Origin of the sequence: Sphaerisporangium sp. NPDC049003 (genome assembly GCF_043197795.1) — a bacterium.
Classification (GTDB): Bacteria; Actinomycetota; Actinomycetes; order Streptosporangiales; family Streptosporangiaceae; genus Sphaerisporangium.
In genome coordinates this window covers 56,713-114,383 of the sequence record NZ_JBICTU010000017.1, presented here as the reverse complement: position 1 = coordinate 114,383, position 57,671 = coordinate 56,713, and the positions used below count along the sequence as shown (strand labels likewise).

Here is a 57,671-nt window from a genome sequence, read left to right as displayed (position 1 = left end):
GGACAACACAGCTCCCAAGAATTTAACATTCAATCAGATTGCCAGGTGTTTCGCTTTGCCTAAAAATGGCGAAGCCTTGCACGATCCTCCGGGAGGATTGCTGGACCGTTTCTCGCCCGTGGTGTTTTAATCGGCACATGTCGCTCGACGAACTCCGGACGCTGCTGGCACGTCATGCCCGAGTCGACGGAACGACCGCCATCGAGCACGTGCTGATCGGCCGCGAGGAGTCGCAGGCACCCCACGCGTCCATGACCGGCACGGTCATGGCACTGATCGCCCAAGGCGCCAAACGTCTCGCGCTGGGCGAGTACGTGTACGAGTACCGTGCCGGGCAGTACCTGGTCGCGTCCGTCGACCTGCCTGTGACCGGCCACTTCGTCGAGGCCACCCCTCAGCGTCCGGCGCTTGGTCTCGGGATGCTCCTGCAGCCCGCGGACGTCGCCGCCATGATGTTGCAGGCCGCTCCCGGCAGTTTTCCGCGGAGCGGTGCCGCACCCCCTGCCCTCGCCGTCAGCGACGCCTCCGAGGAACTCCTCGACGCCGCCGTGCGGCTGCTGCGCCTGCTCGACCGGCCGCGGGACAGGGACATGCTCGCCCCCCTCGTCAAAAAGGAGATCCTCTGGCGTCTGATCACCAGCGAGCAGGGTGCGGCGGTCCGCCAGATCGGGCTCGCCGACAGCAAGCTTTCTCATGTCACAAAAGCCGTGCAGTGGATCAGGGAGAATTACCGGGAGCCGTTCCGGGTGGAAGAGGTGGCGGAGCTCATCGGAATGAGCGCTTCCGCCTTCTACCGGAATTTCCAGGCCGTCACCGGAATGAGTCCCATTCAGTTCCAGAAGAAAATCAGACTCCATGAGGCCCGCCTTCTCCTGGCGGCACATCCGAAAGACATCGCCCACATAGGAAACCTTGTGGGGTACGACAGCCCGTCCCAGTTCAGCAGGGAGTACCGTCGCCTGTTCGGGGCGCCCCCCAGTCAGGACGCCATCAGCTTCGTCGCCCGCATGGCCGGCGAAAGGGGCTGACCGGCCGGAAGCCGCGGCCTGCGGGCGGAATACACCAGGGCGGGAGGCAGGTTGCGGTACACCGTCCTGCCCGCGACCACTTCTTCGAAGGTCAGCCGCAGTTGCGCGAGCCGTTGACGGCTCGGAGGCGCCCAGCGGGCGAAGGTGTAGGCGAACTGCGTGTACACGCCGTTCTCGGACAGCAGCGAGGCGATCTTCGGTACGAGGGCGTGGCCGTGCGGGCCGGCGAACGCCGACCAGGGCAGGCTGCTCACCACCACGTCCACCGTGTGCACGCCCCGGTCGGCGAGGATGCTGGGGAGATCCCAGGCCGAGCCGGTGACCACCTCGGCGCCGGGGAACCGCTGAACCAGATGCGTGGCGAGCCGCTCGTTCAGCTCGACCGCGATGTGACGGCCGTGGCCTGCCAGCTTGCGCTGGATCGCCTCGGTGGCGGGTCCGGTGCCCGGACCGAGTTCCACCACCACGGGCTCGCCCCGCTCTGGCACGGGTGCGACGAGGCGCTCGACGAGGCGGGCCGAACTCGGGACCAAGGAGGCCGTCCGGAGCGGACTGCGCAGGAACTCGCGGGCGAAGAACACGGTTTCACTCATGCTGTGACCTTGCGGTGAGGTGGGATCCAGGGCGGGTAGGCATTTCCTGCTACGCAGGAGAACCGATGAAATCATTCAACCGCTCTGACCTGCGGAAACAGTAGACCGATCCTCGCCGACCCTTGCACGATCCTCCTGTGCGGCCCGCCGGCTCAGGGAAGCACACCTGCCGGGGTGCGCACGGCCTGACGCAGGCGGGCGGCGTCCCGGCTGGGCGGCGCGCCGAACTGGCGGCGGTACTCCCTGCTGAACTGCGACGGGTTGTCGTAGCCGACGCGGTGGCCGACTCCGGTGACGTCGCCGGGGTGGGTGGCGAGCAGCAGCCGGGCCTCCTGCAGGCGGATCTGCTTCTGGAACTGGATGGGGCTCATCGCGGTCACCGTCTGGAAGTTGCGGTGGAAGGCGGAGACGCTCATGCCGGACAGCCGCGCCACGTCCTCGACCCGGAAGGGCTGCGCGTAGTGCTCGCGGATCCAGCGCACGGCCCGCGAGACATGGCTGAGGCTGCTGTCGGCCAGGCCGAGCTGGCGGACCATCGCACCCTGCTCGCCGGTGATCAGACGCCAGAGGATCTCGCGCTTGACCAGTGGGGCCAGCACGGCCCGGTCGTGGGGCTCGTCGAGCAGGCGCAGCAGCCGGACCACCGCGTCGAGCATGGCGGCCGGAGCGTCACTGACGGCGATCCCCGACGGCGCGCCCCCGCTGGTGTGGGGGGTGTCTCCGGGCCCGGCCCGCAGCAGCAGCTCGGCGACGGCGGACGGTTCCAGCACGAGACCGAACCCCAGCGCCGGCTCCCCGGGGTCGGCCCGGGTGAACTGCCCCGTGACGGGCAGATCGACGGATGCGACCAGGTACTGCCCGGGCCCGTACTCGAACACCCTCTCGCCCAGGGCGAGGCGTTTGGCGCCCTGGGCGATGACCGCCAGGACCGTGCCGGACATCGCGGGAGCCGGCGGATCGGGACGGTCGACCTTCGAGATGAGGACGCCGTCGATGGCAGTGGTCCAGTCGGGCCGCGCATGCCGGGCCAGCAGGGTGCGGAGCTCTTCGAGGCACATGCCTCCATTGCAACATCATTCTGTGCACGGAGTCCCGTGGCCGCGAGGATCGTGCAAGTACGGGCGAGGATCGGTCTACGTTTCAGCAGGTCGCGGCAGTTGAATAGAACCGTTCCACTCCACCGCTGAGAGAAAGCTTCAAATGACTGTCAACTATGGCTTCAACGCGACCCTGACCGCCAAGCCCGGGATGGGCGACCAGGTCGTCGAGCTGCTGCGGAGCGGCCTGAACGAAGGCAACCCCGCCGCGAGCGAACACTGCGCCGTCTACCTCATCTGCCGCTCCGCCTCCGACCCCGACGTCATCCACGTCACCGAAGGCTGGACCAGCGAGGAGGAGCACCACCGCCTCTTCGCCACCGAGGCCGCGAAGGCCATCGTCGCGCAGTTCGACGCACTGCTGGCCAAGGAGTCCGACTACACCGACTACGTCCCGGTCGTCGGCAAGCCCTCCTTCTGACCGGTTCAACGCCCCAACCCCAGCCGCCTCGGCGTCCGCCGAGGCGGCCCCCCTTCCCGCCTGACCGCCCGGCACCACCCACGAAAGGCAATGACCATGACCATGGCACGCCCCGCCCTCGACCCCGAACTGCGCGAGCTGCTCGCCGAGATGCCCCTCATGTCTGAGCTCAGCGCTGAGGTGCTCGCCCAGCTGCGCCAGTATCCGTCGACGCCCGTCGACGCACTCCTCGCCGACCGGAAGGTCGACCGGCGCGAAGTCACCATCCCCGCCAAGGACGGCACCCCGATCCCCCTGTCGATCTTCAGCCCCGCGGGCACCGACAGCACCACCGGCGCACCCTGCGTCTACTGGATGCACGGTGGCGGGATGGTCATGGGCGACCGCTTCTCGCAGATCGACATCCCGCTTGAGTGGCTTGACGAGTTCGGCGCCGTCGTGGTCTCCGTCGACTACCGGCTCGCGCCCGAGGCCGGCGGCACGACCCTGGTCGAGGACTGCTACCAGGGACTGCTGTGGATCGCCGACCACGCCGCCGAACTGGGCATCGACCCTGGCCGGATCGTCGTCGCGGGCGCCAGCGCGGGCGGCGGCCTCACCGCCGGCGTCACCCTGCTGGCCCGCGACCTCGGCACCCCGGCGATCGCCGCGCAGGTGCTCATCTGCCCCATGCTCGACCACCGCAACACCACCACCTCCAGCAGCCAGTACTCGAACGGGCCCGGCGTCTGGACCCGCGAGATGAACGCGTTCGGATGGCGCTCCGTCCTCGGCGGCCTCCCCGACGACGAGGTGCCCGCGTTCGTCTCACCCGCCCTGGCCGACGACCTCGCGGGACTGCCGACCACCTACATCGACACCGGCTCCGCCGAAGTCTTCCGCGACGAGGACACCGACTACGCCACCCGCATCTGGGCGGCCGGCGGCCAGGCCGAACTCCACGTGTGGGCAGGCGGCTTCCACGGGTTCGACGCGCTGTACCCGCAGGCCCGCATCGCGGCCACGGCCCGCAGGACCCGCACCGACTGGCTCGCGCGAATCCTGCCTTCGGGCTCCGGCGCGTAACGCGGCCGGCCCATCCACACGCGACCAACCGCACCCTGGAGGATCATCTTGAAGGTCGCCATCGTCACGGGCGCCAGCTCGGGCATCGGACAGAGCGCCGCGATCGAGATCGCCAAGCGAGGAACCGGAATCATCCTGACCTACGGCAACAATCCGCAGGGAGGGCTGGAGACGGCCGCCGCCATCGAGAAGGAGGGCGGCACGGCCGTCGCGCTGCCGCTGGACGTCGGCGAGGCCGGCGCCTTCGCGGCCTTCCGCGACACTGTGACCGGCGTGCTGCGCGACACCTGGCAACGCGACACCTTCGACTACCTGGTCAACAACGCCGGTTACGCGCAGACGTCGCTGATCGAGGACACCACCGAGGAGACGTTCGACAGGCTCATGCGAGTCCTGCTCAAGGGACCCTACTTCCTGACGCAGAAGCTGCTGCCCCTGATGGCGGACGGAGGAGCGATCGTCAACACGAGCAGCAACGCCGTGGCGACGGCGGGCCTGGAGCCCGGATACGCCGCCTACGCGTCGATGAAGGGCGGCCTCATCGTGCTGACGCGGTACATGGCCAAGGAGTTCAGCACGCGAGGCATCCGCGTCAACGCCGTCTCACCGGGGCCGACCCGCACCCGGATCGGCGACGACGGCTTCACCCGCTTCCCCGAGGTGGTACCGGCCCTCGCCGCGAAGACGGCGCTCGGCCGGGTCGGCGAACCCGCGGACATCGGCGCGATGATCGCCACACTGGTCTCCGACGAGGGGCGTTGGGTCACCGCCCAGAACATCGAGGTATCGGGCGGCTACAACCTCTAGGAGAAGACCACCGGAAGTCATGACACAGGGCGTCCCGCTGCCGGCTGGACGCCCGTCCTCATGCTCGTACCGCCCCTCGCATCGCGGGGGACGACTGATATCGCGCTCTCGGAAAGACGGCCGTCCGGGCGCCCGGCGTCTGGCAGACTTCGGCGTTGAGAAACCCCGACATATACCGGTTTTTAGTGGTATTGTACTGATCGTTCTAAAATATGTTACTTTCTGGGTATGGCGAGGCCGAGGAAGTTCGACGAGGGGCAGGCGGTCGACGCGGCGATGCGCGCGTTCTGGGCCGGTGGGTACGAGGCCACCTCGACGCAGGATCTGTGCGACGCCACGGGCCTTGGGCGCAGCAGCATCTACAACACCTTCAAGAGCAAGCACGACCTGTTCGGCAGGGCGCTGCGCCACTACATCGAGGCGGTATCCGGCCGGCAGATCGAGCTGCTCGGCGGTGAGGCCCCCGTGCGGGAGAAGTTCCGCGCCCTGCTCGGCCAGGTGGTCGACGACGAGTGCGGCGACCGGCGGGGATGCCTGGCGGTCAACGCCGGCATAGAGCTGGCCTCCCAGGACCCCGAGGTGGCCGGCCTGCTCAAGCGGGACTACGAACGGCGCGTCGAGGCGATGCGGGAGGCGATCGAGGCGGGTAAGCGCGCCGGCGACGTCGCGCCCGGCCGGGACGCCCTGGCTCTGGCGCACTTCATCCACGCCATGACGGGCGGGCTGCGGGTCGCCGCCCGAGGGGGGGCCGACCGTGCGGCGCTGGAAAGGGTGGTCGCCACCGCCCTCGACGCCTTGTAGCGGTCCTGTCGCCCCTGTCCGGAAACCGATCGATCCGAGATCCTGGAGACTCTGTGCCCCTCGCTGTCTACATCCTCAGCCTGGCGGTCTTCGCCCAGGGGACCTCCGAGTTCATGCTCGCCGGGCTGCTCCCCGAGATCGCCGCGGATCTCGGGGTCTCCATCCCCGACGCCGGGTTGCTGATCTCCGCCTTCGCTCTCGGGATGCTGGTGGGCGGGCCCGTGCTCGGGGTCCTCACCCTCCGATTGCCACGCCGCACGTCCTTGCTGACCTTCGTCGCCGTCTTCGTGGTCGCGCACGTCGCCGGAGCGCTGACGGGCAGCTACGGGGTCCTGCTGGCGACCAGGATCGTGGCCGCGTTCGCCTACGCGGGGTTCTGGGCGGTCACGGCGGTCGCGGTCGTGGGCATGGTGCCGTTCAACGCTCGCGGCAAGGCCCTGTCGATCGTCACGGGCGGCCTCACCGTCGCCACCATCCTCGGCGTCCCCGCGGGAACGTTCGTCGGCCAGCACTTCGGCTGGCGCGCGGCCTTCTGGGCGGTCATCGCGGCGACCGCGCTCACCGCGATCGGCCTTCCTGCCACCGTTCCCGGGGGCCGTCTCACCGGCGAGAGCGCGCCAGACCTGCGCCGGGAGCTGCGCACCATGGCCAACCCCCGTCTGTGGCTCGCGTACGGCATGACCGGGCTGTCGGCAGGCAGCGTGGTCGTCACCTTCAGCTACCTCGGCGCGCTGCTGACCGACACCACAGGACTGGACGAGTCCTGGGTTCCCGGGGTGCTCGCACTGTACGGGGTGGGGGCGCTGATCGGCATCACGATCGGCGGCCGGATCGCCGACGCGCGGCCCTTCGGCACGCTGTACACGGGGGCGGTGGGCATCATCGTCGTCTCCGTGCTGCTCGCGCTGACCCTGACCGTCGCGCCCGCGGTCGTGGTGCTGGTCTTCTTCCTGGGGTTCTTCGGGTTCTTCGTCAACCCCGCGCTGAACGTCCGCATCTACTCGATCGCCGGAGAGGCCAGGACGCTCGCCGGCGCCACGGTCTCCTCGGCGTTCAACATCGGGATCACCGTGGCCCCGTGGCTCGGCGGGCTGGCGATCGGCGCGGGGCTCGGGTACTCGTCCGTCGCCTGGACCGGTGCCGCGCTCGGTGTGGTGACCCTCGCCACCGTGCCCCTCGCCTCCGCCCTGGGCGGGCACCCGCGAGACGCCGGCCCCGCCCCGTCACTCCCGGCGACCTGACCTCCGCGCGGGCGGACGGTGCCGGACGGGCCTCACCCGTGACCGTACCTTTGACCGTGATCGGAAGCGGTCCCCGCCGGAGGCGTTCCGATGAGCGGGGACGGGCGCTCACTACACTGGGGCCGTCGTAGGACGGGGAGGTGGCCGGTGGGCAGGTGGGTCGAGGTCGGTGACCGGGCCTGGGTACGGCGCCACACCGAGCTCGACCTGTCGCTCGGCCTGGTGGCGGGCGAGCGCGCCTGCCTGGTGATCGACACCGGTCCCGACGAGGTGCGCGGCGCCGAGTTCGCGGCGGCCGTCCGCGAGCTCACCGGCCTTCCGTGGTCGGTGGTGCTGACCCACGCGCACTTCGACCACAGCTTCGGCACGGCGGCGTTCGGGCGGTGCCCGGTGTGGGCCCATCCCGTCTGCGCGATCGACCTCGCGGAGACCGGCGAAGCACAGCGCACGACCTGGGCCGGGCACTACCGCGACCAGGGAGCCCCCGAAGCCGCCGCCCACATCGAGTCCGCACGGATCGTGCCGCCCGATCGGCTCGTCGGGGGCGCCGAGGCCGTCGAGGCGGTCCGATGCGCCGACGGCGCCGGGGTCATCGACGGCGTCGGGGATGTCAGGGCCACTGCCGAGATCGACCTCGGCGGGCGGCTGGTACGGCTGTCGCACCCGGGCCCCGGGCACACCGACCACGATCTGGTGGTCCACGTGCCCGACAGCGCCCTGGTCTTCGCCGGAGACCTGGTGGAGCAGGGCGCGCCCCCGTCGTTCGGCGACGCCTTCCCGGCGGCGTGGCCGTACGCCCTCGACCGGGTGCTCGCCCTCGGGGCCCGTACGGTCGTGCCTGGCCACGGCGAGCCCGTGGACGCCGCGTTCGTGGCCCGCCAGCGGGACGAGCTCGCCGAGGTCGCGGAGCTGTGCCGGGCGGTCGGGGCCGCGGAGCTCTCGGTGCCCGAGGCGCTCGCCCGCTCGCCGTACCCGGAGACCTTCACCGCCGACGCCCTCTCCAGGACCACCGCCCGGCCCCGCTGACGGCACCGGAGCGGTACGTCCGCGGCGCCGCTCCTCGCGGCGGCCCTGGTCGTCCTCACGGGGCCCGTCGTCAGGCCGCGGGGGCCGGGCCGCCTGTGCGTGGGAAGCGGATGACGTTGCGCCCGGCGTACGCCTGCAGGTGGACCACCTTGGACTCACTGGAAGGCCTGGGACCATGTGCCGATCGGATGTCGCGCACCTTGTGCCGTGGCACGTACGCGGGCACCACCGAAAGCCTTTTCATCCGAGCCCCCCGGCGTGATGATTTCGTTACGTGAGATGTCTACAGAGGACGGCGTAAGACCATCGTAAAGATCTTCAGTACGGCAGCGCCCGGCCGGAAGGCGATCGCAGATCGAGACCGAAGGCCCTGCTCGTGCGGCGGCCCGCGCGGGGCCTGGCGATCGTGATGCGTCTCATCGATCTTCTCCCTCCGGGCGTGGGACCGAGTGCCTGAGCAGACTATTGCTCCCGCCGCTTGACGTCTTCTTGTGAAGCGGTTGCACTTCCTCGCGCGCCGCACGCATATCCGGTTATAGCGGGCTGTACCACGACGTCCCGCGTCCGGACCACGGCGAAGCCGCCCGGCGCCAGGCGGAGGGCGTCGTCGGCGGAGGCCCCCGTGACGAGGTCCGTCCCGGTCACCGCGATCTCCTGCTCGGCGGCCGTGTGGTTGAGGGCGAACAGCCAGTTCACCCCGTCACCGCTCCTGCGTACCAGCTCGACCCCCGCGGGGACGGGCTCGGCCGGAACGCCGGCGGCGGCCAGGACGGCGGTGTAGGCGTCGTCGTCGAGCCGGGTGGACACGTAGAACGCCCGGCCCGCGCCGTGACGGTGCCGGGTGATCGCGGGCAGGCCGTCCAGGTCGCCGCCCTCGTACGACGCCAGCGCCGTGGCTCCGCGCAGTTCGACGCGCTCGCTCCAGATGGAGCCGTTGATCGTGGGGGGCCCGTCGTCGCCGTGCGGGCGGATCGTGACGGGCTCGTCCAGGGGGAGGAACTCCTCGACCCGGATGCCGAGGAGGTCGCGCAGCGCTCCGGGATGGCCCCCGAGCCGCACGCGGGCGTGCTCGTCGGCGACGCCGCTGAAGAACGAGACGACCAGCGTGCCGCCCTGCTCGACGTACGCCGTGAGGGCGCGCGCCGTGGCGTCGGAGACCAGGTAGAGGCTCGGGACCAGCACCACGCGGTACGGCGACAGCTCGCCGGACGGGTGGGCGAAGCCGGCCGTGACGCCACCGTGCCACAGCACCCGGTGGGCCTGGTGGAGCGCGTCCAGGTAACGCGCCTCCTGCGAGGGGAGGCCCGGCGCCTCCAGCGCCCACCAGGACTCCGGGTCCCACAGGATGGCCACGTCGGCGAGGACGCCGCCCTCGACCTCGGCGAGGCGGGGGAGGAGGCGGCCGAGGTCGCGGATCTCGCGGAAGATCCGGCTGTCGGGCCCCGCGTGCGGCACCATCCCGCCGTGCCAGAGCTCCGACCCGCCCCGCGAGGCCCGCCACTGGAAGAACATCGCCCCCCGGGACCCCCGGGCGACGTGCTGGACGGTGTGCAGGGCGATCTCGCCGGGCCGTTTGGCCCGCATGCGCGTCCCCGTGTAGACGATGCCGGCCGCCTGCTCCATGAGCAGCCACGGCCGCCCGCCCGCCCACGCGCGCGCCAGGTCGGCGGCGAACGCGGTCTGCTCCGCCGCGCGCTCGCGGTCGTCCGGGTAGTGGTCGATCGCGACGAGGTCGACCTCGCCCGCCCACTCCCAGTTGTTCACCGGCACCCAGCTCCCGAACACGAAGTTCGTGGTCACGGGCACGTCCGGGGTCAGCTCGCGCAGCACGGCCTTCTGGGCGCGGTAGTGGTCGAGCGTCGCGTCCGACAGGAAGCGGCGGAAGTCGAGCGACTGCGCGGGGTTCGGGAGGTACTGGGTGGCGCGTGGCGGCGCGATCTCGTCCCAGTCGGCGTAGGACTGGCTCCAGAACGCGGTGGTCCAGGCGTCGTTGAGGGCGTCGAGCGAGCCGTGCCGGGCGCGCAGCCAGTCGCGGAACGCCGCCGCCACGTGGTCGCAGTGGCACCACGTGCCGTACTCGTTGTGCACGTGCCACATGGCCAGCGCCGGATGGTCGCGGTAGCGCTCGGCGAGCGCGCGGGCGACGCGCACCGACGCCTCCCGGTACGGCGGAGCGCACACGCAGTAGGTGTCGCGGCTGCCGTGGGTCAGCCGGGTGCCGCCGGCCGTCACGGGCAGCGCGTCGTGATGGGCCAGGCCGAACCACGGCGGGGGAGAGGCCGTGGGGGTGGCGAGGTTCACCTTGATCCCGCCCGCGGCGAGCAGGTCGAGCACGCGGTCGAGCCATCCGAAGGTGAAGCGGCCGGGGGAGGGCTCCAGCGAGGACCAGGAGAACACGCCCACGGTGACGAGCGTGACCCCGGCCTCGCGCATGAGCGCGACGTCCTCGTGCCACACCTCCTCGGGCCACTGCTCGGGGTTGTAGTCACCCCCGTAGCAGAGCCCGTCCATCCCCTTCGGCCACTTCACGCCGCGTTCCCGCCCGTCGTCCCCGTCGGCTGGAGTTCGTACGGTGAGCAAACTAAATACACGATGCGGCCATGTCAACAGGGTGCCGGTGGCCGTTGACGTTTGTTCGTATAGTCGGCAAACTAATTCGCGAGTCCTTTCCTCGTGTCGTACAGGAGCGCAGCAATGCCGTACCGTCCCCCTCTGATCGCGCACGAGTACTTCAGCGCGGATCCGCCGGAGCTCCCGGTGCGCGCGATGGGAGAGCAGGGCCTCTCGGCGCTCACCCGGGCCGAGCTGACGGCCGCGGACGGGCGGGGCGCGACCTTCAAGGCCTCGACCTCGGCCGAGGAGGTGCTGGTCGTCCAGGTGGCGGTCGCGGGCGAGGGCGTGATCCGCGTCAGGCTGGGCGAGGACACGGAGGCTCGCACCCGCTCCGCGCGGGTGATCGAGATGGTGCACCCCGGCGAGTTCGCGGGCGCGCGGGTGGAGACCGGCGACGCGGGGGTCGTCGTGGACGCGGGCGCCGTACGGGCGGAGATCACCCTCGATCCGTGGCACCTGCGCTTCACCGACGCGGAGGGCCGCCTGCTCACCGAGCAGGACCCGGGACATGTGGACATCAGCGGACGGCTGCGCACGCTGCCGTTCGGGCGTTCCCTGGCCGACGGCGTGACCGTGGCGTACCAGGAGAGCCTGACCGCCCGGCCCGACGAGCACTTCGGCGGGTTCGGCGAGAAGTTCACTCCGCTCGACAAGCGCGGGCAGCGTCCGCTGATGTGGAACTTCGACGCGTTCGGCGCTGAGTCCGATCGTTCGTATAAGAACGTTCCGTTCTATGTGTCCAGCCGGGGATACGGTCTCCTGGTGGACAGCGGCATGCCGGTGGAGTTCGACGTCTGCCGCTCGACGCACAGCTGCGTCGAGATCGTCGTGCCGGACGACCTGATCGACTACTACGTGATCGGCGGGCCGGGCGTCCCCGAGATCCTGGCGCGCTACGACCTGCTCACGGGCGCACCGGCGCTGCCGCCCAAGTGGGCCTTCGGGAGCTGGATCTCCTCGGGCTTCTTCAAGGACACCCAGGAGCGGGTGCTGGAGCGGGCCAGGAAGATCCGCGAGCGGGGCATCCCCTGCGACGTCCTGCACCTCGACTGCTACTGGCAGGTCAAGGGACACTGGTCCGACCTCAGGTGGGACCCGGAGAGCTTCCCCGACCCCGAGGGGATGCTGGCCACGCTCAAGGAGCAGGGCTTCGAGACCTGCCTGTGGATGAACCCGTACATCTCCCACCTCAGCCCGGTTTTCGCCGAGGCCTCCGCGAACGGATACTTCCTGAAGAATCAGGATGGTGAGGTCTACGTCGCGGACTCCTGGCACGGCTCGTACCCCGCCTGCGGCATCGTCGACCTCACCAGCCCGGCGGCCGTGGAGTGGTTCAAGGGCCTGCTGCGCCCGCTGCTCCGGCAGGGCGTCTCGGTCTTCAAGACCGACTTCGCCGAGGGCGTCCCCGTCGGCTCGGTGGCGTCGAACGGCATGACCGGCACCGAGTTGCACAACGTCTACGCGCTGCTGTTCAACGACGTGGTCTCCGAGGTGACCCGCGAGGTCAACGGGCACGGCATGGTCTGGGCCCGCTCGTCGTTCCTCGGCGGACAGCGCCACGCGGCCCAGTGGGGCGGCGACACCTACACCTCCTTCCCCGCGATGGGCAGCACGATCAGGGGCGGCCTGTCGCACGGCCTGTCCGGCATCCCGTTCTGGAGCCACGACGCGGGCGGCTTCACCGGCACCCCGGCCGACGACCTGTACGTCCGGTGGGCGCAGTTCGGCGTGCTGTCGCCGCTGGTCCGCTTCCACGGCACCACCAGCCGCGAGCCGTGGGAGTTCCCCGAGGTCGAGCACCTCGCCGTCGAGGCGATCAGGCTCCGCTACCGGCTCATGCCGTACATCTACTCGGCGGCGGTCGAGGCCGCGCGGACCGGCTCACCCATGATGCGCGCCCTGTGCGTGGACTTCCCGGACGACCCGGTGGCCTGGCAGGCCGACCTTGAGTACCTGTTCGGGCAGGACCTGCTCGTGGCCCCGATGACCTCGCCCGAGGGCACCCGGCAGGTCTACCTGCCCGCCGGGGAGTGGGTCGACTACTGGACCCACGAGGTCCACACCGGCGGACGCTACATCCCGGTCACCAAGCCGCTCGGCCAGATCCCCCTGTTCGTCCGGCACGGCGCGCTGATCCCTGTGACCGAGGTGCGCGACTCGGTGGGCGGCGGGCCGTTCGCCGAGGTCACCGTCGTCAGCTACGGCGACGGCGGGCGTACCACCATCAGGGACGTCGACGGTGACACGACGGTCACCGCCACCAGGGAGGGCGACGCGCTCCGCGTCCGCGTCTCCGGTCCCAAGCAGATCACCAACGTCGAAATCGCTCCCGTCGCCGGCGCCCCTGCCACGGTCGCCGCCGACTAGCAACCCCCTGGAGAAACACCATGTCCAAAATAGGACCACAAATAAGGATCGTCGCCGCGCTCGCCGCGGCGGCGGTGACCCTCGCCGCCTGCGGCTCCTCAGGTTCCACGGACACGAGCGGCGGGGGCGGCTCCGGCGAGGCGAAGACCCTGACCCTCTGGCACTACGAGGGGGCGACCAGCGCGATGGGCGTCGCCTGGGCCGACGCCATCAAGCAGTTCGAGGCGAGCCACCCGGGCGTCAAGGTGAAGTTCGAGGAGAAGGGCTTCGAGCAGATCCAGAAGACGGCCGGCATGGTCCTCGGGTCCGACCAGGCCCCGGACCTCATGGAGTACAACAAGGGCAACGCCACCGCGGGCCTGCTGTCGAAGCAGGGGCTGCTCACCGACCTGAGCGAGCAGGCCGCCAAGCGCGGCTGGGACAAGCTCCTCAGCCCGAGCCTGCAGACCACGGCCCGCTACGACGACCGGGGCGTCATGGGCTCAGGCAAGTGGTTCGGCATCCCGAACTACGCCGAGTACGTCATGGTCTACTACAACAAGGACGCCTTCGAGAAGCAGGGCATCGCGGTGCCCACGACCTTCGACGAGTTCACCGCGGCGATGGACACGTTCGTCAAGGCCGGCGTCACGCCCCTCGCCGTCGGCGGCGCCGAGTACCCCGCCCAGCAGATCCTGTACCAGCTCGCGCTCAGCAAGGCGCAGCGCCCCTTTGTGGACGCCTTCCAGCTCTACAAGGGCAAGGTCGACTTCCACGGCCCCGAGCTGACCTACGCCGCCACCACCTTCGCCGACTGGGTGAAGAAGGGCTACATCAGCAAGGACTCGGCCGGGATCAAGGCCGAGGACATGGGCACCTCGTTCATCTCCGGCAAGTTCCCGATCATGGTCTCGGGAAGCTGGTGGTACGGCCGCATGAGCTCCGACATCAAGGACTTCAAGTGGGGCACGTTCCTGTGGCCGGGCAACCAGATGAGCGCCGGCTCCAGCGGCAACCTGTGGGTCGTGCCGGAGAAGTCCAAGAACAAGGACCTGGCCTATGACTTCATCGACCTGACGATGAAGAAGGACATCCAGAACAAGCTCGGCAACGCGGGCGGCGTCCCGGTCGCGGCGGACCCCTCGGCCATCACCGACGAGAAGAACAAGGAACTGATCGAGAACTTCAACAAGCTCTCGGCCCAGGACGGCCTGGCCTTCTACCCCGACTGGCCCGCGCCCGGCTACTACGACACCCTGGTCGCCGGCGTCCAGGAGCTGATCAACGGCAGCAAGGCCCCGGACAAGGTCCTGGACGAGATCGCGCAGCCGTACAACGACAACCTCGCCGACATCGGCAACTGATGGCGGTCCACGCTCCGGAGCGCCCGGCGACGGCGCGGGCGCCCGAGCCGGTCCGGCGCCGCCGCGGGGGTGCCGGGTACTGGGTCTACCTGGTGCCCAGCGCTGTGCTCTTCCTCGCGGTCGTCATCGTGCCGTTCCTGATGAACGTCGGGGCGAGCTTCACCCGGTGGAGCGGCGTCGGCACCCCCCGATGGACCGGGCTCGACAACTACCGGCGCCTGTTCGCCGACGAGACCTTCTGGGCCTCGTTCCAGCACAACGTCGCGCTGATCGTCGCGATGGCGATCCTGCCCACCATGTTCGGGCTGGTGCTCGCCGCGGCCCTGTTCGACTACATCGGCAGGAGGTTCGGGGCCCGTGCCGCCAGTGCGCTGCGGGCCGCGTACTACCTGCCGCAGGTGCTGCCGGTGGCGGTCGCCGGGGTCGTGTGGGGCTGGATGCTGCACCCGTCCTACGGCGCGCTCAACGAGGTGCTGAAGGCCGTCGGCCTCGGCTCTCTGGCGCGGAACTGGCTGGGCGACCCCGACCTCGCCCTGGCCTCCGTCATGGCGATCATGGTCTGGTTCCAGCTCGGCTACCCGGTCGTCATCTTCATGGCGGGGCTGCAGCGGGTCGACCCCGCGCTGTACGAGGCGGCGGAGATCGACGGCGCGTCATGGTGGCGGCGGTTCTGGCACATCACGATCCCGCAGATCAGACCGGAGATCTACGTCGTGCTGCTGACCTGCACCATCGCCGCGCTCAAGGTCTTCGGCCCGATCTTCGTGCTGACCCGGGGCGGCCCTGGCAAGGCCACGATGGTGCCGTCGTACTTCAGCTACCAGAACTTCTTCGAGAAGGCCAACGTCGGCTACGGCTCGGCCATCGCCACCGTGCTCGCGATCATCATCGTGATCGTGACCTTCCTCTTCCTGCGGGTCCAGGAGCGCAAGCCATGACCTCCCTCTCAGTGCGACGCGCGAGCGCCGTACGGCCCGTCCACGCGCGCGGCGCCGGTCCCGGCGGATGGGCGATCCTCACCGCGCTCGCCGTGCTGGCCGTGGTGATGCTCCTGCCCTTCGTCGTCGTCACGCTCAACGCCGTCAAGACCCCGGCGGAGTACTCCTCCAACGGGCCGCTGAGCCTGCCGCACGGCATCTACCTCGACGGCATCGTCGACTTCTGGAACCGCGTCGACTTCGGCCGCAAGCTGCTCAACAGCACGCTGATCAGCGCGGCCGTCGCGGTGCTCGCCGTGGTCTTGTCGGTGCTCAACGCCTACGCCCTCGGCATCGGCCGCGTGCGGGGCCGGCTGTGGATCCTCGTGCTGTTCCTCGTGGCCAACACGCTTCCGCAGGAGGCGCTGGCCTACCCGCTCTACTACCTGTCCAAGGAGGTGGGCCTGTACGACAGCCGGCTCGCGGTGATCCTCATCTTCACCGTCGTCCAGAGCGCCTTCGGGACGTACCTGCTGTCGGCCGTCCTCGGCGAGTTCCCGAGGGAGATCATGGAGGCGGCGGCCATGGACGGGGCCGGCAGGTGGAGGGTGCTCTGGCGGATCGTCGTGCCGATCAGCCGCCCCACGCTGAGCGTCCTGATGATCTTCTTCTTCATCTGGACCTGGAACGAGTTCTTCCTGCCGCTGATCTTCCTCATCTCCAACGACAACCAGACCGTGCCGGTGGCGCTCGGGGTGCTCCAGGGCGACAAGATGATGGACGCCACCATGTCCAGCGCTTCGGCACTGCTCGGCATCGTGCCGGCGGTCGCGTTCTTCCTGATCTTCCAGCGGACGCTGACCCGCGGCATCACGGTGGGCGCCATCAAGTAGGCGCGCCCGCACCCCCCTCGAAAACCCGCGTCAACCACCTGACCTGGAGGCGCTATGTCCCTGCGACGACCCTTATGGACGGCGGCCGTCCTCGGCCTGCTGATGACCCTGCTCGTGGCACCCGCCAGGGCGGCCGAGGACCTCCCCTTCCGAGATCCGTCCCTCCCGCTGAACACGCGGATCGACGACCTGCTCGGAAGGCTCACGCTCGACGAGAAGATCTCCCTGCTCCACCAGTCGCAGGTCGCGATCCCGCGCCTCGGCATCAAGTACCACAAGAACGGCACCGAGGCCCTGCACGGCGTGGCCTGGTCGAACGACGACAACAACAACTGGGCACAGACGTTCGCGAGCGGGACGGTCTTCCCGCAGGCCGTCGGCCTCGCCAGCACCTGGGACCCAGAGCTGATCAAGAAGGTCGGCTCGGCCACCGGTGACGAGGTACGCGGCTACAACGCCATCGACCCGGTCGTGTGGGGCACCCAGGTCTGGGCGCCGGTGGCCAACCTCCTGCGCGACCCGCGATGGGGGCGCAACGAGGAGGGCTACTCCGAGGACCCGCTGCTGACCGGCGCGATGTCCACCGCGTACGGCAAGGGCCTGGAAGGCGACGACCCCGTCTACCTGAAGACGGCCCCCGTCATCAAGCATTACCTGGCCAACAACAACGAGTACCAGCGCAGCAGTACCTCCTCCAACCTTCCGCCGAGGGTCAGGCACGAGTACGACGAGGCGGCGTTCAGGCCGGCCATCTCCGCCGACGCGGTCACCGGCGTGATGGGCTCGTACAACCTGGTCAACGGGCGGCCCAACACGGTGAACCCCGACCTCGGCGGCCTGGTGCGGAGCTGGACGTCCAAGGACCTCTACAACGTCAGCGACGCGTGGGCGCCGCACGGCATCACCCAGCTCAACCACTACTACGACACCGAGACCGAGGGGTTCGCGGCCACGCTCAAGGCGGGCATCGACAGTTTCACCGTCGACGACAACAGTCCCGCCACCATGACCGCCCTGATCAAGGACGGGCTGAGTACGGGCCTGCTGGCGGAGCCGGACATCGACAAGGCGGTACGGCGCGCGCTGTCCATCCGCCTCCGGCTCGGCCAGTTCGACCCGGACGGCGGCCCCTACGCCAAGATCACCAAGAGCGTCATCAACAGCGCCGCCAACCAGAAGCTCAACCGCGAGACCGCGGCCAAGGCCATGGTGCTGCTGAAGAACTCCGCGAGGACCCTCCCACTCGACCCCGCCAGGACCAAGAAGGTCGCCGTCGTCGGCCCGCTGCACAACATCCTGCTCAGCGACTGGTACGGCGGCAAGATGCCGTACAAGGTCACCCCGCTCGACGGGATCAAGGAACGCCTCGGCGCAGGCGCGACGGTGACCGGCACCGACGCCCTCGACCGCGTCGCCTTCAAGGACGTGGCCACCGGCAGGTACATCACCGTGAACGACACCGCGAGCCCCGTCGTGGCGTCCGGCACCGCCCCGACCGCGGCCTCGGAGTTCGACGTCACCGACTGGACCGACGGCGTCTCCACCCTGCGCAACGTCGCGACCGGCAAGCTGCTGACCGGCAACTGGGGCACCTTCCTCGCCAACTCCGACCTGCCCGGCGGCTGGTTCGTGCAGCAGCAGTTCAAGCTGGAGAAGCAGGCCGACGGCACCTACCTCATCGCCTACGTCGGATACGAGATCAACGAGGGCTGGTGGTCGACCCCCGACCCCTACGTCACCATCGGCGCCGACGGCACGCTGGAGATGGGATCAAAGGCCCAGGCCGCGCGCTTCTCCAAGGAGGTCGTCTCCAGCGGCGCCGCCGCCGCGGCGGCCCAGGCCAAGGGCGCCGACGCGGCGGTCGTCGTGGTCGGCAGCGACCCGTTCGTCGCCGGCCGAGAGAACCACGACAGGACCGGCCTCGCCCTCGGCCAGAGCCAGCAGGACCTCATCGCGGCCGTCACCAAGGCCAACCCGAACACCGTGGTCGTCCTGGAGGACAGCTACCCGACCACCATGGAGAAGGTTCAGGACAAGGTCGGTTCGCTGCTGTGGACCACCCACGCGGGCGCCGAGACCGGGCACGCGCTCACCGACGTGCTGTTCGGTGACGTCAACCCCGCCGGGCGGCTCACCCAGACCTGGTACAAGTCGGAGGCCGGCCTGCCCGACATCCTGAACTACGACATCACCAAGACCGGCCACACGTACCTGTACTACAAGGGCTCGCCGCTCTACTCCTTCGGCCACGGGCTCAGCTACACGACATTCGCCTACCAGGGGCTGAAGCTGAACTCGGACACGGTGAGGCCCGACGGCGGCGTCCAGGCGTCGGTCAAAGTCACCAACACCGGCAGGTCGGCGGGTGACGAGGTGGTCCAGCTCTACACCCACCAGCGTTCCTCGCGGGTGGCGCAGCCGGTCAAGCAGCTGCGGGCGTTCCAGCGGGTTCACCTCCAGCCGGGGCAGACCAAGACCGTGACGCTCACCTTCAAGGCCGCGGACCTGGCCCTGTGGGACGTCACCCGTGACAAGTGGACCGTCGAGAAGTCCGAGCACGACATCATGGTGGGCGGTTCCTCCACCGCCATCCGCCAGCGCACGACGCTGAGCGTGAAGGGCGAGAAGATCCCGGCCCGGGACCTTTCCAAGGTGACGCGGGCCGCCGACTTCGACGACTACGCGGGCGTTCAGCTCGTGGACGAGTCGAAGGCGTCCGGCGACGCCGTCGGCAGGATCGGCACGGGTGACTGGATCTCCTTCAAGGACGCCGACCTCGGCAAGGGGGCGACCGGCTTCACCGCAGGCGTGGCGGCCACGGCGGCGGGGAAGATCGAGGTCCGCCTCGACTCGCCCACCGGCAGGCTGCTCGGCACCGCCCAGGTGCCGGCCACCGGCGGCGTCTACGCCTACACCACGGCCACCACCACGCTGGCGAAGGCCGGCGGCGTCCACGACGTCTACCTCGTCTTCACCGGCGACCTCCGTATCAGGGACTTCGCCCTGACCAAGTAGGCGACCGTTCCGAAGGCCGCCACGCCACCGTCCGAAGCAACGGAGGTCCATCAGCATGAACGGCCGTTCCCGAACTTCGAAACCTTCCCGGCTTCTTGCCATCCTGCTCGCCGCCGCCGCCCTGGCCGTGGCGTTCTCCGTTCCCACCCAACCGGCCACCGCCACCACGGTCGCGAAGATGCACCAGGTGACGTACGACAGGTACTCACTGATGGTCGACGGGCAGCGGATCCTGCTGCAGTCGGCGGAGTTCCACTACTGGCGGCTGCCCAGCCCCGACCTGTGGCGGGACGTGCTGGAGAAGTTCAAGGCCGCGGGCTTCAACGCGGTCTCCACCTACTTCGACTGGGCGTACCACTCGCCGAAGCCCGGTGTGTACGACTTCACCGGCGTGCGCGACGTGGACAGGTTCCTGCGGACCGCCGAGCAGGTCGGGCTGTACGTCATCGCCCGGCCCGGCCCGTACATCAACGCCGAGACCACCGGCGGCGGGTTCCCCGGATGGCTGAAGAGGGTGCCGGGCCGCGCCCGTTCGAGCGCGCCCGGGTACACGCAGGCGTACCAGGACTGGCTCGGCCACATCGACCGGCTCATCGCACCACACCAGCTCACCCGCGGCGGGTCGGTGATCCTCTACAACGCCGAGAACGAGTACGCGGTCAACACCGACGCGCAGTACATGGAGGACATCCAGGCCAAGGCACGCGCCGACGGCATCGAGGTGCCGATCACGACCAACGACTGCTGCGACGCCGGGAGCTGGAGCTCGACGTGGGCCTCCGGCAAGGGAGCGGTGCAGATCCCCGGCGTGGACGACTACCCGCAGTCCTTCGAGTGCCAGGACGCCGGCACCACCTGGGGGCCGTGGGGCGAGGGGATCACCGAGGAACTCCGCGACGACGCCCCGGTGTTCGCCGCCGAGTACCAGGCAGGGGCCATCGACCTGAACGACGCGGGCTACGACGCATGCCGCGACCTCACCGGCCCGGCCTACATGAAGTACTTCTACAAGTCGAACCTCATCGCGAGCGGCGCGACCATGTTCAGCTACTACATGGGGTACGGCGGCACGTCCTGGGGCTGGCTGCCGCAGCCCAACGACGTCTACACCTCCTACGACTACGGTGCGGCGATCACCGAGACCCGGCGGCTCACGGCCAAGTACGACGAGTTCAAGCGCCAGGGCTACTTCCTCGGCGCGGTCGGCCCTCTCACCAAGACCGGCACCGCCACCGCCCCGGCCTCCTCCAACCCCGCCGTCCAGGCACAGGCGCGTGCCAACCCCGACACGAGCACGCAGTTCGTGCTCGTGAGCCACACCGACCGCGCGTCGGCGACCAGCGAATCGGCCACCCTGGACTGGGCCGCCCCCGACGGCCGCTACACAGTGCCGGTGCGCGTCGACGGACGTGACGCCAAGGTGCTGCTCGCCGGGTACGACATGGGAGGTCAGCGCCTCGCCGTGTCCAGCTCCGAACTGATGACCCACCTGGCCGTCGATGGAAGGGACATCGCCCTGCTGTACGGGCGCGAAGGCGAGCCGGGCACCATCGTGCTGCGTTACCCCTCCGCTCCAGCGGTGAAGGTCCTCGAAGGCGCGGTGACCTCCTCGTACTCCTCCGGCGACCTCGAACTGGACTACACCCACTCCGGGCTGGCCCGGGTGCTGATCACCGGGGGAGGGCGGCGCCCGCTGCTGCTCCTGCTCGGCACCGACGCCACCGCCGCGTCCTTCTGGCGCGCCGACACGGGCGACGGGCCGGTGCTGGTGCGCGGCACCTCGCTCGTCCGTTCCGCCTCCGTGCGGGGGAACACCGTCGACCTGCGCGCCGACACGGGCAAGGCGGGCGACATCGAGGTGTTCGGCCCGGCACGGAAGCTCGCCGTCAACGGCGAGCCGGTCCAGGTCCGTACGACGGCCGGCGGCTCGCTGCTCGGCTCGCTCCCCGGCCCCTCCGCCGTGAAGCCGCCCGCGCTGACCGGATGGCGTACGCGCGCGGAGGCGCCCGAGGCCAGGCCGGGCTTCGACGACTCCGGCTGGGTCGCCGCCGACCACACCACCACGACCATCCCGTACGAGCCTCCCACCGACCAGTCGGGGGCCGCTCCCGTCCTGTTCGCCGAGGAGTACGGCTTCGACCACGGCAACGTCTGGTACCGGGGACACTTCACCGCAACGGGCACCGAGACCGCCGTGTCGACGAGCGCGATCACCGGCAAGCGGGGCATCTATCTCGCCTGGCTGAACGGTCACTACCTCGGATCGGCCGCCGGCGGCACCGAGGCCGACGCCGACACGCACACCCCACGTCCGGGCCCGGGGGAGTTCGCGATCCCGTCCGGGCTGCTCAAGCCGGGAGAGAGGGCCGTGCTGTCCGTCCTGGTGGAGAACATGGGGAACAACGACGACTGGACCGCCGACGACAACCGGTTCAAGCAGCCGCGCGGCCTGTTCGGCGCCTCGATCACCGGCTCGGCCGCGCCCATCGCGTGGAAGATCCAGGGCGCCCGTGGCGGCGAGAACCTCGCCGATCCGGCTCGCGGGCCGCTCAACACCGGTGGCCTGTACGGCGAGCGCTCCGGCTGGCACCTGCCCGGATACCCGGACGGCTCGTGGCGGAAGGCGGCCGGGGCTGTCGCTCCCGGGGTCACCTGGCTCCGCACGACCTTCCGCCTGGATCTCCCGAAAGGCCAGGACACCTCGGTGGCGCTGCGCTTCGGCGCTCCCGGCGGCACCGGGGACCTTCCTCACGGCTATCGCGTGCTGGTGTTCCTGAACGGCTGGAACGTCGGCCAGTTCTCCGGTGACATCGGGCCGCAGCGCGACTTCTACCTCCAGGAAGGACTCTTGCGCCACCACGGCGCCAACACCCTCGCCCTCGCCGTCATCTCCACCACCGACGCCACCCTGCCCCCCACCACCCTGATCCCCACAGCCCCCCAACGCGGCGGCACCACGGTCGCCACCGTCCCCGCCCCCGGCTACCGCTGAATCTCCACAAAGCAGGAAAGGCCGGACCTTTTCGGGCCCGGCCCTTCCTACGTTCGACTTCTAGCTCAACGACCCTGGAGGGGCCAGCCACTCCACGGGTTGACCTGTGATCCTAGCGATGCTTTCGAAGTCGCGGTCGTAGTGCAGAACGATCAGGTTGTTGAGGTCGGCAGTCGCGGCTACGAGAAGATCGACAGGGCTACCACACCGGTGCAGCCCTTGCTTGGTCAGCAACTCCTGGATCTCGGCCGCTCGCTGAAAGACGCGGTCTGGCATCGGGATCCAGCAATAGTCGTCCTGCAGTTCACTGAGAACCGAACACCTGTCGCCGAAGGACCGAGCGCTAAGCAGCAGTTCCAGCTCGGTGATCGGGCACAGGCCGACCCTGCCTCTGTGGAGTGTCTGCTGCCACTTCGCCCGAAGGCTCGTACGCCGCGCCAGGCGAGCAAGCGCACTGGTGTCGATCAGGTACCGGGGCATGGCCACCTCGGTAGTTCCTTTTGTCCATTAGCCAGTCCAGGTCCAGGGCGCCGGAATTGGCCAGCTCGACAAACCGATCGAATGCCTCGGAGCGGCGCCGCCAGTCTGCTGTCGTCTCCAGCAGGATGGTGTTGACCGCCTCTTCCTCGCTTGACGTGTCGTACATCGCCATGGCCGCAGCCAGGGCCGCATCGTCCACATCGATCGATATCTTCGCCATCCTGCACCTCCGGGGCTCGGGGCTTCGGTTGGAGTCTACCCGGGCGGTGCGTGCCCATCCGGTGACATTCCGTAGTAATCATCATGTCAACTTAGAGTAATAGGATGACCACTTATCGCATCGGGGTTTCGCGAAATTCGGCGTCGGCAGGCTCCTTGCTGTGGCTTTCGTGGTGCGCGACCGAGTGCGGTAAGCGCATGGCAGAGCGTCACGTCTCGGAAGTCAGGGTGCACCAGACGATTTTGCCGCCGGTGGTGGGCCATCTGTAGCCCCAGGTCGTGGCGAGGGCGTCGACGAGGCAGAGGCCTCGGCCGCCTTCTTCGTCGGGTTCGGGGGACTTCAGGGCGGGTGCGGTGACACTGGGGTCCCAGACCTCGAGTACGACGTTCGCGTCCTGGAGGTAGAGGTCGATCCAGACGATCTCGGCTCTTCTTTGGGCAGGCTCGTTGTGGGCGCCGATGTCCTGGGTGGCGCGGATCGCGTTCGTGACCAGTTCGGAGGCGACCAACTCCGCCGTGTCGGCGAGTTCGTGTATGCCCCAATTCGAGAGCACGGCTCTGACATGTCGCCGTGCCTGGGACGCCGCGTTGGGGTGCGCCAGGAGTTCCAGATACTGCTGTCGCCTTCTCGTGCCGGTCATGGACTTCCCTCGCTCGTGCCGAGCACGAATGCTCGTTCTGCTCAATCAGGTGATCACCATGGGCGAGGTAAGGCTTTGAGATGAGTTGCGCTTTCCCGGATGCGCCCACGTAGTCGTGATTTCTTGCCCCAAGCCTGAAGGCAGCGCATTACGCTTGGTAGTGAATCGACTACGGAATGACTTCAGAGTTGTTCTGAGGTCAATGAGTCAGATCTGGCCAGGTGTCGCGAGGGGACCTCATGACCAAAATGATCGACATCGATCCCGAGGAGTCGCCACGGGCTCGGTTCGCGTACGAGCTTCGCCGGCACCGGCTGGCGGCGGAGCTCACCCAGAAGCAGTTAGGCCGCAGGATCGGCTTCTCCACCAGCGCGGTGGCCATGGTCGAGACGTCCAAGTTCCGGCCGTCCGAGCGGTTCGCCGAGTTGTGCGACGAGATCTTCGGCCTCGACGGTGTCATGACCCGCCTCTACGCGGAAGTCTGGCCGCCCCCACCCCCCGTCCCCGCCCACTTCCGCGACTGGGCGATCGAGGAGCAACGAGCCACCGCGCTCCGGTTCTGGGCGCCTTTGCTGGTCCCGGGCATGCTGCAGACGGAGGCCTTCGCTCGGCGGATCTTCGAGCGCCAGCCCGGGCTCAGCGCCGAGCAGATAGAGGAACGGGTCGCGGGGCGGATGCAGCGCAGGGCCCTCCTCTCGCGCACCAACCCGCCGGCGATCATGTGCCTGCTCGACGAAGGAGTCCTGCACCGTCCGATCGGCGGACCCGAGGTCATGCGCGAGCAGTTGGAGCATCTCCTCGAAATGGCACTGCATCCGAGGGTGACCATCCAGATCGTGCCATATAGCGCGGAAGCCCTTTCGGGGCTGATCGGCTCCTATGCCATTGCCGAAATGCGGGGCAACGCGTATACGGTTCGAGTGGAGTGCCAACCCCGAGGGCGGACGATAACCGACAGAAGCACGATCACGGAAATAATCGATCGCTACGACGCCGTCCGGGCGGACGCCTACCCGCAACACCTGTCCTGCAAGATCATCGAGGAAGCGGTGAAGCAACGATGGACCTGAGCGGTGCGCTCTGGCGCAAGTCGACCTGGTCGGGCGGAGATGGTGGCGAATGTGTAGAGGTGGCCACCAACCTGCCCGGCAAGGTCGCCGTACGTGACTCCAAGAACCCCCATGGCCCTGCGCTGATCATGACCCCCGGTGAGTGGAGCGCGTTCATCGGTGGCGTCAAGCTAGGCCGGTTCGGCCACTGACGCCTGTATCCAGCGGAAGCCCTCAGTCCTGCGAGTGGGCGACTGAGGGCTTCCGGCTTTCCTCGCCCGGCTCACCGGGGCCCGGCTGCTCACCGTTGACGAGGCCGTTGGACGCCTGCGGCCGGAGACTCTCCTTAAAACCTCTGTTTCCGGATCGCCAACTGTGCGGGCGGAGAGTCCTCTCGGTGCCTTTCGTGGGTAGCTCGGTAGAAAGCTGCGTGAAGGGAAGATCATGGCGAGATGTGAAGTATGCGGCAACGACTACGACATGACCTTTGAGATCCACACCAAGGGTGGAGTGCACACCTACGACAGCTTCGAGTGCGCGATCCAGGGCATGGCGCCGTCGTGCGAGCACTGCGGGTGCCGGATCGTCGGCCACGGCGTCGAGGCGAACGGCCACTGGTACTGCTGCGCCCACTGCGCCAGGGAGAAGGGCGTCTCCGAGCTCGTCGACCGTGTGGGAGCGGCCATGCGCTGACGGTCGGCTCAACCGTGCCGGATGGGTCAGGCGCGGAGCCGGCGCATGTCCGGCGTAGTTCACCGGGGCTTGCCATGGGGGGCATGCTGCGGACATTGTTAGGGGTGCCGGTCCCGGCGGGTGAGGTCAGGTCACCCGCCGGGCCGGTCCCGGCCGTCCTCGGCACACGTGCGTCCGGTTCCCGGACGAGGCGGCTCAGCCCTTGATGGCGCCGATGATCACGCCCTTGGTGAAGTGGCGCTGGACGAACGGGTAGATCACGAGCGCGGGCACGACGGCGATGACCACGATGGCCATCTTGACGGCCAGGGTCGGTGGGACGGCGTGGCCGTAGCCGGCGACCCCCGCGGTGCCCGCGGGGAGCGCCGCCGAGTTCACCACGTACTCGCGCAGGACCAGCGCCAGCGGCCACTTGGTGGAGTCGTCGATGTACAACATGGCGTTGAACCAGGCGTTCCAGTAGCCGACCGCGTAGAACAGCGCGATCACCGCCGTCACCGCCTTGGACAGCGGCAGCACGATCCGCCACAGGATGCGGAACTCGCCCGCGCCGTCGATGCGTGCGCTGTCGAGCAGCTCGCGCGGGATGCTCATGAAGAACGCCCGCAGCACCACGATGTTGAAGGCCGACACCGCGGAGGGCAGGATCAGCGACAGGTAGGCGTCCTTGAGCCCGAGCGAGCTGACCAGCAGGTAGGTGGGGATCAGGCCGGGGAAGAACACGAACATCAGCAGCACGCTGAACAGCAGGGGCCTGTGCAGGAACGAGCCCGGCCGTGACAGCGAGTACGCGCCGAGGATGCTCACCGCGAGGCTGAAGGCGGTGCCGGCCAGGGTCACCCCGGTGCTCACCATGATGGCCCGGCTCACCACCGTGTCGGAGAAGATCTGCAGGTAGGCGTCGAACGAGATGCCCTGGGGCACCAGTACGAGCCCGCCGGCCTCGGTGACGGTCTTCGACGTCGACAGGCTGGTCAGCAAGATGGTGTAGAGCGGGAAGAGCACCAGCAGCAGGATGACCGCGACGGTGCCGCCCTTGCCCAGCCGCCCGGCGAGCGACCCGGGCTCCTCCCAAGGCGCCTGCCTGGGCTTCGGGCGCACCGGGCGCTGGGGCGTGATCGTACTCATGATTTCGACCACACCCCTCGCTCACCCAGCGCGTGCGCCACCCGGTTGGCGGACAGGATCAGGATCAGGCCCACCACTCCCTTGAACAGGCCGGCCGCCGCGCCGTACCCCAGGTCTCCCGTCCGCAGTCCCGAGTAGTAGGCGAAGGTGTCGAACACCTCGGACGCCTGGCTGCCGACCGCGCTGCGCTGAAGCATGAACTGCTCGAAGCCGACGTTCAGGGCGTCTCCGAGGCGCAGGATCAGCAGGAGCACGATCACCGGCCGCAGCCCCGGCAGGGTGATGTGCCACATCCGCCGCCACCGCGTGGCCCCGTCGACCGCGGCGGCCTCGTAGAGGTTCGGGTCGATGGTGCTCAGGGCCGCGAGAAAGATGATCGAGCCCCACCCCGCGTCCTTCCACACCGTCTGTGAGGTGACGAGCAGGATGAAGGTATCGGAGTTGGTCATCAGGTCGACGCCCTGGTGGCCGTGTTCACGAAGGGTCTGCGCGAGCAGGCCGGCCCCGCCGATCATCTGCTGGAAGATGGCGATGACCAGCACCCAGGAGAAGAAGTGCGGCAGGTAGACCACGCCTTGGACGAAGGCGCGGAGCCTCGGCGACATGATGCTGTTGAGCAGCAGCGCGAGCGCGACCGGCACCGGGAAGTAGAAGACCAGCTGGAACGCGGTGATGATCAGGGTGTTGACCATCGCGCGGATGAACTGCGGATCGCCCAACAGCAGCTGGAAGTTGGTGAACCCGATGAGCGGGCTGCCCAGGATGCCCCCGCTGAACGGGTTGTAGTCCTGGAGCGCGATCACGTTGCCCAGGGTCGGCACCCACCAGAAGGCCGTGACGAGCAGGAGCATGGGCATGCCCATCACCAGCAGCGGCCAGTCGCGCCGCAGCCTCGCACGCCGGGTCACGTCCTTCGGGCGGCGACCGGCCGGTTCGGCCCGGGTCTGGCCGGGCCGAACTTCGGGTTCGGTCGTCACGCTCACAGCCGGCCGTTGTCCTTGGCCGTCTTCATGTAGAACTCCCGGGCCTCGTCGCCGCCCTGCTCCTGCCAGTCCTTCACGATCCGCTTCCACTCGGACAGCGGGCGCTTCCCGCGGAAGATCTCGTGCATCTTGTCCTCTGTCGGGGTGACCAGCCCGGCCATCTTGGACGGCACCTCGACGCGAATGCCGACGAACGGGTCGTTCTCCAGGAAGGTGGACGCCTTGGTCTGCCATCCATGCATGGCCTGGACGTAGCCGGGGTACTGCGATTCCGCGGTGAAGCCCGGCCGCCCGGACAGGAACATGTAGGTGGGCTGGGCCTCCTTCTCTCCCAGCGCGGTCCGCAGCATCTGGCCGTCCTTGACGGTGTAGTGCTTGCCCTCGACCCCGTTGAAGACCAGATCACCCTCGATCGTGCCGAACGGTGCCGAGCACCAGTTGGCGACACCGAGGATCTCGCGCATCCGGTCGTCGGGCAGGCCCTTCTTGACGAAGCAGAACATGCCGGCCGGCTCGTTGCGCCACACGATCGTCTTGCCACCCGCATGCGCGGGGAACGGGTCCACCCCGGCGATCTGAAGTCTCGGGTTGTCCGGGAGGTAGGTGCCGTACAGCTCATGCCAGGCGCCCGGTCCGTCCGGATAGATCACGACCTGGCCCGAGCCGAAGGGCTCCTTGGGGTTGGCGTCCTTGTTGGCCACGATGTCAGGGTGGATCAGGCCGGCCGCGAAGAGCTTGGTCATGAACTCGATGTGCTGTTCGAACTCGGGGGTCTCGTACTTGTAGATCAGGGTGCCGTCGGACTGCTTGCGCCACTCACGCGGTGAGCCGAACGCCCGCTGGATCTCCTGGGAGCCCAGCACCGTGCCGAAGCCGAGCGCCCAGCGCTTCTTCTTCGGGTCGGTGAGCGTCTTGCCCATGGTGAGCAGGTCGTCGGCACTGGCCGGCAGAGGCAGCCCCAACTCGTCGAGGATGTCCTTGCGCGCGAGGGTGAGGAATGGATAGGGGGAGTTCTGCCAGGGGATGCCCTGCAGCACGCCGCCGTACACGCCGTACTCCCAGGCGGCGGTGTCGTAGGCGGCGAGAAGCGGGTACGCCTTGGCCTTGTCGCCGGCCAGGTAGGGGGACAGGTCGGCGAAGAGCTTGTTGGCGGCCTCGGTGAAGTGCGCGATCTTGACGGCCTCCCAGCCGGGAACGCAGATCATGTCGGGCACGTCGCCGCTGGTCAGCACGGCGTTGAGCTTGTCGGCATACGTCATGCCATCTTGGATGCTGAACCGGACGACTCCGCCGAGTCGCTGGTTGACGGCGTCGTAGTACGAGTTGTGACCAAGGCCCGGCGGCACCTTGCCCCACAGGGGGGTCATCGCGGTGATCTCCTTGCCGCTGGTGATCGGCCTCTCGGTGACCGCCTGCGCGAAGCTCGCCGGGCGGGACAGGAATCCGGGGTCGACGAACTCGGCGCCCGGGAGGTCCGGGGTGACGCCGGGCACGTTGAACGGAACGCGGTTCGGCACCAAGGCTTTCAGCTTGTCGGCGGCGACCGCGGTGCCCTTCGGCAACTCCTTCTTGGCGGCGCATCCGGTGATGCCACCGGCTGCGGCCACCAGGGCTCCGGCGCCCACCAGGCCGAGGAACCCGCGGCGGTTGGGAGGGGTGCCGGCGGTCACGCCGCCGGAAGGAGCCGTCACGGCGCGCTCCGGTGGTGGGGACGGGCAGCAGAGGTCAGGTCGGCTGCGAGGGGTGTCACGGCAGGTTCCCTTCGTTTCGTTCGTATCAGCGGGCGCCGGTTGTCAAGGGTGTTGGCAGAGGGAGCTCCGAGGTAGAGTTAGTTCGTCTTACGACCAAACAAATTAGCCGAGGGTGACCTACGCCACAAGGGAGGGCCACAGGCGTTCCCCCGGGTGGCGGTCACAGATTGATGACGCGGCGCGACGAGGGAGCACAGGGGCGAGGTATGACCACCTGCTCGACGATGCGGCATGATGAGCCCACCGGGGCTCAGCGGGAACGGGGCTGATTTTGATCAATACGCACACCGGCCCTCAACCGGCGGACTTCGCCGACGTCAGGGCCGCCAACCTCGCGGTCGTGCTGCGGTTCGTACGGGAGAACGCGCCCTGTTCCCGGGCGGACATCGCGGCGTCCACCGGGCTCAACAAGGCGACCGTGTCGAGCCTGGTCGCCGACCTCGTCGACCGGCGACTGCTTCGCGAGACCGGCCTCACCGAGAACCGCGTGGGCCGTCCCGCGACCATGCTGGTCCTCGACGGCTCGCCGTACGCCGCGATCGGCATCGAGGTGAACGTCGACTACCTGACCGCCGTGGCCGTCGACCTCTCGGGCACCGAGCTGCTGTCGTGGCGGCGCTCCTTCGCGGGCGCGACGGCGACGCCCAACCAGGCCGTCGCCGCCGTGGCCGCGCTCGCCCGGCGGGTGCTCAACCGCATGGGCAAGGAGGCCCGCCAGGTGCTCGGCCTCACCGTCGCGGTGCCCGGCCTGGTCGACGTGAGCGGCTCGGTGCGCATCGCCCCGAACCTCGGCTGGCGCGACGTCGACCTGTCCGGTGACCTGGCCAAGGCGCTGCGCGATCCGGGCTTCCCCGTCCTGGTCGACAACGACGCCAACCTCGCCGTGCTCGCCGAGCACCGCTTCGGCCCGCACGGGGGAGCCGACGACCTCGTCTACCTCACCGGCGAGATCGGGGTGGGCGCGGGCGTCATCATGGACGGGCGGCTCCGCCGGGGCGGTCAGGGGTTCGCCGGGGAGATCGGCCACATCCAGATCGACCCATCGGGTCCCGAATGCCGCTGTGGCCGCCGGGGCTGCCTGGAGGCAGTCGCGGGCCTCGGCGCCGTGCTCCAGCACACCGCGCCGGACGCGACGCCCGCCGAGCTGGAGCCCGAGATCGACGAGGTCGCACGGCTGGCGCGGGGCGAGGACGCCGGGGTCCTCGACGCGCTCGCCACCGTCGGCGCCAACCTGGGCAGGGGCGTGGCGATCATCGCGAACGTGCTCAACCCCGAGGTCGTCATCCTCGGCGGGTACTACGTCGCGCTCGCGCCCTGGGTGCTGCCCGCCGCGCGGGAGGAGCTCGCGCGCCGCAGCTTCGCGCCGGACTCCGGGGGCACGCGCCTGGTCGTCTCCACCCTGGGCTACGGGGCGGCGGCCCTGGGCGCGGCGGCCCGCCTCCTGGACTCGATCGACTCCGGCCGGCTCCCCGCGCAAACCTGACCCGCGCAAACTGACCCGCGCAAACTGACCCGCGCAAACTGACCCGCGCAGGCGGTGGAACCGAGCCCTTGACCCGGGGGCGACAAACCGGCACTCTTCAGGAGAACCCCGATTTAACACCGCTGAAATCTTCGTATACCCCGTCGAAGCGCTTCGACAGACCTCCGCACGTCAACGGCGTCGAAGCGCTTCGACCGCCAGAGAACGTTCGGCATCGAAGCGCTTCGATACACCCCTCGGTGAGCGAAGGATGGTCCCCCCAGATGAACGAACCTGTGCCAGCCGCCTTCCGCGACCCCGGCAGGCCTCTCGCGGACCGGATCGCCGACCTCCTCGGCAGGCTCACCCTGGAGGAGAAGATCGGCCTGCTGCACCAGTACCAGGCGGCGGTGCCGAGGCTCGGGCTGGGCGCCTTCCGCACGGGCACCGAGGCCCTGCACGGTCCGGCGTGGCTCGGGCCCGCGACCGTCTTCCCGCAGGCGATCGGGCTCGCGAGCACCTGGGACCCGGAACTGGTGCGCAGCGTCGGATCGGCGACGGGCGACGAGGTGGTGGCCTTCCACCACAAGGACCCCGCCGGCGCCGGGCTCAACGTCTGGGCGCCCGTGGTGAACCCGCTGCGCGACCCGAGGTGGGGACGCAACGAGGAGGGGTACTCCGAGGACCCCTGGCTGACCGGCGTCATGGGCACCGCCTACGCCCGTGGCCTGCGCGGCGACCTCCCGACCATGAAGACCGCGCCCACGCTCAAGCACTTCCTGGCGTACAACAACGAGGCCGACCGGTGCGTCACCTCCAGCGGCCTGCCGCCCCGGGTGCTGCACGAGTACGAGCTCAGGGCCTTCCGCCCGGCGATCGAGTCCGGCGCCGCCGTGTCGCTGATGCCTTCCTACAACCTCGTCAACGGCCGCCCGGCCACGCTGAGCCCGCTGATCAACGACCTCGTGCGGTCCTGGACGGACGAGGACCTGCTGGTGGTCAGCGACGCCCACGCGCCGGCGAACCTGACGGGCCCGCAGGCCTACTACGACGACCCGCCGGAGGCGTACGCGGCGGCGATCAAGGCGGGGCTGGACAGCTTCACGCAGGACGACGACCGGCCGGGCGACACCCTGAACCACATCAGGAAGGCGCTGGACCTCGGCCTTCTGGAGGAGCGGGACGTCGACACCGCCGTCCGTCACGCGCTGGCGATCCGGTTCCGGCTCGGCGAGTTCGACCCCGCGACGCCGTACGACGACATCACCGAGGAGGTGGTGAACCGCCCCGAGCACCAGGCACTGGCGCGGCGGGCCGCCACGCGGTCGATCGTGCTGCTGAAGAACGACGGCATCCTGCCGCTGGGGGAGCCCGCGCGGATCGCGGTCATCGGGCCGCTCGCCGACACCCTCATGGAGGACTGGTACAGCGGGACGCTTCCTTACGCGGTGACGGCGCGCGCCGGGCTCGCCGAGCGGTGCGTCACCGAGTTCCGCGAGGGCGTCGACCGGGTGGCCCTGCACGCCGCGGGCGGGTACGTGGCGGCAGGGGAGGACGGAGGCGCGCCCCTCGCGGTCAGGCCCGCGTGCGAGGCGCGGGCCACCTGGTTCGACCTGTTCGACTGGGGCGGCGGCGCGTACGCGCTGCGGGCGGTCGCCAACGGCCGGTACGTCTCGGCCGGCGACGACGGCCTGCTCGTCAACGACCAGCCCGGTCCGAACGGATGGGAGGTGCGCCAGACCTTCCGGCTGGACGAGCGGCCCCGGGGCGCCCTGGCGCTCCGCCACATCTCCACCGGCCGCCATGTCGGTCTGGCGCAGGACGGCACGCTGCGGCTGACCGACGACCCGGACGCGGCGGCCGTCCTGACGCTGGAGCTCGTCGAGAGCGGCGCCCAGGCCGCCGCCGAGCTGGCCGCGAGCGCCGACGTGGCCGTGGTGGTCGTCGGGGACCACCCGCTGGTCAACGGCAGGGAGACCGAGGACCGGGCCGGACTCGGGCTGCCGCCGGCCCAGGAGGCGCTGGTCAAGGCCGTCCACGCGGCCAACCCCGACACCGTGCTGGTCATCAGCAGCGGTTACCCGTTCGCGGTGACCTGGGCCGAGGAGAACGTGCCCGCGATCGTGTGGTCGTCGCACGGCGGGCAGGAGTACGGCCACGCGCTCGCCGACGTGCTGTTCGGCGACGAGGACCCCGGGGGCAGGCTGACCCAGACGTGGTACCGCTCGGCGCGCGACCTGCCCGACCTGTTCGACTACGACATCATCGCCACCGACTCGACCTACCTGTACTACCGGGGCACGCCGCTCTACCCCTTCGGGCACGGGTGCGGCTACACGCGCTTCGCGTATGCGGACCTGCGGTTGTCGGCGGCGACGGTGGGGCCTGGCGACGTGCTGACGGTCACCGTCACCGTCACCAACGCGGGGACGCGGCCGGGGACCGAGGTCGTCCAGCTCTACACCCACCAGCGGCGCTCCCGCGTCAAGCAGCCGCTGCGCCGGCTCCGCGGCTTCGAGCGGGTACGGCTCGCGCCCGGCGAGAGCCGTACCGTGACCATGGCCGTCGAGGTGGCGGACCTGGCGTTCTGGGACGTCACCCGGGGCCGGTTCGTGGTGGAGGACGCGCCGCACAAGGTGCTGGTGGGCCGGTCCGCGCGCGACATCCGGCTCTGCGGGCGCTTCACGGTGGCCGGCGAGCGCATTCCCCCGCGCGATCCCTACGCCCGCCCTCTGGACGCGGCGGACAACGACGAGTACGACGGAATCGTGCTCCGCGACGCCGGCCGGGTGACCGGGGACGCCGTCCAGGGGACCGACCCCGGCGGGTGGATCGCCTTCCGTGAGGTCGACTTCGCCGGTGGGGCCGCTGCGTGCGAGCTGACGGTCGCCAGCACCGAGGGTGGCGTGCTGACGCTGCGGCTCGACGATCCGCTCTTCGGGGAGGTCGTGGGCGCCGTGTCGGTGGCACCATCGAGGAGCAGGTACGACCTCGTCGGCATCGAGTGCCCGCTGACCGGTGCCGCCGGGGTGCATGATCTTTATGTCGTGTTCGAGAACGAGGGGGTCACGGTGAGCGAGCTGGCCTTCACACCGGCACCCGCCGAGAAGACAGCACGGAGAACCGCGGAGGCAGCCGCGCGGGGAGCCACGGGGGGCGCTCGTTGAGAACGGTCACCATCGCCGACGTCGCCAGGCACGCCGGAGTCGCCGTCAGCACGGTGTCGTACGTGCTGAGCGGCAAGCGGGCGATCTCCGCGACCACCAGCCAGCGCGTCATGCGCAGCGTCCGCGCCCTCGGCTACCACCCGAACGCGGGGGCCAGGGCGCTCGCCAGCAAGCGGTCGAACGTGATCGCGCTGGTCCTGCCGTTGCGCGCGGGCATGCATCTGCCCGTTCTCATGCAGTTCGCCACCTCGGTGGTGACCACAGCACGTCAGTTCGACCACGACGTGCTGCTGATGACCGCTGACGAGGGCCCCGACGGGCTCAGGCGCGTCGCCGCGAGCGCGCTCGTGGACGGGCTGGTGCTCATGGACGTGGAGATCCACGACCAGCGCGTGCCGCTGCTGCGCGAGCTGGGGGAGCCCAGCGTGCTGATCGGGTTCCCGGCCGACGCCTCCGGGCTCACCTGCGTGGACCTCGACTTCGCGCGGGCGGGCGCCGTCTGCGCCGACCACCTCGCCTCGCTCGGCCACCGGGAGATCGCGCTGCTCGGCGCACCGAACGTCGTCTACAAGCGCGGCACCGGGTACGCCGAGCGCACCATGGAGGGCTTCGCCGAGGCCGGTCAGGGGCACGGCATGACGACGATCGCCTGGCCGTGCGAGGAGAGCTTCGACGAGGTGTGCGCGACCGTGAAGGAGCTGCTGGAGCGGCATCCCGGCCTCTCCGGGCTGGTGGTGCACAACGAGGCGGCGGTCGGGCACGTGCTGGGCGCGCTGCGGGTGCTGGGCAGGCGGGTGCCGGAGGACATGTCGGTGGTGGCGATCTGCCCCGACGACGTCGCCGAGCGGGCCAGCCCGCCGCTGACCTCGGTGCTGATCCCCGCCGCCGACGTCGGGTACCAGGCGGTGCGGCTGCTGATGGCCAAGCTGGAAGGCGTTGACGTCCCCGGCTCGACCCTGCTCGAACCCCGCCTCGCCATCCGCCAGAGCACCAGAAGAACCGGCGACGGGCCGAACTGAGGGCCAGTTCGCGCCGCACCGGCCCTTCTCGGGAACAGCGCGGGCACGTCGATCGGCCGGGGCGCGTGGCCGACGGGCCCGTCCAGGCCGTCGCCGTCGCCGCGGGTGTCAGTGACCGAGGCCGGCCTCGCGGGCCTGGACGATGGCCTGGGCCCGGTCGGCGACCTGGAGCTTGGCGAAGACGTTCGACACGTTGTTGCGCACGGTCTTCGGCGCCAGGAACAGGCGCTCGGCGATGCGCTGGTTCGACAGCCCCGCCGCGATGAGGTCGAGCACCTCCCGCTCGCGGGCCGTGAGCTGCGGGAACGGCATCTCCCTCGGTGGCTGGGCGGTGACCAGCCTGGCGAAGTAGCGCGTCACCCGCCCGGCCAGCGCAGGACCGAAGATCACCTCGCCGCTGGCGACGGCCGTGATGGCGCGCAGGATCTCGGTCTGGTCCGCGCCCTTGAGCAGGTACCCGCGCGCGCCGGCGAGCATGGCGGCGAAGACGCTCTCGTCGTCCTCCTGCATCGTGAGCACGAGCACGCCGGTCTCCGGGCGTTCCGTGACGATGCGCTGGGTGGCCTTGACGCCGTCGAGCCGGGGCATCCGCAGGTCCATCACGACGACGTGCGGGCGGAGCTCGGCGGCGAGGGCCACCGCCTCCTCCCCGTCGGCGGCGGTCCCCACCACGTCGACGTCTCCGGTGGAGGCGAGCATCATGCTCAGGCCGTCCCGGTAGACGGGGTGGTCGTCGGCGAGAAGCACCCGGGGGATCATCGCGACGCTCCGGGGGGCACGAGGGTTTCGCCGGTGGGGCTCATCGGGACGCTTCCGGCCCGCGCGGGCAGGACCGCGTGGACGCGGGTGCCGCCGGTCTCGACGGCGGTCACCGTGCACCGGCCGCCGAGCTCCTCGGCCCGCTCGCGCATGCCGAGCAGGCCCACGCCCACCAGAGCGCCCGGCCGGACGCCCCGGCCGTCGTCGACCACCTCGGCCTCCAGCTCGCTTCCGGTCATGGTCAGGCGGACCTCGCAGTCGGTGGCGCCCGCGTGCCGGGCCACGTTGACCAGAGCTTCGCAGACGATGCGGTAGGCCGCCACCTCGGTCGCGGCGGGCAGACATGTCAGGTCTCCCCGCGCGTCGACGCGCACGGCGAGGCCGCCCTCCCGGAACCGGGTGCCCTCCTGCCGCAGCGCCTCGGCGAGGCCGAACTGGTCCAGGGCCGGCGGGCGCAGGCCGTGGACGAGGCGCCGCACGTCGCCGAGCACCGTGGCCAGGTCCCCTCTGACCTGGTCCAGCGCGTCCCGTGCGGCGCCGGCGTCCCGCACGGTCAGGTTGCGCGCGGCCTCGATCTTCAGCGCGGCGGCGGCGAGCGTGGGGCCGAGCCCGTCGTGCAGATCCCTCCGCAGCCTGCGCCGCTCCTCGGCCACCCCGGTGACCATGCGCTCGCGGCTGTGCTGGAGCTCCTCGGTCAGCGCCGTCGCCCGTACGGCGGCGGCGGCCTGCCGTACGACGTCGGCGAGGAGCCGCTGGTCGGACTCGGATGGCGGCGCGCCCGCGCGCGGCACCAGCGTGAGCCGCCCGATCGAGGCCTCACGGTACGCGAACGGGAGGACCACCACGTCGGCGCGCGGGGAGCCGTGCTCGACCACGACGGTCCTGCCGTCCGCGCGGTCCAGCTCGACCCGTACGTACGGGGAGCGGAACGACGCCGACACCGCCCTGGCCACCTCCAGCAGCAGCTCGTCGGGCCCGACGGACTCCTCCAGCCGCCGGGCCAGCGCGGAGACCACGTCGTACGGCTCGGCCCGCCCGGTGAGGACGCGGCTCACCCACCGTCGCGTGCGCGCGCGCAGCGGGGCGTAGACGATCGCGACCACGGCCGCCGCGAGGACCGCCGCGACCGGCTCGTCGATGAGCGCGCCGAGGCCCACGAAGACGGGCACGTCGATCGCGACGACCGCGACCGCGAGGCTGCCGTACAGGAGGGTCCAGCCGAGCACCGGATCGATGTCGTACAGCCGGTAGCGTCCCACCGCCACCAGGACGGCCGCGGCGACCGCGAGCAGCGAGACGACGAAGGTGAGGTCCAGCGGCAGCCCGTCGACCACGAGCGGCGTCAGGATCAGGACCCCGTTCAGCAGCGCCGCCAGCAGCATCCAGCGAAGCTGCGCGCGGCGGATGCCCGAGGACCCCCAGAACCGCCGGACGAACGCCGCCACCGGCACGAAGAAGCTCAGCACCAGCAAAGCCGGGGTGAGGGCGATGGCGGCTCGCCAGACCTGGCCGGGGACGGGCGGAAGCGGGAGACCGCTCCCCGGCAACGGCCCTCCCGCGGAATGGGTCTCCCAGGGGGCAGTGAGGAAGACCAGGACGGCCAGACCGGTGGCGCCGAGCGAGAGCGCGGCGGCCCACCGCCAGCGCGGTGACGGCAGCCGGCCGTCGGGGAAGAACAGCAGGACCAGGGGCACGACCAGATTCAGCAGCGGCCCCAGCCGCGCTCCGGCGAACACCGCGGGCAGGGTCAGCGGCAGCGTCCCTCCGTGCCGGCTCAGCGACAGCACCGCGTACGCCGCGGCGAGGCCGTTGGCGCTCGCCACCACACCGCCGACGAGCAGCAGCCAGGTCATGAGGTGGCGGGGCAGGCGCATGGCGAGGACCCACCCGGTGACCGCGAGGGCCACGCCGGGAACCGTCGAGGACCAGACGGCCCAGTTGAGAGGATCCGGCCGCGTCACCGGTCCTGTCACCACGTCCGCCCAGGTGGCGAGCGCGGCGGCGGCGACGCACAACGCCGCGACCGTCGTCGCGCCCATCGGCGGGCGACGGTGCGCGCCAGAGATGCCGGACATGCTGAGCAGCGTGCCATAAGTCGGTCTCGCTGACACGGGAGCGGCGTCCCGCTCCACCCGGGACACCGGTCCCCGGTGGTCCGGGAGGATCGAGGACTCCTGGCGCGGCTTCGCTCCCTGGGCGCCCGGGACGCCGGGCGGAGACGGTGGTCCTCCGACCGAACAAGGAGGACCACCATGTCCGTTCGCGTGATGCGAAGCAACGTCAACCCGGACGACCCCGCCGCACCGCGGCCGGAAGTGGAACCGTCGCGGATCCGAGTCGCCGGGCTGCTCCTCGCCGTGGGGGCGGCGGCCTGGGCGACCGGCATCGTCGTCGTGGGCGACAAGATCAAGGAGGGTATCCAGACGCTCGACACGGTCACCGGGATGCTGTTCGTCGTGGGGGTCTTCGCCCTGGTCTGGGTGGTGCTCGCCACCCGGGGGACGGGCCGGCGGTGGGGGCGGGTGGTCCCCTGGGGGCTGCTGGTGCTGCTGCCCGGCGCGTTCCTGCTGAACGCGCTCTCCTTCGGTTACGCGACCCACGACGACCTCCCGCTCGCGCTCATGATCCTCGACGCCTGCTGGCCGCTCAGCCAGCTCGGGATGCTGGCGCTGGGCGTCGCCGTCGCCGTGACCGGCCGCTACGAGGGGCTGACGCGCTGGCTGCCGCTGCTCGCGGGACTGTGGTTCCCGGTGTCCGTGGTGGCGGAGATCTTCGGGGGTTCCGTCGTGTCGACCTACGTCAGCGCGGCGTGGCTGCTGGGCACCTACGCCCACATCGGGCTCCGCCTCGCCCTGCGGCCGGCCCTTTGAGCGGCGATACCGTCACTTTCGGTATCACACGAAATCGCACGGGCGTCGCCCCCGGCCGGAGAGACACTCGCTTTCCGGTCGAGGCGACGCGATTTCCGGGCGAGCCGGACTAACGGGAACAGGGGGTTATGTCGGGGAATCTCCGCGCGCGGCGGTCGTCATTTCCCGGAGGTCGTCACCGGCTCGTAATCGAGCACGACGACCCCCGAATCGCAGATGACCGTGTCGACGAGCTTCAGCTCGTTCTCGTCGTATCCGTCGAAAATGGAATCGGCGCCGGAGCCCCCGAGCGTGACAGGATGGACCCAGAGGCGGAACCGGTCGACCAGGCCGAGTCTCATCAACTCGCGCACGACGCTGACGCTGCCGTAGACGAGGATGTCATCGCCCGGCTCCTTCTTCACCCGCGCCACCTCGTGCGCGATGTCGCCCTTCGCCAGGGTCGCGTTGTTCCAGGTGAGAGGCTCCTTGAGGGTGCTGGAGAACACGATCTTGGGGATCTCGTTCATGCGGTCGGCGAACCCGGAGTCGTCGGTCATGGACGGCCAGGAACCGGCCATGATCTCATAGGTGACTCGTCCGAGAAGGAGAAGATCGGCTGCGAACAGCTGGTCGATGGCGTACTTCCCGGTTTCCTCACCGAAACGGTCGGTAACCCAGGCCATGTCCCCTTTAGGACCCGTGGCGAAGCCGTCGAGGGTCGCGAACATGGACACGATTATCTTTCGCATGGGATCTCCTTGTGACTGCGTTCGGGCAATCCAATATATGGATGTGCGTGGCCTCCTTTAAACGCTTTCCCGGGTCCCGCTCTAGTGCGATGTCTTCTATATCGGTTAATGTCGCCTGCTCTCGAAGAAGCGTTTCCGAACAGGTGACTACCCCACCACCGAACGCGGTAACTTTCTAGAAGAAATAAATTGTCGGTGGACGGCGGGCGGGATCCAGTCCGGCGCCGGTGGTGTCGGTGTCCGGCGCTCAGCCGGCGTCGGTGTCGGTGGTGGTCTTCCGTCCGCCGGCGACCAGGCGGTCACGCTTGTCGGCGGGGGCGGAGGGAGCGTCGCCGGGGCCCTCGGCAGGGGTCGCCTCCGCGCCGCCCGCGGGCCGCGCCGGACGGCGGGGCCGCGTCTTGCGCGGGGCGGTGGCCTCGCCGGCGTCGCCGGCCCCGGCCTTCTCCTCGGGGAACGTCACCGGGCCCTTCGGGGGTGTCTTGACGTCGGCGTCGGCGGGCGCGGCGTCCTTGGGCGAAGTGGTCTCGCGTGAGGTCTCCCGCCACGAGGAGATCACGTCGTCCGCCTCGGCGTCGGCGGCCATCTCGTCGGCGGCCTCCGCCTCGCGCCGCCGGATGACGACCAGGTGGTCGATGGACAGCCGCCCGGCCCCGACGACGGCCAGCAGCACCGACGCCGCGCCGAGCGCGACGATGAGGTTGATGTCCCCGCCGGTCAGCGGGAGGCCCGTGTCACCGCTCACCAGCACGAACACGGCGAGCGCCTCGACGAAGAGTATGAGCCCGCAGGCCGGAACGGCCAGGCCGGCGACCAGGAGCGCCCCGCCGATGAGCTCGATGAGCATGGTCGCGGCGGCCCAGATGCCGGGCCCGGGAGCGTCCATCTTCGCGAACTGCTCGCTCGTCGCGGTCAGCCCGAACTCAAGCTTGTGCCAGCCGTTCGCGAAGAAGATGCCGCCGACGCCCAGGCGGGCGGCCAGCGAAGCGAGATCCTGGAAGGTTCGTCTCACGGTTGCCATTCTCCCGGGGTCGGTCCGCGTTGCACAGACAATTGCCCTGTATCGCTTTCGTCATGCGCGAGTGGAGCCGCGACGTGGCAGCAGGAGCACGGCGGCGAGCGCGGTGAGACCCAGCAGCGCGACGCTGACCAGGACGGTCGAGTGGAGCGCCGTGACGAACGCGGCCCGCGCGGCCTCCATCAGCGCGCCGCCGGTGGGCCCGCCGACCTTTCCGGCGACGTGGGCGGCAGAGGCGAGCGACTCCCTGGCCTGTCCCATCGCGTGGGGCCCGACCCCGGGCACGGTGCCCACGGACGGCGCGTACACGATCGTGGTGATCGTGCCGAGCACGGCGACCCCGAGGCCGGCGCCCAGCTCGTACGCCGTCTCCTCGATCGCGGCGGCTCCGCCGGCGCGCGACTCGGGAGCGGACGCCATGATCGTGTCGGAGGCGGCGAGCAGCGCGACCTCCACGCCGAAGCCGATGCCGGCGAAGCACAGGCAGAGCATGAGCGGGTGCTGCTCGGTGCCCCAGGCGATGGTGGGCGCCAGGGAGAGCCCCGCGAGGGCGAGGCCGCCCGCCATGGTCGCGCGCAGGCCGAGACGTCGCAGGATGTGCGCGGCGCAGAGCCCGCCCGCGATGGCCGCGACCATGAGGGGGAGCATGCGCACACCGGCCCGCAGGGGACTGTCCCCGAGGACCAGCTGGAGGTACTGCGCGAGCATCAGCTCCAGGCCGACCAGCGCGAACACCGAGAGCAGCACGCACACGACCCCGACCGCGAAGCCGCGCTGGGCGAACAGGCCGATGTCGAGCAGGGGATGGGCGAGCCTGCGCTGGCGGGCGGTGAACCACGCGAGCAGCCCGGCGCCCGCGACGAGGATCATGATCGCGGGGCCGGGGCCCAGCGTCGCGCCGTGCCCGGCCTCCTTCAGGCCGAAGGCGAGGAACAGGATGCCGAGGGTCGAGAGCACCGCGCTCGGCGCGTCCCATCGGTGGCCCGGGTTCCCCGGCGACTCCGGCAGCAGGCGTACGGCAAGGGGCAGCGCCACCACGAGCAGCGGCACGTTGATCAGGAAGACCGCGCCCCACCAGAAGTGCTCGATCAGGACGCCCCCGACCAGAGGGCCGACGGCGGCGCCACCGGCGGCGACCGCGCTCCACACGCCGAGGGCGATGGCGCGCTCGCGGCGGTCGGTGAAGACCTGCCGGATGATCGACAGCGTGGCCGGCATGATCATCGCCCCGCCGACGCCGAGGAGCGCCCGGGAGGCGATCAGGGTGAGCGGGGTGCCCGCGAAGGCCGCCGACAGTGAGGCGACCCCGAAGACCACGTAGCCCGCGAGCACGAAGCGCCGCTTGCCGTACCTGTCGCCGAGCGTGCCGAAGGTGACCAGGAGCGGGGCCACGACGAGCGAGTAGACGTCGATGATCCACAGCAGCTCGACCGCCGACGGCTCCAGCGCGGCGGTCAGGGCGGGCACGGCGATGTGCAGCACCGTGGCGTCCACGGCGATCAGCAGCAGGCTGAAGCAGAGCAGCGCCAGCACCGACCACCGGCTTCTCCGGCGGTCCACGGTCGTGCCCTCAAGACGGACGCCCGGCCGGGTGCCCAAAACGGTCATGGGCCCTCAAATGGACTCGACCTGCTGAACATGCGTGGCAGCTTAGGCCAATCTCGGGTGATTCCTCAGGAGCTTGCCACAACGGCCGAGGACCGCCGGCGCGCGGCATGCCGGAGGGTCGCGATCCACGATCTCCAGGGGCCCCTGGGATGGGTGATCAAGCTGGGGCGCCGCCGGCCTCTCTAGAGAGCTATAGGTATATGTCCGACATCTAGGCAACCGGTGATCCGCAACGGACCATGACGGCGTGGGGAACGCCAGCGAGTCAGATCCCTCTCCGGTGCCACCCCCGCGAGACCGCTCCGATCCCCGGGCCTGGTGTGTGGTCGCCGTCGCGAGACTGGCGCGCGATCAGCCCGAGGGGGCGCTGGAGGCCGCCGGCGAGGCGGTCGAACGCGACCCCGAGGGCGAATGGGGGCATCGGCTGGTGAGTCTCGCCCTTGAACGCCTCGGCCGCGACTCCGAGGCGGTCGTCGCGGCCCAGGACGCCGTCCGGCTCGCACCCGGCTCCTGGGCCGCGCGGCTGAGGATGGGCTCGATGCTCCGCAGGCTCCCCGGCCGGTGGCGGGACTCCTGGGCCCACGCGCGGCAGGCCGTGCGGTTCGCCCCCGAGCAGCCCGACCCGCACGTCCTCATCGGCGACCTCGCCCTGCTGCGGGGCGATCACGAGCAGGCGGCCATGGCCTACCGGGCCGCGCTGCGCAGGGACGACGGGCACCCGGGCGCGCGGATCAACCTCGGCCTGACGTTCCTGCGGTGGGAACGGCCCCGCGACCACCACGATCCCACGTGGACGGTCGACCCCAGGGAGACCGGCCGCTCCCGCCGCGCCCTGGAGGTGTGGGCCCGGCAGGTACGGGCGCTCATGGCGATCTCCCTGGCCGTCGTCACCGTCCTGGCCTTCTGGTACGACCTGCGCGTGGAGGCGCTCGCCGGCGGCGCGGCCGTCATGGTCCTGGTGCTGGTGGCGACCGTACGGCAGGCCAGAAGGATCACGGTGTGGAAGTACGTGCCAGGGATGCTCGCGCGCGACCTGTGGCTCTCCGTGGCCGTGTCGGTCACCTTCCTGGTGGTGGCGGCGTACGTGGCGGCGCTGGCCACCCTGCCTGCCTGGTCGCTCGCGGGCGAGGTCGTCCCGCTGGTCGCCTCCGCCACCGCGCCCACCGTGGTCCGGTGGGAGGACGTCGTCGGCGGGTTCTGGGCCGGGCTGCTCGGGCTGGTGCTCTTCAACGGGGTGGCCGTGCTGGTCCTCCGGGCCTTCACCGAGGCGTGGCGGGGCAGGCCCGTACGGGCGCTCGCCGAGTTCACCGCCGTCCCGCCCGAGCGGGTCGCGCGGCGGAACACCGGCGTGACCCTGTGGATCGTCGCCGCGCGCCTGTGGTTCCTGGTGGCGGTGCTCGCCGTGCTGGCCGTGCTGCCCCTGGTGGCCGCCGAGCGCCGGGCCGCGCTGGCGGGGGTCTGCGTCCCGGTCGCCATGTTGTACGTGCGCGGACGGGGCGGGCTGCGGTCACGGACGCGCGAGATCCTTCGCGCCGACTGGTGGCTGGCGGTGGCGCTGGCGTTCCTGTTCGTCGCCTCCGCCGCGCTGGTGGTGGCGGGAGCCGTACCCGCGCTCGGCCTGGCCCCCCGGCTCGGCGAGCGGGCGTGGTGGACGGTCGCGGGAGCGCTCCTCGTCGTGGTGCTCGCGTTCGTGGCACGGGCCGCGCGCGCCTGGTGGCGGGGGTCGGCCGGGCCGTGGCGGGCGTCCCTGATCCTCTGCGAGGGATGCGGTCCCCGCCTGCCCGGCGAGGTCGGCCCGTCCGTCGCGCTCAGCCCCGAGGTGCGGCGGGCCTTCACGTACTCCCGCAGCGTCGTGCTGTCCTACACCGACGCCGGGGGCCCGCGCACGCTCGCCGTCGGGGCCGTGACCTCGGTGAGCGCGTCGGGAGAGCTGCGCCTGATCGCCGCCGAGGAGGCGTGGGCCGCGGCGGAGCGCGATCCGCGGGTGGCCGTCTTCGTCGCCGACCCGATCGAGCGGCGCTTCTGGGCAGAGGTCCGCGGGATCGCCCTCGCCGACCCCGCGGAGGACGTGCTGCGGGTGACGCCCAAGCACGTCCTCGTCGGCGAGTACCCCGGCCGCCACGAGGCCCGCAACTCCCCCCGCAGACCCTGACCCTCCGCCGCCACGCAGCCCGCGCGGACCCCGATCCTCCCGCGGCGGCGAGGCCCCGGCCCGCCGGTAAGCGCGGTGCCGCGCGTGTCCCCGCCCGTCGGGGGCTCCTCTCCGTAGGGACCTCGCGGCGCGTTGTGAAGGGCACGGGCCCGGGGACGCGCGCGTGGGCCCTTGGTGCGGTATAACCGGGAGGCGACCGGGGAGGCAAAATGCGGGACTCCGACAGGGCCCGGCCGGCGGGGCGCGCCGCGGCCCGTGATGCGTTCGAGCATGTCCGACTACGTTATTTCCAGCTTTCCCGTACCACGAGACGGGTCATGTTCGCGGCCGTCCTCGTCGGGGCCCTGATCATCGCGGTCGTCCTCGGCTGGTCGCCCTTCTCGACGTTCCTCACCACCCTGTTACTTCTTGGTTTCGCCGAGCTGACCCTGCGCTTCCCCCGCGCCGCCGCGACCGTGGTCGTCCTGCTGGCGTGGTCGTGCGTGATGGTGGTCATGGGCGGCTACGTGCAGCCGCATTCCGCGCTGCCCACCCTGTTCATCCTGCTCGGCGTGCTGACCGGGGTCGCCGCCCACCTGATCAGGTGGGTGACGCCCTGGGTGACCACGCTCGCCGCCCTCGGCGCGGCGGCCATGGTCACCTTCGCCGTGGCCACGTTCTCCGCCGACGGCGCCGTCTGGGCGGCGTACGGCGTGGCCGCCGCCGTCCTGGCCTACCGCCTCGTCCAGGCGAGCCAGGCGCGCCGCAGGCTCACTGCCGCGCAGGCGCAGGCGTCGTCCGCCCAGGCCAGGCAGCGTGTCAGGGAAGGCGGCGGCGAGCGCGACGGCCTGCCCGAGCGCGGCACGCCCCCGCCGATCTCCGTCGAGGAGGCCCTCGGCGAGCTCGAAAGCATGATCGGCCTGGAGCCGGTCAAGGAGCAGGTTCGCTCGATCGCGGCCTCGATCGAGGCGTCCCGGCTGCGCGCCGAGGCCGGGTACTCCACCGGGCAGCCGATGCGCCACTTCGTCTTCGTGGGCCCGCCGGGCACGGGCAAGACCTCCGTGGCGCGCACGGTCGCCAAGATCTTCTACGCGTTCGGCCTGCTGGAGACGCCCTTTGTCGTCGAGGCGCAGCGGGCCGACCTGGTCGGCGAGTACCTCGGCGCCACGGCCATCAAGACCAACGAGCTAATCGACCAGGCGCTCGGCGGGGTGCTGTTCGTCGACGAGGCGTACAGCCTGATGAACTCCGGCGAGGGGCAGCCCGACCGGTTCGGCGCGGAGGCCGTGCAGACCCTGCTCAAGCGCGCGGAGGACGACCGCGACCGGCTCATCGTCATCCTGGCCGGCTACGAGAAGGAGATGACGACCTTCCTCGGCTCCAATCCCGGCCTGTCCTCGCGGTTCTCCACCCGGGTCAAGTTCCCGGGCTACTCGCCGTCCGAGCTGCTGCGCATCACCGAGGTGCTGCGGGCGCGTCGGGGCGAGCGGCTGTCGCCGGACGCCCCTCCCGTGCTGCTCGGCCTGTTCGAGGACGTTCACCGCCGCGGGCTCACCGACGAGCTGGGCAACGCGCGGTTCGCCCGCAGCCTGGTCGAGGCGGCGGCCCAGGCCCGCGACGTGCGCGTGGTGGGCGCGGGCGGCTCTCCCAGCCGTGAGGATCTCGTCACCACGACGACCGCCGATCTCACCAAGGCGTTCTACGAGATCACCGCCAGGTTCCGCGGCTACCAGGCCACGCCGAGCCTGGAGGAGGCCCTCGCCGATCTCGACCGCATGGCCGGCCTCGAACCGGTCAAACGGCAGGTCCGGGCCATCGCGGCGCAGCTGCGGGTCGCGCGGATGCGCCAGGAGCAGGGGCTGCCGGCCCCGCCGCAGATGCGGCACTTCGTCTTCGTCGGGCCGCCCGGCACCGGCAAGACCACCGTGGCCCGCGTGCTCGGCCGCATCTTCGCCGCGCTCGGGCTGCTGTCGCGTCCCGACGTGGTGGAGGCCTCCCGCGCCGACCTCGTCGGCCAGCACCTCGGCGCCACGGCGATCAAGACCAACGAGCTGGTCGACCGCGCGCTCGGCGGGGTGCTGTTCGTCGACGAGGCGTACAGCCTGGTCAACAGCGGCTACCAGGGGGGAGACGCCTTCGGCGCCGAGGCCGTGCAGACCCTGCTCAAGCGCGCCGAGGACGACCGCGACCGCCTCGTCATCATCCTCGCCGGGTACGCCTCCGAGATGGAGCGCCTCCTTGCCACCAACCCCGGCCTGTCCAGCAGGTTCAACCAGCGCGTGGCGTTCCCGTCGTACAGCCCGGCAGAGCTCACCGAGATCGCGGGGCTGCTGGCGGAGCACTCGGGCGACCGCTTCGACGAGTCGGCCAAGCGCGACCTCGCCGATGTGTTCTCCTGGGTCTGCGCCGAGGGCCTGATCGACGAGCTGGGCAACGGCCGCTTCGCCCGCTCGTTGTTCGAGCGGGCCGCGCTGGGGCGCGACGTACGGCTCGCCGGGCGCGGCGGCACCGCGAGCGCCGAGGACCTCACTACGATCACCAGCGACGACGTGCGTACGGCGGTGGACGAGCTCGCCGACCGCTAGACCGGGCCCGCCCGTCGCCTGACAGGGCTCGCCACCGGCGATCGCCGGTGGCGATCGCGAGCGGCCGGGGCCGGGTACCTGGAGCCCTCGGAGCCGACACCTTGCCCGATTGGCCACTTTCTTGTCACCAGATGGTTACGTCGTGTAGCAGGATGGGCACGGAGGGTCGCGGTCCGCCCCTCGCGCGGGTCATCCGGCATGACGTGGCAATCGGGGGAAGGGGGGCGATGGCAGGGTTCCTGCTCCGCCGGTTGGTCAACTACGCGGTGTTGATCGCCGTCGCCACGAGCCTGGCGTACATGCTGGCCGCCACCGCGCTCAACCCGCGGTCCAACTACGAGGGGCGCACTCCCCGGCCGCCCGCCTCGGTGGTCGACGCCCAGCTCACGCAGTACAACCTGAACGACCACACCCCGCTGTTCGAGCGCTACCTCAGATGGGCGGGGGGAGTGGCGCACGGCGACTTCGGCAGGACGTGGAACGGCGACAGGGTCGACGCCGAGCTCCGGCGCCGGCTCGGCGTCACGCTGCGGCTGATCCTGCTAGGGGTGGTGCTCGGCAGCGTGGCCGGGGTGCTCATCGGGGCCTGCGCGGCGGTGAGACAGTACGGCTGGTTCGACCGGCTGTCCACCGTGGCCGCCTTCCTCGTGCTCGCGATCCCGACCGTCGTGCTGGCGAACATGCTGATCATCGGCGCGGTCTGGCTGAACGACCATCTCGGCACCCAGCTCTTCCTGGTCAGCGGCGAGGCCACCCCGGGCCTCGGCGGCGGCGCGGGGGCGGCGCTGCTCGACCGCGTCAAGCACCTCGCCCTGCCGACGCTCTCGCTCGCCGTCGGGCAGGTCGCCGTCTACAGCCGCTACCAGCGCAACATGATGCTCGACGTGCTAGACGCCGACTTCGTCCGCACGGCCATGGCCAAGGGGCTCCGCCGGCGCACGGCACTGGTCAAGCACGCACTGAGGACCGCGCTGATCCCTGCGGTCACCTACTTCGCGTTCACCTTCGGCTCGCTGCTGGTCGGCGCGACGATCACCGAGTCGGTCTTCGGCTGGCACGGCATGGGGGAGGAGCTCGTGGCCTCCATCCGCACCAACGACGTCAACATGGTCGCGGCGATCAGCTGCTTCGCCGCGCTGGCCGTGCTGCTCGCCTCGCTGGCCTCCGACGTGCTGCACGCCTTCCTCGACCCCCGGGTGCGGGTGGGCTAGATGATGACGCTGCCCGAGGAGGAGTTCGCCGAGGTCGAGGCGGAGGCCGAGCGCGTCCGCATCCCATCCAGGGCCCGGGTGGTGGCCGCGCGCTTCTTCCGCACCAGGCAGGGGCGGCTGGGCTTCGGCCTGCTGACGTGCATGTTCCTGCTGGCCTTCCTCGGCCCGCTGTTCTACCGCTGGTCCTACACCGACATGGACTTCACGGCGTTCATGCAGCCGCCCTCACCCGGCCACTGGTTCGGGACGCTCCAGACCGGGTCCGACGTGTTCGCCCTGACGCTGCGCGGGGCGCAGAAGTCGCTGATCGTCGGCCTGCTCGTCGCGGTGCTGTCGACCGGGGTCGCGGCGACGGTCGGCTCGTTCGCCGGCTACTTCCTCGGCTGGACCGACCGCACGCTGATGTGGGTGGCCGACCTGCTCCTCGTCCTGCCGGCGTTCCTGATCCTCGCCATCATGTCCCCGCTGTTCACCGGGGGGCGCTGGCTGCTGTTCGTGATCATGCTGGCGCTGTTCCTGTGGATGGTCACCTCCAAGATCGTGCGGGGGATGACCAAGGCGATCAAGGAGCGAGAGTACATCATGGCGGCGCGGTTCATGGGGGTGCCGCCCTCGATCATCATCTTCAGGCACGTCATCCCGAACCTGGCGTCTCTGCTGATCGTGGACGCGACGCTGAACGTCAGCGCCGCCATCCTCACCGAGACGAGCCTGTCGTACTTCGGGTTCGGCATCCAGCCGCCCGACGTCTCGCTCGGCAGCCTGATCGCCGACGGCGGAAGGACCGCGCTGTACGCCCCGTGGTCGTTCTGGTTCGCCGCGGGCGGCCTGGTCGTCATGATCCTCGCGGTCAACCTGATCGGCGACTCCCTGCGCGACGCCTTCGATCCCGGCGCCCGGAGGCCCAGGTGAGCGGCCGGCCGGTGCTGGAGGTGCGCGACCTGGAGGTGAGCTTCGGCGACGTCCGGGCCGTACGCGAGGTCAGCTACTCGGTCGAGGGGGGCGAGGTGCTCGGCGTCGTGGGCGAGTCGGGCGCGGGCAAGTCGGTCACCTCACTGGCGGTGATGGGCCTGCTGCCCCGGCACGCCAAGGTGACCGGCTCGGTGCTCCTGCACGGCGAGGAGCTGCTGGGCGCCTCCGAGAGGGATCTCGCCGCCTTCCGCGGCAGGACCATGTCGATGGTCTTCCAGGACCCGCTCTCGGCGATGACCCCGGTCTACCGCGTGGGAGACCAGATCGCCGAGGCCGTGCGCGTCCACCAGAGGGTGAGCCGCCGGCACGCGGCCGAGCGGGCCGTGGAACTGCTCGACCTGGTGGGCATCCCCAACCCCGGGCAGCGGGCCAGGGCCTTCCCGCACGAGTTCTCCGGGGGCATGCGGCAGCGCGCCATGATCGCCATGGCGATCGCCAACGACCCCGACGTCATCATCTGCGACGAGCCCACCACCGCGCTTGACGTCACCATCCAGGCCCAGGTCCTTGAGGTGCTGAAGACGGCCCAGCGCGAGACCGGCGCGGCGATCGTGCTGATCACCCACGACCTCGGGGTGGTGGCGGGCTTCGCCGACCGCGTGCTCGTCATGTACGCGGGGCGCGAGGTGGAGGTCGGCACCGTGCGCGACGTGTACTACCGCTCGCGCATGCCGTACACCATCGGCCTGCTGGCCTCGGTGCCCCGCGTGGACGCGGGCAAGGAGACGCCGCTCGTGCCGATCGAGGGCAATCCTCCCTCTCTGGCCGAACTGCCGCCCGGCTGCCCGTTCGAGCCTCGATGCCCGATGGCCGTCCCCGAGTGCGTGGCCGCCGAGCCGCCGCTGGCGGAGGTGGCTCCCGGTCACCGGGCCGCGTGCGTTCGCGCGCACGAGATCGGCTCGGCCCCCCCTCCGGACACCGCTCCGCCCCACGCCGTCCCGCCCGGCGTCGTCGCTGAGACCGGCGCCCCCCACGCCGTCCCGGCCCTCGCCGCGCCGCCCCCTGCCGTCCCCTCCGCCGTCCCGTCGTCGCCCGTACGGCCGCCACGTGAGCGGCGCGCCGTGGTGCTCCAGGTCGACGACCTGGTGAAATACCACCCCGTGATGAAGGGCGCGGTCTTCAGGCGCCGGGTCGGCACGGTCCGCGCCGTCGACGGCATCGGCTTCGACATCCGCGAGGGGGAGACGCTCGGCCTGGTGGGGGAGTCCGGGTGCGGCAAGACGACGGCGCTCATGGAGATCCTTGAGCTGTCCAGGCCCGAGCGGGGCCGCGTCGTCGTGTTCGGGCATGACACCGCCGGGCTGACCCCGCGCGACCGCATGGCCGTCCGGCGGCGCATGCAGGTCGTCTTCCAGGATCCCCTCGCCTCCCTGGACCCCCGCATGACCGTCCACGACATCGTGGGAGAGCCCCTGGCGGCCCACGGGTGCAAGGACATCGGTCCCCGGGTGCGTCGGCTGCTCAGGCTCGTCGGCATGGACCCGGCGGACGCCTCCCGCCACCCCCAGGACTTCTCCGGCGGCCAGCGCCAGCGCATCGCCGTCGCCCGGGCACTGGCCCTGCGACCCCGGCTGATCGTGCTCGACGAGCCGGTCTCCGCGCTCGACGTGTCCATCCAGGCCGGGGTGATCAACCTTCTCGAAGACCTCGGGCGCCGTCTCGGCCTGTCCTATCTCTTCGTGGCCCACGACCTGTCGGTGGTGCGGCACATCGCCGACCGCGTGGCCGTGATGTACCTCGGCAGGATCGCCGAGATCGGCCGGGTGGGCGAGGTGTACGGCTCGCCGATGCATCCGTACACCCAGGCGCTCCTGTCCGCCGTGCCGATCCCCGACCCCGACAAGGAGCGAGAGCGCCGCCGCATCCTGCTCGACGGGGACCTCCCCAGCCCCGCGAACCCCCCTTCGGGCTGCCGGTTCCGCACCCGGTGCCCCAAGTTCAAGGCCCTCACTGATGTGCGCCGGGTGCGCTGCGTCGAGGAGGAGCCCGAGGTCCGCCCGTTAGGGGACGACCACGGAGCCTCCTGCCACTACGCGGAGAAGCTCGACGTCGTTTAGCGGGCAATGCCGGACATAGACCTATATATAGGGAGGAAACGTGACTGTAGTCCGGAGGGGACGGCCGGGCGCGGGGGACGCGCGGGGAAGGGCCGGCGCGCCCTCGCCGATCGGCGCGCTCGCGCGCGGTCGCCGGGGCCCGCTGGCGGCCGTCGCCCTTGTCATCACCCTGTCCCTGTCCCTGTCGCTCGCGCTGACGGCCTGCGGGAGCGGCCGGGGCGGCGCGGGGGGCACGTCCACGGGGAAGGTCCCGCCGGCGATCAAGGCCTTCGACATCAACCAGATGCCCCGCGACCGGGTGAGGCAGGGCGGCGTCCTGCACTGGGGGCTCACCGAGTTCCCCACCCAATGGAACCTGAACCACGTCGACGGCAACCTCGCGGAGGTCAAGAAGGTCATCGACGCCCTGATGCCCGCCGCGTTCCGCTCCGACGAGAAGGCCACCCCGGTCCCGAACACCAACTACGTCACCGACGCCCGGGTGACGGCGACCAGCCCGCGTCAGGTGGTGACCTACACGCTGAACCGCAGGGCCCGGTGGTCCGACGGCAGGCCGATCACCTGGCAGGACTACGAAGCCCAGTGGAAGGCCCTGAACGGCGCGAACCCCGACTTCCACGTCGCCGCGACGACCGGCTACCAGGACATCGCGAGCGTCGCCCGGGGCAAGGACGACTACGAGGTGCTGGTGACCTTCGAGAGCCCGTTCTCCGAGTGGCAGTCGCTGTTCTGGCCGCTCTACCCGAAGTCGACGAACGCGACGCCGGACGCCTTCAACACCAGCTGGCTGAACCGGATCCCCGTGACCGCAGGCCCGTTCAAGTTCGCCTCCTTCGACCAGACGGCCAAGACGACGACGATCGTCCGCGACGACGCCTGGTGGGGCGACAGGGCCAAGCTCGACAAGATCATCTATCGTTCGCTGGGCACCGACGCGCTGGTCGGTGCGTTCACCAACGGCGAGCTGGACGTCTTCGACGTCGGACCCTCCGCGCCCGACTACGCCAGGGCCAAGAGCGCCAAGGGCGCGGTCATCCGGCAGGCCGCGGGTCCGGACTTCCGGCACTTCACCTTCAACGGCGACAGTCCCGCGCTCTCCGACGTCAAGGTCCGCCAGGCGATCGTCCTCGGCCTGAACCGCGACGCGATCACGCGGTCGGACCTGCAGGGGCTCGGCTGGAACAGCGCGCTCCTCAACAACCACTTCTTCATGAACACCCAGGCCGGCTACCAGGACAACGCCGGCGCGCTCGGGAAGTACGACCCCGCCAAGGCCGAGAAGCTGCTCGACGCGGCGGGCTGGCGCCGGGCGAGCCCCACCCGCCAGAAGGCCGGCAAGGTGCTCACCGTCCGCTTCGTGATCCCGGCCGGGCTGCAGCTCAGCAAGTCCGAAGGTGAGCTGACCCAGGCCATGCTGGAGCGCATCGGCGTCAAGGTCACCATCCAGTCGGTGCCGAACGACGACTTCTTCTCCAAGTACGTCATCCCCGGCAACTTCGACATCGCGCCGTTCTCCTACATCGGCACGCCGTTCCCGGTCTCCAGCAGCTACGGCACGTACGCGAACGGGGTCAAATCGTCGGACGGCAAGATCCAGTGGAACGCCAACTTCGGCAGGTCGGGCAGCCCCGAGATCGACACGGCGATGAAGAAGGCCTCGTCCGACCTCAACGCCGAGCAGGCGAGGAGCGACGCCAACGAGGCCGACAAGCTGATCTGGCAGAAGGTCAACGTCCTCCCGCTCTACCAGCGGCCGCAGAACTGGGGGGTGAAGTCCACCCTCGCCAACATCGGGGCCCCCGGGTTCTACACCCTCAAGTACGCCGACATCGGCTTCACCGGCTAGCGCCCGGCGCCTAGGCGGGGGGTTCGTCGGGGATGTCGGCGATGTCGTCCAGGGCGGCGGCCAGCTCGTCGGGGTGGTCGCCGATCCGCTCCGCGATCTCCATGAGCACGTGCAGCACGTCGTGGCGGTCGTGCCCGAGGTCGAGCAGGCGCTGGGCCGCCTCCCACAACTGCTCGGGGTCGCCGTCCCACAGCCGCTTGGCGATCTCCTCGTGCCAGGCCAGGTGCTCGGCGTAGTCGGGACGGCCGCGCTCGTCCGCGTGGTCGATCTCCACCAGGATGCGGCGGTCGGCGTCCTCGGCCGGGTGGAGGGCCGACAGGTCGATGTCGCCGTGCGTGCCCTCCAGGAACGGGAACGCGAACGCCCGCCGCGCGAGGGCCGACAGGTCGCCGTCGGGCAGCAGGCGCTCGACGAGGGATCGGTCCAGACCGAAGGTCGTCGGGTCGCGGTATGCCTCGGTGAAGCGGCCCGTCGCCTCCCAGACGGCGTCCAGCGTCGCCCGGACGCCCTCCTCGGGCAGCCCGGTCCTCGGGGCGGCGAACCGTACCCATGACAGCAGCACGTGGGGCATGGCCTCCTGCTCGGCGGGATCGAGCAGGACCTTGCGCGGCAGCCAGTCGAGGAGGAACGTCTCGCACTTGGTGGGGCTCACCCGCAGCGGGCGGTTGAAGTCCTGGTCGCATCCGTAGTCGATGATGTGGTCGGCGCACCGGGACGCCGCCGAGGGGTCCGAGAGGTGCTCGGCCGCGTCGGAGGCCAGGAACTCCGCCGCGAGCATCGCGCGGCGGTCGCGGCTGTAGGGCGCCTCGCTGAAGAGCGGGGCGGGGCGCTTGCGGCCCGGCGGCAACGCCTTGATCCGGGCCCTGGCGAAGGCGTGGTAAGCGCTGTAGCTGTCGCTGACGAGCTTGGGCGACTTGCGGCCCAGCGACTCGGTCGTGGCCTTCATGGCGAACTCCAGCAGCGCCCTTGCCTGCTGCGGCTCGATCTCCTCGAAGCGCAGCATGGGATTGCCGGCGGCCTCCATGCCGGCCTTCTCCAGCAGGCTGTCGACCTGGGAGGAGACCCACGCGTCACGGGCCATGCCCCGCATGTTGTAGTCGACGATCACCACCAGGGCGTGGGAGTCCTCGCTGTGGGCCTCGGGAGCCCGCCCCGCCACGGTGCCCTCGGCGGTGCCGCACCCCGGCGCCTCCCGCGCCGAGACCAGGCCGGCGCCGTCGCCGGCCGGGGCCTCGGAGTCGCGATCGCGCCCGATCGCACCGGAACGGTGGCCGTGACCCGCCGCCCCGGCCCTGCCCGAAGACGCCGCCTGGCCCAAGCCGACGCGACCCTGCGCGGACTGGTCGGGAAAGCCCCGGTAGGCGAAGGTGCACACCACGGTGTCCTGGTCGCCGTAGGCGTCCCTTGAGACGTAGCAGCCCCGGGGTTTGACCGCTCCAACACGCTCGGCCCAGCGCGGCCGCGCCACATCGGACTCCATCAGGGCCAGCGCGGCGCCCTCGGCCTTCGCGGCCTGCCGGGCGGTGCCGAGGTAGGCCACGGCGATCAGCAGGGTCAGCGCTGCGGGCGTGCCCGCCTTGGCGGCGTAGTCGACCAGGCCCTCGCCGAGGAACTCCTCCACGTCGCCCCGGCGCAGGCGGCGGCCCCACCACGCGCCGAGCATGTCGGAGACCATCAGCTCGGCGTCGAGCGGGGTGCGGACGGCGAGCAGCTCGCGGGCCGCCAGAAGCATCTCCGCGAACACGTCGTCCGGCGGCTGGGTGCCCCGGGGGTCTCGTCGTCGTCGGCGGCTCACGCCCCTTACCTTCTCGCATTCCAGGCCCAAACGGTGCACGGAACGCCGCCTGGTGACCCCGCTGTTACCCGGAAGGCCCGACTGTTACCCACATGGGCCTGCGAGTGTCACCGCCAGGGGCCATGTGTGTTACCCGTGCCGGAACCCGGTCAGCCGGGAGGGGCGACGAGGAGCGCGGAGCTGGAGAGAGCGAGCAGGTGCTCGCGGGCGATGCGCTCTACGACGGGCGCGGTGATGTCGACCCCGAGGTGGGCGGCGCACGCCCACACGTCGTCCACACATCGCTCCACGATCTCGATGGGCACGATGAGGAACTCGTCGGAGAGGCGCGCGGTGACGAGATCACGCGGCCCGGCTGCTCGCGATTGGGCTTCGCGTGGTTCGGATACTCGCGGTTCGGCGGTTCCCCAGGTGAAACGCGTTGCTAGAGCAGGCATGGGCGGTTTCGCATCCTCCCGGTGAGCCGGGGGAGATCTGTCCCCCGGACCAGTGCGCTGAGGGGGCGTGCGTTTCCCATTTCATCTTGTATCGCGGAGGTGTCAACCCCTAAGGGTTAGGGGCACATCCGGCACCACACGCCCTCTCCTGTGGGAAGCTGTTCCCCAGCGCGTCCGGTTGCCGGACACGCCGTGCCCTACGGCACGAGGCGTTACCGTGCGGGTCCGAGGTGGCGGAGGGCTGAAGGCTTGGCCGAGGTGGCGGAGACCGGGCAGACCAAGGGGCGAGTGCCGAGAAAGTCGGCCGATCTTGCTGCACACCGCGGCGCGTTTTTGACAGGATGCGTTGACCGCATCGCGGCCGGGGCTTCCGTCCGTGCGTGCCCATCGCCGATGATGTAGTGCAGTTCCGCGCTACCAATCACAGTTATGGAGATGTGCCTCGTGGGAGACCCTGGCACGCGACGGAGGTGCCGACCATGAGCGCCGAAACCTCCGTGCCCCGTCCCCGGGAGTCGGGTGTGGACATCTCAGACCCCGCCCTATTCCAGGGCCTGCTCGCCGAGGCGCCGTTCGCCTTCGCGTTCTTCGACACGGCCGGCAGGTTCCAGCGGGTCAACCAGAGCTTCGCCGACGTCAGCGGCGTGACCGCCGACGATCATGTCGGCCACGCGGCGTCGGAGATCCTCGCCGCCGACCTCTCGGCCCTGATCGACGCGGCGCTGCGCAGGGTCGTCGAGGAGCACCGCGCGGTCGCCAACGGCGACCAGCGCTACCGCACCATGTCCGGCAGCGGTGAGCTGCGGCACTGGACCTTGTCGTTCTATCCGATCCACGGCGACAAGGGCGCGCTGGCCGGGGTCGCCATGTTCGGCGTCGACGTCACCGAGCGCCAGCTCACCGAGGAGGAGCTGCGCCGCAGCGAGGAGCGTTACCGCTCGCTGGTCGAGTCGCAGCAGCAGCTGGTGTGGATCACCTCGCCCACGGGCGCCGTGTTCGAGGACGCCCCGCAGTGGCGGGCCATCACCGGCCAGAGCCTCGAAGAATACCTCGCCTACGGCTGGCTGGAGGCCGTGCACCCCGACGACCGCCCGGCCGCAGACGAGGCCTGGCGCGAGGCCCTGCGCGGGCGCACCCTGTTCGAGTGGAGCTACCGCGTCCGCACCCGGGCAAGCGGTTACCGCCATTTCGAGGTGCGGGCCGTACCGATCATCCGGCACGGCCGGGTCATCGAGTGGGTCGGCGCCAACAGCGACGTCACGCCGCAGCGCGAGGCCGAGGAGATGCGCGGCCGCCTGACCGACCAGCTCGGCGCCGCCGCCCTGCGCACGGCACGCCTCCAGGGCGCCACGGCGATGCTCGCCGAGGCGCTCACGGTCGAGCAGGTCGTGCAGGTCATCATCGACGTCGGCCGCACCGCCCTGGCCGCCGACAGGTCGGCCGTCGCCCTCCTCGACACCGATCGGGCGGCGCTGAAGCTGACCAACAGCGGCGGCCTTCCCGAGGTCCCCGGGGCCGCCGGCGAGGAGATCCCGCTCTCGCAGTCCAGCGTGATGACCATGGCGGTCAACAGCCGCAGGCCCGTGTTCGCCGAGTCTCCCGAGAGCCTCCGAGCCCAGCTCGTGGAGGCGGGCGGCGACGAGGCGGTGGTCGAGGCCTTCCTGGCCCACAGCGACGAGCGGGCGTGGGTGGGCCTCCCGCTGCTGGCCGCGGGGCGGGCGCTCGGCGCGCTCAGGTTCGCCTTCACCCGGCCGCAGAAGATCTCCCAAGAGGACGGCGTCTTCCTGGAGGCCCTGGCCGGGCAGTGCGCGCTCGCCGTGGAGCGGGCCACGCTGTTCGAGCGTGAGCACCGCACCGCCGAGACGCTCCAGCGCAGCCTCCTGCCCGACCGCCTCCCGGTCATCCCGGGCCTGGTGCTGGCCCAGCGCTTCCGCTCGGGCAGCAGGCACGTCCAGGTCGGCGGCGACTGGTACGACGCGTTCGTCCTGCAGGACGCCCGGGTGGCGGCCGTCGTGGGCGACGTCATGGGCAAGGGCGTCAAGGCCGCCGCGGGCATGGGCCGCATCCGCAACGCGATGCGCGCCCTGGCCCTCACCAACCCTCCGCCCGCCGCGGTGCTCACCGGCCTCGACAGGGTCTTCGACGCCACCGAGGAAGAAGAGCAGGTCACGACCCTGGCGTACATGGTCGTCGAGCCCGGAACCGGCGAGGGCACCCTCGCGCTGGCCGGTCACCCGCCGCCCCTGCTGGTGTCGCCTCAGGGCACGGCCGTGCTGTCCGAAGGGGAGCCCGGCACGCCGCTCGGCTGGCCGACCATCCGCAAGCAGTTCCGGTTCTGCGTCCCGCCGGGTCACACCGCGGTGCTCTACTCGGACGGTCTGGTGGAGAACCGCAAGCGCGGGCTCGACGCCGGGCTCGCAGAACTTTGTTCTGTCGTCGGCGAAGCGCCCCCGGAAGTCCTAGGAAATCCACATATGTTGCTTGACTTCCTGGTGGATCGGATGCTGGCGGGGTATGAGCAGGACGATGACGTCACGGTGCTCGCCGTTCATGTGCCAGCCGCCACAAAGAGTGACTGAATGAAACAGTCATAAGGGTTGCTTTCGGGTATCGGTGACCCGCTTCCGTACGCACTACTGTTCCGGTCGGCCTAGGGTGGAGGGCAACCGCTGTGAGGCGGCCGTAAGGACGGCGGGGTCATGCCAGAATGCTGGGCAGGTACGTCGCGGTTCGCACGGCCCACCACCGAAAAGAAGCAAGCGCCCCTAGCGGGCACCTGGGTCCATTCTCACCATGCGTTCGTTCGAGAGGTGTTCGTGTCGCCTGCAAGTTCGACTCGCTCG

Annotated in this window: 43 protein-coding genes (1 of these 43 running past the window's edge); 28 read left to right on the top strand and 15 right to left on the bottom strand. The window is 70.4% G+C overall.

The window, feature by feature from the left end; genetic code table 11:
• Positions 1–137: 137 nt before the first annotated feature.
• Positions 138–1,028 carry an AraC family transcriptional regulator N-terminal domain-containing protein gene (locus ACGFIV_RS20070; protein WP_392836760.1) on the top strand — a complete coding sequence of 297 codons (891 nt, stop codon included), beginning with the start codon at positions 138–140 and terminating at the stop codon, positions 1,026–1,028.
• Here the strand turns inward: ACGFIV_RS20070 and ACGFIV_RS20065 are convergent.
• A complete protein-coding gene (locus ACGFIV_RS20065) occupies positions 980–1,621 on the bottom strand; it encodes an SAM-dependent methyltransferase (protein WP_358553093.1) in 642 nt (213 codons plus the stop codon). The two genes, ACGFIV_RS20070 and ACGFIV_RS20065, sit on opposite strands and share 49 nt — an antisense overlap.
• A gap of 152 nt (positions 1,622–1,773) precedes the next feature.
• Positions 1,774–2,679, bottom strand: coding sequence for an AraC family transcriptional regulator (locus tag ACGFIV_RS20060; RefSeq protein WP_358553095.1), 906 nt, complete (start codon positions 2,677–2,679; stop codon positions 1,774–1,776).
• Positions 2,680–2,821: 142 nt separating this feature from the next.
• On the opposite strand from ACGFIV_RS20060, the gene ACGFIV_RS20055 reads away from it, so the two are divergent.
• The 6 genes from ACGFIV_RS20055 (at position 2,822) to ACGFIV_RS20030 (ending at position 8,079) form a co-directional block, all read left to right on the top strand.
• Positions 2,822–3,139: a putative quinol monooxygenase gene (locus ACGFIV_RS20055; protein WP_392836754.1), complete on the top strand. Its 318-nt coding sequence runs from the start codon at positions 2,822–2,824 to the stop codon at positions 3,137–3,139.
• Between the two features lie 96 nt (positions 3,140–3,235).
• Entirely contained in the window at positions 3,236–4,204 is a 969-nt protein-coding gene (locus ACGFIV_RS20050; protein WP_358553099.1) for an alpha/beta hydrolase, read from the top strand.
• A 48-nt stretch (positions 4,205–4,252) separates the two neighbouring features.
• On the top strand, positions 4,253–5,011 hold the full coding sequence (locus ACGFIV_RS20045; protein WP_392836750.1) for an SDR family NAD(P)-dependent oxidoreductase: 759 nt from the start codon (positions 4,253–4,255) through the stop codon (positions 5,009–5,011).
• Between the two features lie 228 nt (positions 5,012–5,239).
• The gene (locus ACGFIV_RS20040; protein WP_392836747.1) at positions 5,240–5,812 is read left to right on the top strand and encodes a TetR/AcrR family transcriptional regulator; all 573 of its coding nucleotides are present in this window, start codon (positions 5,240–5,242) and stop codon (positions 5,810–5,812) included.
• Between the two features lie 53 nt (positions 5,813–5,865).
• The gene (locus tag ACGFIV_RS20035; protein ID WP_358553104.1) at positions 5,866–7,053 is read left to right on the top strand and encodes a Cmx/CmrA family chloramphenicol efflux MFS transporter; all 1,188 of its coding nucleotides are present in this window, start codon (positions 5,866–5,868) and stop codon (positions 7,051–7,053) included.
• 147 nt (positions 7,054–7,200) lie between these two features.
• A complete protein-coding gene (locus ACGFIV_RS20030; RefSeq protein WP_392836742.1) occupies positions 7,201–8,079 on the top strand; it encodes an MBL fold metallo-hydrolase in 879 nt (292 codons plus the stop codon).
• Positions 8,080–8,541: 462 nt separating this feature from the next.
• On the opposite strand, the gene ACGFIV_RS20025 is transcribed toward ACGFIV_RS20030, so the two are convergent.
• Positions 8,542–10,590, bottom strand: a complete 2,049-nt coding sequence (locus tag ACGFIV_RS20025; RefSeq protein ID WP_392836887.1) for a beta-galactosidase — start codon at positions 10,588–10,590, stop codon at positions 8,542–8,544.
• Positions 10,591–10,773: 183 nt separating this feature from the next.
• On the opposite strand from ACGFIV_RS20025, the gene ACGFIV_RS20020 reads away from it, so the two are divergent.
• From ACGFIV_RS20020 to ACGFIV_RS19995, 6 genes are read left to right on the top strand one after another with little or no spacing between them, the layout of a single operon-like run.
• Positions 10,774–13,059 (top strand): TIM-barrel domain-containing protein, encoded by a 2,286-nt coding sequence (locus ACGFIV_RS20020; RefSeq protein WP_358555808.1) that lies wholly within the window; start codon positions 10,774–10,776, stop codon positions 13,057–13,059.
• Between the two features lie 20 nt (positions 13,060–13,079).
• Complete coding sequence (locus ACGFIV_RS20015) at positions 13,080–14,402, top strand: extracellular solute-binding protein (RefSeq protein WP_358555805.1); 1,323 nt, start codon at positions 13,080–13,082, stop codon at positions 14,400–14,402.
• The gene (locus tag ACGFIV_RS20010; protein ID WP_358555802.1) at positions 14,402–15,340 is read left to right on the top strand and encodes a sugar ABC transporter permease; all 939 of its coding nucleotides are present in this window, start codon (positions 14,402–14,404) and stop codon (positions 15,338–15,340) included. Before ACGFIV_RS20015 ends, ACGFIV_RS20010 begins: the two co-directional genes overlap by 1 nt.
• A complete protein-coding gene (locus tag ACGFIV_RS20005; protein ID WP_392836736.1) occupies positions 15,337–16,212 on the top strand; it encodes a carbohydrate ABC transporter permease in 876 nt (291 codons plus the stop codon). The genes ACGFIV_RS20010 and ACGFIV_RS20005 overlap by 4 nt, the downstream gene beginning before the upstream one ends.
• Positions 16,213–16,266: 54 nt before the next feature.
• Positions 16,267–19,227 carry a glycoside hydrolase family 3 C-terminal domain-containing protein gene (locus tag ACGFIV_RS20000; protein WP_392836733.1) on the top strand — a complete coding sequence of 987 codons (2,961 nt, stop codon included), beginning with the start codon at positions 16,267–16,269 and terminating at the stop codon, positions 19,225–19,227.
• Positions 19,228–19,282: 55 nt separating this feature from the next.
• On the top strand, positions 19,283–22,219 hold the full coding sequence (locus tag ACGFIV_RS19995; protein ID WP_392836730.1) for a beta-galactosidase: 2,937 nt from the start codon (positions 19,283–19,285) through the stop codon (positions 22,217–22,219).
• A 60-nt stretch (positions 22,220–22,279) separates the two neighbouring features.
• Here the strand turns inward: ACGFIV_RS19995 and ACGFIV_RS19990 are convergent, their stop codons facing one another.
• Complete coding sequence (locus ACGFIV_RS19990) at positions 22,280–22,699, bottom strand: PIN domain nuclease (RefSeq protein WP_358555811.1); 420 nt, start codon at positions 22,697–22,699, stop codon at positions 22,280–22,282.
• A 428-nt stretch (positions 22,700–23,127) separates the two neighbouring features.
• On the bottom strand, positions 23,128–23,559 hold the full coding sequence (locus ACGFIV_RS19985; RefSeq protein ID WP_358555790.1) for an ATP-binding protein: 432 nt from the start codon (positions 23,557–23,559) through the stop codon (positions 23,128–23,130).
• A 239-nt stretch (positions 23,560–23,798) separates the two neighbouring features.
• Between ACGFIV_RS19985 and ACGFIV_RS19980 the strand changes: the two genes are divergently transcribed.
• The 3 genes from ACGFIV_RS19980 (at position 23,799) to ACGFIV_RS19970 (ending at position 25,301) form a co-directional block, all read left to right on the top strand.
• Positions 23,799–24,629 (top strand): helix-turn-helix transcriptional regulator, encoded by an 831-nt coding sequence (locus ACGFIV_RS19980; RefSeq protein WP_358555787.1) that lies wholly within the window; start codon positions 23,799–23,801, stop codon positions 24,627–24,629.
• Positions 24,620–24,820, top strand: coding sequence for a DUF397 domain-containing protein (locus ACGFIV_RS19975; protein WP_358555784.1), 201 nt, complete (start codon positions 24,620–24,622; stop codon positions 24,818–24,820). The genes ACGFIV_RS19980 and ACGFIV_RS19975 overlap by 10 nt, the downstream gene beginning before the upstream one ends.
• Before the next feature lie 232 nt (positions 24,821–25,052).
• Positions 25,053–25,301: a hypothetical protein gene (locus ACGFIV_RS19970; protein WP_358555782.1), complete on the top strand. Its 249-nt coding sequence runs from the start codon at positions 25,053–25,055 to the stop codon at positions 25,299–25,301.
• A gap of 195 nt (positions 25,302–25,496) precedes the next feature.
• Here the strand turns inward: ACGFIV_RS19970 and ACGFIV_RS19965 are convergent, their stop codons facing one another.
• From ACGFIV_RS19965 to ACGFIV_RS19955, 3 genes are read right to left on the bottom strand one after another with little or no spacing between them, the layout of a single operon-like run.
• A complete protein-coding gene (locus ACGFIV_RS19965; RefSeq protein ID WP_358555779.1) occupies positions 25,497–26,429 on the bottom strand; it encodes a carbohydrate ABC transporter permease in 933 nt (310 codons plus the stop codon).
• Positions 26,426–27,406, bottom strand: coding sequence for an ABC transporter permease (locus ACGFIV_RS19960; protein WP_392836883.1), 981 nt, complete (start codon positions 27,404–27,406; stop codon positions 26,426–26,428). The genes ACGFIV_RS19965 and ACGFIV_RS19960 overlap by 4 nt, the downstream gene beginning before the upstream one ends.
• Before the next feature lie 2 nt (positions 27,407–27,408).
• Positions 27,409–29,103 carry an extracellular solute-binding protein gene (locus ACGFIV_RS19955; protein WP_358555773.1) on the bottom strand — a complete coding sequence of 565 codons (1,695 nt, stop codon included), beginning with the start codon at positions 29,101–29,103 and terminating at the stop codon, positions 27,409–27,411.
• 331 nt (positions 29,104–29,434) lie between these two features.
• Here ACGFIV_RS19955 and ACGFIV_RS19950 point away from each other — a divergent pair, with 331 nt between their 5' ends.
• The 3 genes from ACGFIV_RS19950 (at position 29,435) to ACGFIV_RS19940 (ending at position 34,811) form a co-directional block, all read left to right on the top strand.
• Entirely contained in the window at positions 29,435–30,646 is a 1,212-nt protein-coding gene (locus ACGFIV_RS19950) for an ROK family transcriptional regulator (protein WP_358555770.1), read from the top strand.
• 263 nt (positions 30,647–30,909) lie between these two features.
• Complete coding sequence (locus ACGFIV_RS19945) at positions 30,910–33,792, top strand: glycoside hydrolase family 3 C-terminal domain-containing protein (protein WP_392836721.1); 2,883 nt, start codon at positions 30,910–30,912, stop codon at positions 33,790–33,792.
• Positions 33,789–34,811, top strand: a complete 1,023-nt coding sequence (locus tag ACGFIV_RS19940) for a LacI family DNA-binding transcriptional regulator (protein WP_358559830.1) — start codon at positions 33,789–33,791, stop codon at positions 34,809–34,811. The genes ACGFIV_RS19945 and ACGFIV_RS19940 overlap by 4 nt, the downstream gene beginning before the upstream one ends.
• Before the next feature lie 108 nt (positions 34,812–34,919).
• Here ACGFIV_RS19940 and ACGFIV_RS19935 read toward each other — a convergent pair whose 3' ends face one another.
• Complete coding sequence (locus tag ACGFIV_RS19935) at positions 34,920–35,570, bottom strand: response regulator (protein ID WP_392836717.1); 651 nt, start codon at positions 35,568–35,570, stop codon at positions 34,920–34,922.
• Positions 35,567–37,645 carry a sensor histidine kinase gene (locus ACGFIV_RS19930; RefSeq protein ID WP_358559834.1) on the bottom strand — a complete coding sequence of 693 codons (2,079 nt, stop codon included), beginning with the start codon at positions 37,643–37,645 and terminating at the stop codon, positions 35,567–35,569. Before ACGFIV_RS19930 ends, ACGFIV_RS19935 begins: the two co-directional genes overlap by 4 nt.
• A gap of 177 nt (positions 37,646–37,822) precedes the next feature.
• Between ACGFIV_RS19930 and ACGFIV_RS19925 the strand changes: the two genes are divergently transcribed.
• On the top strand, positions 37,823–38,440 hold the full coding sequence (locus ACGFIV_RS19925; RefSeq protein ID WP_358559836.1) for a hypothetical protein: 618 nt from the start codon (positions 37,823–37,825) through the stop codon (positions 38,438–38,440).
• 158 nt (positions 38,441–38,598) lie between these two features.
• Here ACGFIV_RS19925 and ACGFIV_RS19920 read toward each other — a convergent pair whose 3' ends face one another.
• From ACGFIV_RS19920 to ACGFIV_RS19910, 3 genes are all read right to left on the bottom strand, one after another.
• Positions 38,599–39,171: a dihydrofolate reductase family protein gene (locus ACGFIV_RS19920; protein ID WP_358559838.1), complete on the bottom strand. Its 573-nt coding sequence runs from the start codon at positions 39,169–39,171 to the stop codon at positions 38,599–38,601.
• A 247-nt stretch (positions 39,172–39,418) separates the two neighbouring features.
• Positions 39,419–40,180, bottom strand: a complete 762-nt coding sequence (locus tag ACGFIV_RS19915) for a DoxX family membrane protein (protein ID WP_358559839.1) — start codon at positions 40,178–40,180, stop codon at positions 39,419–39,421.
• Positions 40,181–40,240: 60 nt separating this feature from the next.
• On the bottom strand, positions 40,241–41,794 hold the full coding sequence (locus ACGFIV_RS19910) for an MFS transporter (protein WP_358559841.1): 1,554 nt from the start codon (positions 41,792–41,794) through the stop codon (positions 40,241–40,243).
• A 280-nt stretch (positions 41,795–42,074) separates the two neighbouring features.
• Here ACGFIV_RS19910 and ACGFIV_RS19905 point away from each other — a divergent pair, with 280 nt between their 5' ends.
• From ACGFIV_RS19905 to ACGFIV_RS19880, 6 genes are all read left to right on the top strand, one after another.
• Positions 42,075–43,946: a hypothetical protein gene (locus ACGFIV_RS19905; protein ID WP_392836710.1), complete on the top strand. Its 1,872-nt coding sequence runs from the start codon at positions 42,075–42,077 to the stop codon at positions 43,944–43,946.
• Between the two features lie 209 nt (positions 43,947–44,155).
• A complete protein-coding gene (locus tag ACGFIV_RS19900; protein ID WP_358553632.1) occupies positions 44,156–46,510 on the top strand; it encodes an AAA family ATPase in 2,355 nt (784 codons plus the stop codon).
• A 227-nt stretch (positions 46,511–46,737) separates the two neighbouring features.
• Positions 46,738–47,721, top strand: coding sequence for an ABC transporter permease (locus ACGFIV_RS19895; protein ID WP_358553630.1), 984 nt, complete (start codon positions 46,738–46,740; stop codon positions 47,719–47,721).
• Between the two features lie 3 nt (positions 47,722–47,724).
• Positions 47,725–48,633 (top strand): ABC transporter permease, encoded by a 909-nt coding sequence (locus ACGFIV_RS19890; protein WP_358553640.1) that lies wholly within the window; start codon positions 47,725–47,727, stop codon positions 48,631–48,633.
• Positions 48,630–50,750, top strand: a complete 2,121-nt coding sequence (locus ACGFIV_RS19885) for a dipeptide ABC transporter ATP-binding protein (RefSeq protein ID WP_392836705.1) — start codon at positions 48,630–48,632, stop codon at positions 50,748–50,750. Before ACGFIV_RS19890 ends, ACGFIV_RS19885 begins: the two co-directional genes overlap by 4 nt.
• A 40-nt stretch (positions 50,751–50,790) precedes the next feature.
• Entirely contained in the window at positions 50,791–52,596 is a 1,806-nt protein-coding gene (locus ACGFIV_RS19880; protein ID WP_392836702.1) for an ABC transporter family substrate-binding protein, read from the top strand.
• Positions 52,597–52,606: 10 nt separating this feature from the next.
• Here ACGFIV_RS19880 and ACGFIV_RS19875 read toward each other — a convergent pair whose 3' ends face one another.
• Positions 52,607–54,328 (bottom strand): hypothetical protein, encoded by a 1,722-nt coding sequence (locus ACGFIV_RS19875; RefSeq protein WP_358553638.1) that lies wholly within the window; start codon positions 54,326–54,328, stop codon positions 52,607–52,609.
• A gap of 212 nt (positions 54,329–54,540) precedes the next feature.
• Positions 54,541–54,828 carry a hypothetical protein gene (locus ACGFIV_RS19870; protein WP_358553625.1) on the bottom strand — a complete coding sequence of 96 codons (288 nt, stop codon included), beginning with the start codon at positions 54,826–54,828 and terminating at the stop codon, positions 54,541–54,543.
• A gap of 479 nt (positions 54,829–55,307) precedes the next feature.
• Between ACGFIV_RS19870 and ACGFIV_RS19865 the strand changes: the two genes are divergently transcribed.
• The gene (locus ACGFIV_RS19865) at positions 55,308–57,407 is read left to right on the top strand and encodes a SpoIIE family protein phosphatase (protein WP_392836698.1); all 2,100 of its coding nucleotides are present in this window, start codon (positions 55,308–55,310) and stop codon (positions 57,405–57,407) included.
• A gap of 237 nt (positions 57,408–57,644) precedes the next feature.
• Positions 57,645–57,671, top strand: partial view of an RNA polymerase sigma factor gene (locus tag ACGFIV_RS19860; RefSeq protein WP_358553623.1) — the start only. 1,668 nt of this gene lie beyond the right edge of the window; the window shows 27 of its 1,695 coding nt (coding positions 1–27); its start codon is at positions 57,645–57,647; its stop codon lies off the right edge, out of view.

Coding starts and splice junctions, on each gene's coding strand:
- ACGFIV_RS19910 (WP_358559841.1), bottom strand. CDS start 41,794: ATGACCGTTTTGGGCACCCGGCCGGGCGTCCGTCTTGAGGGCACGACC.
- ACGFIV_RS19970 (WP_358555782.1), top strand. CDS start 25,053: ATGGCGAGATGTGAAGTATGCGGCAACGACTACGACATGACCTTTGAG.
- ACGFIV_RS20015 (WP_358555805.1), top strand. CDS start 13,080: ATGTCCAAAATAGGACCACAAATAAGGATCGTCGCCGCGCTCGCCGCG.
- ACGFIV_RS19945 (WP_392836721.1), top strand. CDS start 30,910: ATGAACGAACCTGTGCCAGCCGCCTTCCGCGACCCCGGCAGGCCTCTC.
- ACGFIV_RS20000 (WP_392836733.1), top strand. CDS start 16,267: ATGTCCCTGCGACGACCCTTATGGACGGCGGCCGTCCTCGGCCTGCTG.
- ACGFIV_RS19875 (WP_358553638.1), bottom strand. CDS start 54,328: ATGCTTCTGGCGGCCCGCGAGCTGCTCGCCGTCCGCACCCCGCTCGAC.
- ACGFIV_RS19890 (WP_358553640.1), top strand. CDS start 47,725: ATGACGCTGCCCGAGGAGGAGTTCGCCGAGGTCGAGGCGGAGGCCGAG.
- ACGFIV_RS19975 (WP_358555784.1), top strand. CDS start 24,620: ATGGACCTGAGCGGTGCGCTCTGGCGCAAGTCGACCTGGTCGGGCGGA.
- ACGFIV_RS20010 (WP_358555802.1), top strand. CDS start 14,402: ATGGCGGTCCACGCTCCGGAGCGCCCGGCGACGGCGCGGGCGCCCGAG.
- ACGFIV_RS20020 (WP_358555808.1), top strand. CDS start 10,774: ATGCCGTACCGTCCCCCTCTGATCGCGCACGAGTACTTCAGCGCGGAT.
- ACGFIV_RS19930 (WP_358559834.1), bottom strand. CDS start 37,645: ATGTCCGGCATCTCTGGCGCGCACCGTCGCCCGCCGATGGGCGCGACG.
- ACGFIV_RS19995 (WP_392836730.1), top strand. CDS start 19,283: ATGAACGGCCGTTCCCGAACTTCGAAACCTTCCCGGCTTCTTGCCATC.
- ACGFIV_RS20065 (WP_358553093.1), bottom strand. CDS start 1,621: ATGAGTGAAACCGTGTTCTTCGCCCGCGAGTTCCTGCGCAGTCCGCTC.
- ACGFIV_RS20040 (WP_392836747.1), top strand. CDS start 5,240: ATGGCGAGGCCGAGGAAGTTCGACGAGGGGCAGGCGGTCGACGCGGCG.
- ACGFIV_RS20070 (WP_392836760.1), top strand. CDS start 138: ATGTCGCTCGACGAACTCCGGACGCTGCTGGCACGTCATGCCCGAGTC.
- ACGFIV_RS19985 (WP_358555790.1), bottom strand. CDS start 23,559: ATGACCGGCACGAGAAGGCGACAGCAGTATCTGGAACTCCTGGCGCAC.
- ACGFIV_RS19990 (WP_358555811.1), bottom strand. CDS start 22,699: ATGCCCCGGTACCTGATCGACACCAGTGCGCTTGCTCGCCTGGCGCGG.
- ACGFIV_RS20005 (WP_392836736.1), top strand. CDS start 15,337: ATGACCTCCCTCTCAGTGCGACGCGCGAGCGCCGTACGGCCCGTCCAC.
- ACGFIV_RS19865 (WP_392836698.1), top strand. CDS start 55,308: ATGAGCGCCGAAACCTCCGTGCCCCGTCCCCGGGAGTCGGGTGTGGAC.
- ACGFIV_RS19870 (WP_358553625.1), bottom strand. CDS start 54,828: ATGCCTGCTCTAGCAACGCGTTTCACCTGGGGAACCGCCGAACCGCGA.
- ACGFIV_RS19925 (WP_358559836.1), top strand. CDS start 37,823: ATGTCCGTTCGCGTGATGCGAAGCAACGTCAACCCGGACGACCCCGCC.
- ACGFIV_RS19895 (WP_358553630.1), top strand. CDS start 46,738: ATGGCAGGGTTCCTGCTCCGCCGGTTGGTCAACTACGCGGTGTTGATC.
- ACGFIV_RS20050 (WP_358553099.1), top strand. CDS start 3,236: ATGACCATGGCACGCCCCGCCCTCGACCCCGAACTGCGCGAGCTGCTC.
- ACGFIV_RS19920 (WP_358559838.1), bottom strand. CDS start 39,171: ATGCGAAAGATAATCGTGTCCATGTTCGCGACCCTCGACGGCTTCGCC.
- ACGFIV_RS20055 (WP_392836754.1), top strand. CDS start 2,822: ATGACTGTCAACTATGGCTTCAACGCGACCCTGACCGCCAAGCCCGGG.
- ACGFIV_RS20025 (WP_392836887.1), bottom strand. CDS start 10,590: ATGGACGGGCTCTGCTACGGGGGTGACTACAACCCCGAGCAGTGGCCC.
- ACGFIV_RS19935 (WP_392836717.1), bottom strand. CDS start 35,570: ATGATCCCCCGGGTGCTTCTCGCCGACGACCACCCCGTCTACCGGGAC.
- ACGFIV_RS19980 (WP_358555787.1), top strand. CDS start 23,799: ATGACCAAAATGATCGACATCGATCCCGAGGAGTCGCCACGGGCTCGG.
- ACGFIV_RS19900 (WP_358553632.1), top strand. CDS start 44,156: ATGCGGGACTCCGACAGGGCCCGGCCGGCGGGGCGCGCCGCGGCCCGT.
- ACGFIV_RS19965 (WP_358555779.1), bottom strand. CDS start 26,429: ATGAGTACGATCACGCCCCAGCGCCCGGTGCGCCCGAAGCCCAGGCAG.
- ACGFIV_RS20060 (WP_358553095.1), bottom strand. CDS start 2,679: ATGTGCCTCGAAGAGCTCCGCACCCTGCTGGCCCGGCATGCGCGGCCC.